The organism is Burkholderia sp. ABCPW 11 (assembly GCF_001523445.1).
Taxonomy (GTDB): domain Bacteria; phylum Pseudomonadota; class Gammaproteobacteria; order Burkholderiales; family Burkholderiaceae; genus Burkholderia.
The window spans coordinates 1-57,671 of sequence record NZ_LOVM01000083.1 but is presented as its reverse complement, the minus strand read 5'-3'; the positions used below and the strand labels follow the sequence as shown (position 1 = coordinate 57,671).

45 protein-coding genes and 3 pseudogenes are annotated in these 57,671 nt (G+C 68.7%); 30 read left to right on the top strand and 18 right to left on the bottom strand.

What is annotated here, in order from left to right; translation table 11 throughout:
• The first annotated feature begins 217 nt into the window (after window positions 1–217).
• Both WS61_RS27315 and WS61_RS27310 read left to right on the top strand, forming a co-directional pair.
• On the top strand, window positions 218–649 hold the full coding sequence (locus WS61_RS27315) for a YqaA family protein (RefSeq protein WP_059505133.1): 432 nt from the start codon (window positions 218–220) through the stop codon (window positions 647–649).
• 147 nt (window positions 650–796) lie between these two features.
• Window positions 797–2,779, top strand: a complete 1,983-nt coding sequence (locus WS61_RS27310; protein WP_059505131.1) for a methyl-accepting chemotaxis protein — start codon at window positions 797–799, stop codon at window positions 2,777–2,779.
• Between the two features lie 40 nt (window positions 2,780–2,819).
• Here WS61_RS27310 and WS61_RS27305 read toward each other — a convergent pair whose 3' ends face one another.
• On the bottom strand, window positions 2,820–4,472 hold the full coding sequence (locus WS61_RS27305) for an acyl-CoA synthetase (protein ID WP_059505130.1): 1,653 nt from the start codon (window positions 4,470–4,472) through the stop codon (window positions 2,820–2,822).
• Window positions 4,473–4,640: 168 nt separating this feature from the next.
• Between WS61_RS27305 and WS61_RS27300 the strand changes: the two genes are divergently transcribed.
• The 7 genes from WS61_RS27300 (at window position 4,641) to WS61_RS27270 (ending at window position 14,510) form a co-directional block, all read left to right on the top strand.
• Window positions 4,641–5,384: a Crp/Fnr family transcriptional regulator gene (locus tag WS61_RS27300; RefSeq protein ID WP_059505127.1), complete on the top strand. Its 744-nt coding sequence runs from the start codon at window positions 4,641–4,643 to the stop codon at window positions 5,382–5,384.
• Between the two features lie 185 nt (window positions 5,385–5,569).
• Window positions 5,570–8,818 (top strand): efflux RND transporter permease subunit, encoded by a 3,249-nt coding sequence (locus tag WS61_RS27295; protein WP_059505125.1) that lies wholly within the window; start codon window positions 5,570–5,572, stop codon window positions 8,816–8,818.
• Between the two features lie 36 nt (window positions 8,819–8,854).
• Window positions 8,855–10,087: an efflux RND transporter periplasmic adaptor subunit gene (locus tag WS61_RS27290; protein WP_059505122.1), complete on the top strand. Its 1,233-nt coding sequence runs from the start codon at window positions 8,855–8,857 to the stop codon at window positions 10,085–10,087.
• A gap of 5 nt (window positions 10,088–10,092) precedes the next feature.
• Window positions 10,093–11,604 carry an efflux transporter outer membrane subunit gene (locus tag WS61_RS27285; RefSeq protein ID WP_059505485.1) on the top strand — a complete coding sequence of 504 codons (1,512 nt, stop codon included), beginning with the start codon at window positions 10,093–10,095 and terminating at the stop codon, window positions 11,602–11,604.
• 33 nt (window positions 11,605–11,637) lie between these two features.
• Window positions 11,638–12,333 (top strand): heavy metal response regulator transcription factor, encoded by a 696-nt coding sequence (locus WS61_RS27280; protein ID WP_059505120.1) that lies wholly within the window; start codon window positions 11,638–11,640, stop codon window positions 12,331–12,333.
• Window positions 12,330–13,823, top strand: a complete 1,494-nt coding sequence (locus WS61_RS27275) for a heavy metal sensor histidine kinase (RefSeq protein WP_059505118.1) — start codon at window positions 12,330–12,332, stop codon at window positions 13,821–13,823. Before WS61_RS27280 ends, WS61_RS27275 begins: the two co-directional genes overlap by 4 nt.
• 99 nt (window positions 13,824–13,922) lie before the next feature.
• A complete protein-coding gene (locus WS61_RS27270; RefSeq protein ID WP_059505116.1) occupies window positions 13,923–14,510 on the top strand; it encodes a LysE family translocator in 588 nt (195 codons plus the stop codon).
• Between the two features lie 16 nt (window positions 14,511–14,526).
• On the opposite strand, the gene WS61_RS27265 is transcribed toward WS61_RS27270, so the two are convergent.
• On the bottom strand, window positions 14,527–15,372 hold the full coding sequence (locus tag WS61_RS27265; RefSeq protein WP_059505483.1) for an AraC family transcriptional regulator: 846 nt from the start codon (window positions 15,370–15,372) through the stop codon (window positions 14,527–14,529).
• Window positions 15,373–15,734: 362 nt separating this feature from the next.
• On the opposite strand from WS61_RS27265, the gene WS61_RS27260 reads away from it, so the two are divergent.
• Window positions 15,735–16,529 (top strand): SDR family NAD(P)-dependent oxidoreductase, encoded by a 795-nt coding sequence (locus WS61_RS27260; protein ID WP_059505114.1) that lies wholly within the window; start codon window positions 15,735–15,737, stop codon window positions 16,527–16,529.
• Window positions 16,530–16,574: 45 nt separating this feature from the next.
• Here the strand turns inward: WS61_RS27260 and WS61_RS27255 are convergent, their stop codons facing one another.
• The 5 genes from WS61_RS27255 to WS61_RS27235 form a co-directional block, all read right to left on the bottom strand.
• Complete coding sequence (locus WS61_RS27255) at window positions 16,575–16,949, bottom strand: hypothetical protein (protein WP_059505112.1); 375 nt, start codon at window positions 16,947–16,949, stop codon at window positions 16,575–16,577.
• Window positions 16,950–17,201: 252 nt separating this feature from the next.
• Window positions 17,202–18,272: an AI-2E family transporter gene (locus tag WS61_RS27250; protein ID WP_059505111.1), complete on the bottom strand. Its 1,071-nt coding sequence runs from the start codon at window positions 18,270–18,272 to the stop codon at window positions 17,202–17,204.
• A 136-nt stretch (window positions 18,273–18,408) separates the two neighbouring features.
• Window positions 18,409–19,518, bottom strand: coding sequence for an NADH:flavin oxidoreductase/NADH oxidase (locus WS61_RS27245; protein ID WP_059505109.1), 1,110 nt, complete (start codon window positions 19,516–19,518; stop codon window positions 18,409–18,411).
• Between the two features lie 142 nt (window positions 19,519–19,660).
• Window positions 19,661–20,347 (bottom strand): type 1 glutamine amidotransferase domain-containing protein, encoded by a 687-nt coding sequence (locus WS61_RS27240; RefSeq protein WP_059505107.1) that lies wholly within the window; start codon window positions 20,345–20,347, stop codon window positions 19,661–19,663.
• A 351-nt stretch (window positions 20,348–20,698) separates the two neighbouring features.
• On the bottom strand, window positions 20,699–21,718 hold the full coding sequence (locus WS61_RS27235; RefSeq protein WP_059505105.1) for a substrate-binding domain-containing protein: 1,020 nt from the start codon (window positions 21,716–21,718) through the stop codon (window positions 20,699–20,701).
• 196 nt (window positions 21,719–21,914) lie between these two features.
• Here WS61_RS27235 and WS61_RS27230 point away from each other — a divergent pair.
• Together WS61_RS27230 and WS61_RS27225 are read left to right on the top strand one after the other, a co-directional pair.
• A pseudogene (locus WS61_RS27230) lies at window positions 21,915–23,499 on the top strand (glycoside hydrolase family 68 protein).
• A 192-nt stretch (window positions 23,500–23,691) separates the two neighbouring features.
• Window positions 23,692–25,329, top strand: coding sequence for a glycoside hydrolase family 32 protein (locus WS61_RS27225; RefSeq protein WP_059505103.1), 1,638 nt, complete (start codon window positions 23,692–23,694; stop codon window positions 25,327–25,329).
• Window positions 25,330–25,396: 67 nt separating this feature from the next.
• On the opposite strand, the pseudogene WS61_RS27220 reads toward WS61_RS27225, so the two are convergent.
• A pseudogene (locus WS61_RS27220) lies at window positions 25,397–25,648 on the bottom strand (SDR family oxidoreductase); the annotation flags it as partial.
• 129 nt (window positions 25,649–25,777) lie between these two features.
• Here WS61_RS27220 and WS61_RS27215 point away from each other — a divergent pair.
• The 3 genes from WS61_RS27215 to WS61_RS27205 all read left to right on the top strand — a co-directional run bounded on the left by WS61_RS27215 (window position 25,778) and on the right by WS61_RS27205 (window position 28,226).
• A complete protein-coding gene (locus WS61_RS27215) occupies window positions 25,778–27,262 on the top strand; it encodes a PLP-dependent aminotransferase family protein (protein WP_059505100.1) in 1,485 nt (494 codons plus the stop codon).
• 96 nt (window positions 27,263–27,358) lie between these two features.
• Window positions 27,359–27,796: a carboxymuconolactone decarboxylase family protein gene (locus WS61_RS27210; RefSeq protein WP_006479143.1), complete on the top strand. Its 438-nt coding sequence runs from the start codon at window positions 27,359–27,361 to the stop codon at window positions 27,794–27,796.
• 10 nt (window positions 27,797–27,806) lie between these two features.
• Complete coding sequence (locus WS61_RS27205; protein ID WP_059505098.1) at window positions 27,807–28,226, top strand: cupin domain-containing protein; 420 nt, start codon at window positions 27,807–27,809, stop codon at window positions 28,224–28,226.
• A 103-nt stretch (window positions 28,227–28,329) separates the two neighbouring features.
• Here the strand turns inward: WS61_RS27205 and WS61_RS27200 are convergent, their stop codons facing one another.
• Together WS61_RS27200 and WS61_RS27195 are read right to left on the bottom strand one after the other, a co-directional pair.
• Window positions 28,330–29,550, bottom strand: a complete 1,221-nt coding sequence (locus tag WS61_RS27200; RefSeq protein ID WP_059505096.1) for a porin — start codon at window positions 29,548–29,550, stop codon at window positions 28,330–28,332.
• 480 nt (window positions 29,551–30,030) lie between these two features.
• On the bottom strand, window positions 30,031–31,098 hold the full coding sequence (locus tag WS61_RS27195; protein ID WP_059505094.1) for a squalene/phytoene synthase family protein: 1,068 nt from the start codon (window positions 31,096–31,098) through the stop codon (window positions 30,031–30,033).
• A gap of 367 nt (window positions 31,099–31,465) precedes the next feature.
• On the opposite strand from WS61_RS27195, the gene WS61_RS27190 reads away from it, so the two are divergent.
• Window positions 31,466–32,611: a glycerophosphodiester phosphodiesterase gene (locus WS61_RS27190; protein WP_059505088.1), complete on the top strand. Its 1,146-nt coding sequence runs from the start codon at window positions 31,466–31,468 to the stop codon at window positions 32,609–32,611.
• A 47-nt stretch (window positions 32,612–32,658) separates the two neighbouring features.
• Here the strand turns inward: WS61_RS27190 and WS61_RS27185 are convergent, their stop codons facing one another.
• Both WS61_RS27185 and WS61_RS27180 read right to left on the bottom strand, forming a co-directional pair.
• Window positions 32,659–34,284, bottom strand: coding sequence for a rhodanese-related sulfurtransferase (locus tag WS61_RS27185; RefSeq protein WP_059505086.1), 1,626 nt, complete (start codon window positions 34,282–34,284; stop codon window positions 32,659–32,661).
• Between the two features lie 105 nt (window positions 34,285–34,389).
• Complete coding sequence (locus WS61_RS27180) at window positions 34,390–34,956, bottom strand: cysteine dioxygenase (RefSeq protein WP_059505084.1); 567 nt, start codon at window positions 34,954–34,956, stop codon at window positions 34,390–34,392.
• Between the two features lie 17 nt (window positions 34,957–34,973).
• On the opposite strand from WS61_RS27180, the gene WS61_RS27175 reads away from it, so the two are divergent.
• Window positions 34,974–35,948, top strand: coding sequence for a LysR family transcriptional regulator (locus WS61_RS27175; RefSeq protein ID WP_179949710.1), 975 nt, complete (start codon window positions 34,974–34,976; stop codon window positions 35,946–35,948).
• Between the two features lie 61 nt (window positions 35,949–36,009).
• Here WS61_RS27175 and WS61_RS27170 read toward each other — a convergent pair.
• Window positions 36,010–37,340 (bottom strand): annotated as a pseudogene (locus tag WS61_RS27170) (acyl-CoA dehydrogenase family protein).
• A 246-nt stretch (window positions 37,341–37,586) separates the two neighbouring features.
• Here WS61_RS27170 and WS61_RS27165 point away from each other — a divergent pair.
• The 8 genes from WS61_RS27165 (at window position 37,587) to WS61_RS27130 (ending at window position 45,681) form a co-directional block, all read left to right on the top strand.
• Window positions 37,587–38,672 carry an LLM class flavin-dependent oxidoreductase gene (locus WS61_RS27165; RefSeq protein WP_059505082.1) on the top strand — a complete coding sequence of 362 codons (1,086 nt, stop codon included), beginning with the start codon at window positions 37,587–37,589 and terminating at the stop codon, window positions 38,670–38,672.
• Window positions 38,673–38,691: 19 nt separating this feature from the next.
• Window positions 38,692–39,531: a class II aldolase/adducin family protein gene (locus WS61_RS27160; RefSeq protein WP_059505080.1), complete on the top strand. Its 840-nt coding sequence runs from the start codon at window positions 38,692–38,694 to the stop codon at window positions 39,529–39,531.
• Between the two features lie 31 nt (window positions 39,532–39,562).
• Window positions 39,563–40,597, top strand: a complete 1,035-nt coding sequence (locus WS61_RS27155) for an ABC transporter substrate-binding protein (RefSeq protein ID WP_059505078.1) — start codon at window positions 39,563–39,565, stop codon at window positions 40,595–40,597.
• A 4-nt stretch (window positions 40,598–40,601) separates the two neighbouring features.
• Window positions 40,602–41,699, top strand: a complete 1,098-nt coding sequence (locus tag WS61_RS27150; protein WP_059505481.1) for an ABC transporter permease — start codon at window positions 40,602–40,604, stop codon at window positions 41,697–41,699.
• Window positions 41,693–42,508, top strand: coding sequence for an ABC transporter ATP-binding protein (locus tag WS61_RS27145; RefSeq protein WP_059505075.1), 816 nt, complete (start codon window positions 41,693–41,695; stop codon window positions 42,506–42,508). Before WS61_RS27150 ends, WS61_RS27145 begins: the two co-directional genes overlap by 7 nt.
• 50 nt (window positions 42,509–42,558) lie before the next feature.
• Entirely contained in the window at window positions 42,559–43,740 is a 1,182-nt protein-coding gene (locus WS61_RS27140) for a cytochrome c (protein WP_059505073.1), read from the top strand.
• A 33-nt stretch (window positions 43,741–43,773) separates the two neighbouring features.
• The gene (locus WS61_RS27135; RefSeq protein WP_059505072.1) at window positions 43,774–44,727 is read left to right on the top strand and encodes an ABC transporter substrate-binding protein; all 954 of its coding nucleotides are present in this window, start codon (window positions 43,774–43,776) and stop codon (window positions 44,725–44,727) included.
• Window positions 44,728–44,814: 87 nt separating this feature from the next.
• The gene (locus tag WS61_RS27130) at window positions 44,815–45,681 is read left to right on the top strand and encodes an MOSC domain-containing protein (protein ID WP_059505070.1); all 867 of its coding nucleotides are present in this window, start codon (window positions 44,815–44,817) and stop codon (window positions 45,679–45,681) included.
• An 81-nt stretch (window positions 45,682–45,762) separates the two neighbouring features.
• Here WS61_RS27130 and WS61_RS27125 read toward each other — a convergent pair whose 3' ends face one another.
• The 3 genes from WS61_RS27125 to WS61_RS27115 all read right to left on the bottom strand — a co-directional run bounded on the left by WS61_RS27125 (window position 45,763) and on the right by WS61_RS27115 (window position 49,411).
• Entirely contained in the window at window positions 45,763–47,184 is a 1,422-nt protein-coding gene (locus tag WS61_RS27125; protein WP_059505479.1) for a sensor histidine kinase, read from the bottom strand.
• Between the two features lie 187 nt (window positions 47,185–47,371).
• Window positions 47,372–48,052, bottom strand: coding sequence for a response regulator (locus tag WS61_RS27120; protein WP_059505068.1), 681 nt, complete (start codon window positions 48,050–48,052; stop codon window positions 47,372–47,374).
• A 123-nt stretch (window positions 48,053–48,175) separates the two neighbouring features.
• Window positions 48,176–49,411 (bottom strand): multidrug effflux MFS transporter, encoded by a 1,236-nt coding sequence (locus WS61_RS27115; RefSeq protein ID WP_059505066.1) that lies wholly within the window; start codon window positions 49,409–49,411, stop codon window positions 48,176–48,178.
• A gap of 100 nt (window positions 49,412–49,511) precedes the next feature.
• Here WS61_RS27115 and WS61_RS27110 point away from each other — a divergent pair, with 100 nt between their 5' ends.
• The 5 genes from WS61_RS27110 (at window position 49,512) to WS61_RS27090 (ending at window position 56,461) form a co-directional block, all read left to right on the top strand.
• Window positions 49,512–50,993 (top strand): PLP-dependent aminotransferase family protein, encoded by a 1,482-nt coding sequence (locus WS61_RS27110; RefSeq protein ID WP_059505064.1) that lies wholly within the window; start codon window positions 49,512–49,514, stop codon window positions 50,991–50,993.
• A 184-nt stretch (window positions 50,994–51,177) separates the two neighbouring features.
• Window positions 51,178–52,278, top strand: coding sequence for an ABC transporter substrate-binding protein (locus WS61_RS27105; protein WP_059505062.1), 1,101 nt, complete (start codon window positions 51,178–51,180; stop codon window positions 52,276–52,278).
• 100 nt (window positions 52,279–52,378) lie between these two features.
• Complete coding sequence (locus tag WS61_RS27100) at window positions 52,379–54,151, top strand: iron ABC transporter permease (protein ID WP_059505060.1); 1,773 nt, start codon at window positions 52,379–52,381, stop codon at window positions 54,149–54,151.
• A complete protein-coding gene (locus WS61_RS27095; protein ID WP_059505058.1) occupies window positions 54,144–55,211 on the top strand; it encodes an ABC transporter ATP-binding protein in 1,068 nt (355 codons plus the stop codon). The genes WS61_RS27100 and WS61_RS27095 overlap by 8 nt, the downstream gene beginning before the upstream one ends.
• 158 nt (window positions 55,212–55,369) lie before the next feature.
• On the top strand, window positions 55,370–56,461 hold the full coding sequence (locus tag WS61_RS27090; protein ID WP_059505056.1) for a porin: 1,092 nt from the start codon (window positions 55,370–55,372) through the stop codon (window positions 56,459–56,461).
• Window positions 56,462–56,605: 144 nt separating this feature from the next.
• Here the strand turns inward: WS61_RS27090 and WS61_RS27085 are convergent, their stop codons facing one another.
• Window positions 56,606–57,106 carry a hypothetical protein gene (locus WS61_RS27085; protein WP_257127370.1) on the bottom strand — a complete coding sequence of 167 codons (501 nt, stop codon included), beginning with the start codon at window positions 57,104–57,106 and terminating at the stop codon, window positions 56,606–56,608.
• The coding region (locus WS61_RS34280) for a DUF6402 family protein (RefSeq protein WP_257127369.1) at window positions 57,103–57,671 on the bottom strand (569 nt) is incomplete at its 5' end. The genes WS61_RS27085 and WS61_RS34280, both read right to left, overlap by 4 nt.

The following is a 57,671-nucleotide window of genomic DNA, read 5'->3' as shown; positions in this document are numbered from 1 at the left end:
CGTGAGCGTGGCCGCGCCCCGCACCACTGTGGTTGTTGAAACCCGACACGGCGTTCCCGCCGCAACGGTTCGCCTGCACGCCCAACGACGAACCGGTCGATAGGTCGACGATCCCGAACCGCCGTTCGGCACGACCGATGCCCGATGACGCCGCGAGCCGGCGATCCCGTGGCCGCGTGGCCCGGGATCGCCGCCGCGCGGCCGGTACAATCGCGCGATGTCCGAATTGCTCACCTACGGCGGCCTGTTCGCCGTGTCGATGGTCGCCGCGACCCTGTTCCCGCTGCAATCCGAAGCCGTGCTCGCCGGCCTGCTGCTGGCCGGGCGCGAGCCCGTGTGGGCGCTGGTGCTCGTCGCGAGCGTCGGCAATGTCGCGGGGTCGGCGATCAACTGGGCGCTCGGCCGAGGGATCGAGCATTTTCGCGAGCGCCGCTGGTTTCCGGTCAAGCCGTCCGCGCTCGCGCGCGCCGAGCGCTGGTATGCGCGCTACGGCCGCTGGTCGCTGCTGCTCAGCTGGGCGCCGGTGATCGGCGATCCGCTGACGATGATCGCCGGCGTGCTGCGCGAGCCGCTGCCCACATTTCTCGCGATCGTGACGATCGCAAAAGTCGGCCGCTATCTGGCCGTCGCGTGGCTCGTGACGCACTGAAGCCGTCCGTCATCCGGTTCCGCAGGTCGAGCCGGCGCATGCCGTCGCCGTGCGCGCGCCGCTAAAGAATTCGCCGAAACTGCCGATCACCTTACAACAAGCGGTGACGCGTGCGTTCCGCCCCTCTCTCCCCACTCAGGATCCCGTATGAGATTGACCCAATTGGGCCGGGTGAGCGTCGGTACGCGTCTTGCCGCGCTGGCGTGCGCGCTCGTTGCACTGCTGTTCACCGTTTTCGCATGGGCGCTCGCCCATTTTGCCGGCCAGCAACTCGCCGACGAGGCGCACGCACGGATCGCCGACAAGGAGCAGTCGATCGGCGCGATGGTCGAGCTGTTCGACAAGGCGCTGTCGGCCGAAGCGACGCGCGCGATGACGCTGTTCGCGAGCTTCCTGCCGGCCGACTTCGCGCTCGATCCGGCACGCACCGTCGACATCGGCGGCGTCGCCGCGCCGACGCTGTCCGCCGGCGGCCAGCCGCTCGACCTCGACTATTCGATTCCCGACCAGTTTCTGAAGAAAAGCGGCGCGATCGCGACGATCTTCGCGCGCGACGGCGACGACTTCGTGCGCATCACGACGTCGCTGAAGAAGCAGGACGGCGCGCGCGCGGTCGGCACGAAGCTCGACCGCGCCGGCCCCGCGTACGCGCCGCTCGTCGCCGGGCGCAGCTACACCGGCCTCGCGAAGCTGTTCGGCCGGCCGTACATCACGCAGTACAGGCCGGTGACCGACGCGTCCGGCCGCGTGATCGGCGCGCTGTTCGTCGGCCTCGACATCGGCGCCGAGCTCAAGCTCGTCGAGGACGGCATCCGCTCGCTGAAAATCGGCGACAACGGCTACTACTTCGTGCTCGATGCATCGCAGGGTCCGTCGCGCGGCGCGTTCGTCGTGCATCCCGATGCGGCGGGCCAACCGGCCGACGGCACGCGCGCGCCCTACGCGCAGATGCTCGCGGCCGGCCAGGGCCGGCTCGCGTACACGTCGATCGACCCGGCCGCGCACGACCGCGGGCCGACCGCGAAAGTCGTGTCCTTCACGACGATTCCGCAGTGGCAATGGCTCGTCGGCGGCATCGCGCTCGACGACGAACTGCTCGCCACCATGCGCGCCACCCGCAATCGCTTCCTGATGATCGGCGCCGTGCTCGTCGCGGCATTCGCGACGCTGTTCGTCATCGTCGTGCGGCGCGTCGTGAGCCGTCCGCTGGAAGCCGCCGCACGCGCGTCCGAACGCTATGCGGCGGGCGACCTCAGCGTGCGTATCCGCGACGGCGCGAACGCGCACGACGGCGCGGGCAACGACGAGATCGGCCGGCTCGTGCAGGCCGTCGACGGGATCGGCGACGGCCTCGCGCGAATCGTCGCGCAGGTGCGCAACAGCGCGGCCGACATCGCGCACGGCACGGTCGGCATCGCGGCCGGCAGCGGCGACATCGCCGCGCGAATCGCGACGCAGGCGAGCAGCGTCGAACAGACGGCCGCGAGCATGGAGCAGATCACCGCCGCCGTGCAGCAGAGCGCCGAGCATGCGGCGCAAGCCAACGCGCTGGTCGCGGACGCATCGGCCGCCGCGACGAACGGCGACGCCGCGGTGCAGCGCGTGGTCGCGACGATGGACGACATCGGCCGCGCGACGCGCCGGATCGCCGAGATCACCGGCGCGATCGAAGGCATCGCGTTCCAGACCAACATCCTCGCGCTGAACGCGGCCGTCGAGGCCGCCCGCGCGGGCGAACACGGCAAGGGCTTCGCGGTGGTCGCGGCCGAGGTGCGCGCGCTCGCGCAACGCAGCGCGGCCGCGGTCAAGGAGATCGACACGCTGAGCACCGAATCGTCGACGACGGTCGAACAGGGTTACCGGATCGCGGACGCCGCGCGCGGCACGATGCGCGACATCGTCGCGCGGGTCGACCAGGTCCGCACGCTGATCGGCGAGATCAGCGCCGCGTCGCGCGAGCAATCGACCGGCATCGAGCAGGTGAATCTGGCCGTCACCCAGATCGGCGACGCGACGCAGCAGAATGCAAGGCTGATCTCGGATGCCGAGCGCGCGGCCGTCGCGTTGCGCGACCAGGCCGCGCAACTGTCGGAAGCGGTGAGCGTGTTCCGGCTGGAGCGCGGCGCGTAATCTCGCGATCGTCGACGCGCGGCGGCGGCAAGCCCGCCGCCTACTTCTTGTCGCCGGCCAGATCGATCGCCTTGTCCGAGCCGACCGCATGGCGCAACTGGAACTTCTGGATCTTGCCGGTCGACGTCTTCGGCAGCTCGCCGAAGCGCACGGCCTTCGGCACCTTGAAGCCCGCGAGCAGTTGCCGGCAGTGCGCGACGATCTCCTCCTCGGTCGCGCTCGCGCCTTCGCGCAGCTCGACGAACGCGCACGGCACCTCGCCCCATTTCGGGTCGGGCATTGCGACGACGGCCGCCACGGCGACGGCCGGATGGCGGTACAGCGCGTCCTCGACCTCGATGCTCGAGATGTTCTCGCCGCCCGAGATGATGATGTCCTTCTTGCGATCCTTGATCCGGATATAGCCATCCGGCATCAGCACCGCGAGATCGCCGGTATGGAACCAGCCGCCGTGAAACGCCTCGTCGGTCGCCTTCGGGTTCTTCAGATAGCCCTTCATGCAGATGTTGCCGCGGAACATGATCTCGCCGAGCGTTTCGCCGTCGGCCGGCACCGGCGTCATCGTGTCGGGATCCAGCACCGTCGCGCCCGCCTCGAGGTGATAGCGCACGCCCTGGCGCGCATTGAGCCGCGCGCGTTCCTCGTCGGACGCCGCTTCCCAGTGCGACTGCTTCGCGCAGACGGTCGCCGGGCCGTAGACCTCGGTCAGCCCGTACACGTGCAGCAGGTCGAAGCCGATCTCCTTCATCTTCGCGATCACGGCCGGCGCGGGTGCCGCGCCCGCGACCATCGCATGCACCGTATGCTCGATCCCGTCGCGAAGCTCGGCCGGTGCGTTCGCGATCGCGCTCTGCACGATCGGCGCGCCGCAGTAATGCGTGACGCGCTCGCGGCGGATCAGGTCGAACACCGTCTTCGCGTCGAACTTGCGCAGGCACACGTTCACGCCCGCGCGCGCCGCGACGGCCCACGGGAAACACCAGCCGTTGCAGTGGAACATCGGCAGCGTCCACAGATACACCGCGTGCTTCGGCATGTCCCATTCGAGGATGTTGCTGATCGCCGCGAGATACGCGCCGCGATGGTGGTAGACGACGCCCTTCGGGTCGCCCGTCGTGCCCGACGTGTAGTTCAGCGCGATCGCCTCCCATTCGTCGGCGGGCGGCGTCCATGCGTAGCCGGGGTCGCCGCCGGCCACGAACGCCTCGTAGTCGGTCGCACCCGCGAAACGGTCGGGATCCGCCGGCATCGCGTCGGCCACGCTGACGATCTTCAGGCCCGGCACCTCGAGCGCCGCGCGATGCGCGACCTCCGCATATTCGGTGTCGACGATCAGCACCTTCGCCTCGCCGTGACGCAGCATGAACAGCACCGACGACACGTCGAGCCGCGTATTGATCGTGTTCAGCACGGCGCCGGCCATCGGCACGCCGAAGTGCGCCTCGACCATCGCCGGGATGTTCGGCAGCAGCGCCGCGACCGTGTCGCCGCGTGCGACGCCGGCCTGCGCGAGCGCACTCGCCAGTTGCATGGCCCGCGTATGGGTTTCGCCCCACGTGCGCCGCACGTCGCCGTGCACGATCGCCGTGCGCTCGCCGTAGACCTCGGCCGCGCGGACCAGGAAATCGATCGGCGTGAGCGGGACGTAGTTGGCGTCGCGGCGGCCGAGCCCGGCCTCGAACATCTGCGTCATGATCCTGTCTCCCGTGTTCTGTCGACCGGGGCGCATGCACCCCGGCGCGTTTTGATGTGGTTCAATTGCCGACAGCCTAACGGGCGCTATTGTGAGCCGTCTGTCGTCGAAACGACAGAGTGCCGCTCGAGCGCTGCGCGTTATCCCTATCCTCGCAAACCCGCACCCATGCACGACCACCCCGACGCGGCCGCCGACCCGGCCGACACGCTTCCCGAACCGGGCCCGCTGCCGCCGCTGGCGACGCTGTTCGGCCAGTGCGCATGGTTCCGCACGCTGGCGCCCGAACACCAGGCCCTCGTGCTGGCCCAGTCGCACGTCGAGCAGTGCGACGCCGGCGACGTGATCGCGCACCGGCTCGCGCCGTCCGAATACTGGATCGGCGTCCATCGGGGGCTGCTGAAGCTCGCGATCTTCAACGCGTCGGGACGCGGCTGCACGTTTTCCGGCGTGCCGTCGGGCGGCTGGTTCGGCGAAGGCAGCGTGATCAAGCGCGAGCGGCGCAAGTACGAGGTCGTCGCGATCCAGCGCTCGACCGTGCTGTTCGTGCCGGTCGACACGTTCCATGCACTGCTCGACACGAGCCTGCCGTTCACGCGCTTCGTGATTCATCAGTTGAACAACCGGATGGGCGAATTCATTGCGTCGATCCAGAACAGCCGCCTGCTCGATGTCGACGCGCGGGTCGCGCAGGCGCTCGCGCAGCTCTTCAACCCCGCGCTGTACCCGGATACCGGCCCGTCGCTGTCGATCTCGCAGGAGGAACTGGGGATGCTCGTCGGCGTGTCGCGCCAGCGGATCAACCAGGCGCTGCAGCAACTCGAGAAGCTCGGCGCGTTGCGGCTCGCGTACAACCAGATCGACGTCGTCGATCTCGACGCGCTGGCGCGCTTCGGCATGGAGCAGCTGTGAGCGCCGCCCGATGCGCGAAACCGCCGCCATCGCGCCGCGGCATTTCGTCCGCGGAATCGGCCGACGGCCGGCGCGCCCCAACCTGACAATTCAGCCAGTTTCGCGACAGTAACCCGTGCCGGGCCGACGCCTATCATGCGGGTTCCCTTCACCGCCGCCCGATCACCGCCTGTTCCGCCGCCTCCATGTGGATCGTCAATCTCGCGCTCAGGCGCCCCTACACGTTCATCGTCATGGCCATCATGATCGTGCTGGCCACCCCGCTTGCGCTGATGCGCACACCGGTCGACGTGCTGCCCGCGATCAACATCCCGGTGATCAGCGTGATCTGGAATTACACCGGCTTCTCCGCGACGGAGATGACGAACCGCATCACGTCCGTACATGAACGGATCCTGACGACGACCGTCAACAACATCCAGCACGTCGAATCGACGTCGCTGCCCGGCATCGCGGTCGTGAAGGTGTTCCTGCAACCGGGTGCGAACGTGCAGACGGCGATCGCGCAGACGGTCTCGTCCGCGCAGGCGATCGTGCGGCAGATGCCGCAGGGCGCGACGCCGCCGCTCGTGATCACCTATTCCGCGTCGAGCATTCCGGTGATCCAGCTCGGGCTGTCGAGCAAGACGCTCAGCGAACAGTCGCTCGCCGACATCGCGCTCAACTTCCTGCGCCCGCAACTGATCACGGTGCCGGGCGTGCAGATCCCGTTCCCGTACGGCGGGCGCACGCGCGTGGTCGCGATCGACCTCGATCCGCAGGCGCTGCTCGCGAAGGGCCTCACGCCCGCCGACATCGTCAACGCGGTCAACGCGCAGAATCTCGTGCTGCCGACCGGCACCGCGAAGATGGGCCAGACCGAGTACCGGATCGACACGAACGCGTCGGCCGATACGATTGCCGACATCAACGACCTGCCGGTCCAGACCGTCAACGGCGCGACGACCTACCTGCGCGAGGTGGCGTCGGTACGCGACGGCTTCGCGCCGCAGACCAACGTCGTGCGCCAGAACGGCCAGCGCGGCGTGCTCATCTCGATCCTGAAAAGCGGCGACGCATCGACGCTCAAGGTCGTGTCGGACCTGAAGGCGCTGCTGCCGAAGGTGATCCCGACGCTGCCCGAGGGGCTCGCGATCACGCCGCTGTTCGACCAGTCGGTGTTCGTCGACGCGGCCGTCCAGGGCGTGATCCACGAGGCGCTGATCGCCGCCGTGCTGACCGCGATGATGATCCTGCTGTTCCTCGGCAACTGGCGCAGCACGCTGATCATCGCGATCTCGATCCCGCTGTCGATCTTCACGTCGCTGATCGCGCTGTCCGCGCTCGGCGAGACCATCAACATCATGACGCTCGGCGGGCTCGCGCTCGCGGTCGGCATTCTCGTCGACGATGCAACCGTCACGATCGAGAACATCGAGCGGCATCTGCATCTCGGTACGCGCCGGGCCGCCCCTAGCGTGCCGAGCAGCCCCCTCGGGGGGCAGCGACCGGAGGGAGCGTGGGGGTCGTCGTTCGGCACCAACCTTCACGACGCGATCCTCGAAGGCGCCGGCGAGATCGCGGTGCCCGCGCTCGTGTCGACGCTGTGCATCTGCATCGTGTTCGTGCCGATGTTCTTCCTGACCGGCGTCGCGCGCTTCCTGTTCGTGCCGCTCGCCGAAGCCGTGGTGTTCGCGATGCTGGCGTCCTACGTGCTGTCGCGCACGCTGGTGCCGACGCTCGCGATGCTGCTGTTCCGCCCGCAGCAGGCGAGCACCGGCTCCGGCCATTCCACGTCGCGCTTCGCACGCATTCATCACGCGTTCAACGCAGCGTTCGAACGGCTGCGCGCGTGGTACATCGTGCTGCTCAGCATCCTGCTCGTGCGCCGCCGCTTTTACGCGCTGTGCTTCCTCGGCTTCTGCGTGGCGTCGACGGGCCTCGTGTTCGTGCTCGGCCGCGACTTCTTCCCGAACGCCGATTCCGGCAACATCCGTCTGCACCTGCGCGCGCCGACCGGCTACCGGATCGAGGAAACCGCGCGCCTCGCCGACCAGGTCGAGCGCGTGATCCGCGCCACCGTGCCGCCCGACGAGCTCGGCGCGATCGTCGACAATCTCGGACTGCCGGTGAGCGGCATCAACCTGTCGTACAGCAACGCCGGCACGATCGGCACGCTCGACGGCGAGCTGCTGATCGCGCTGAAGCCCGGCCACCGCGCGACCGGCCACTACGTGCAGACGCTGCGCACGCTGCTGCCGCAACGCTTCCCGGGCGTCGAGTTCTTCTTCCAGCCGTCGGACATCATCACGCAGATCCTCAACTTCGGGCAGCCGGCGGCGATCGACGTGCAAGTACTCGGCAACGATCTCGCGAGTAACATGACCATTGCGAGCAGCCTGATGAAAAAGATCAGGCAAATCCCCGGCGCCGTCGACGTGCACGTGCTGCAACGCAACGACGAGCCGACCCTGCTGGCCGACATGGACCGTACGCGCATGCAGCAGCTCAATCTCTCCGCCCAGAACGTCGCGCAGAACATGCTGATCTCGCTGTCGGGGAGTTCGCAGACCACGCCGTCGTTCTGGATCAACCCGCGCACCGGCGTCCAGTACCCGCTGCAGATCCAGACCCCGCAATACAACCTCTCGTCGGTCGACGACCTGCTCGGCACGCCGATCTCGGCCAGCGGCCGCACGGGCATGCCGCTGCAACTGCTCGGCAATCTGGTGCAGGTGCGCAGTGCCGCGAACCCGGCCGTGATCACGCACTTCAACATCCGCCCGGCGATCGACGTGTACGTGAGCGTCGAGGGCCGCGATCTCGGCGCGGTTGCGGGCGAGATCGACCGCATTGTCGCGGACGCGCGCGCGACGCTGCCGCGCGGCACCAGCCTCGCGATGCGCGGCCAGATCGAGACGATGCGCACGTCGTATCTCGGCCTCGGCGCGGGCGTCGCGATGGCGATCGTGCTCGTCTACCTGCTGATCGTCGTCAATTTCCAGTCGTGGCTCGACCCGCTGATCATCGTCAGCGCGATGCCGGCCGCGCTCGCCGGCATCGCATGGATGCTGTTCGTCACGGGCACGCACCTGAGCGTGCCCGCGTTGACGGGCGCGATCATGACGGTCGGCGTCGCGACCGCGAACAGCATTCTCGTCGTGTCGTTCGCACGGCAACGCCTCGCGGACGGCGCGCCGCCGCTCACGGCCGCGCTGGAGGCCGGCGCGACACGGATCCGGCCGGTGCTGATGACGGCGCTCGCGATGATCATCGGGATGGTGCCGATGGCGCTCGGCCTCGGCGAAGGCGCCGAGCAGAACGCGCCGCTCGGCCGCGCGGTGATCGGCGGGCTGCTGTTCGCGACCGTTTCGACCTTGCTGTTCGTGCCGCTCGTGTTCGGCGGCGTGCATACGCGGCTGGCCCGGCGGCGCGCGCGCCAGGCCGGACACTGACTTTCGCCCCATTACCCGGTTGAATTGGTTGAATTCATGGAAGAGAAACATCACAGCGCCGTCGGCATTCAAGTGGACGAACACGGCATGCACCTGCCGGCGCGCGCGTCGGTGTCGCGACGCGCGCGCATCGTCGCGATCGTGATCGGCGTGCTGCTGGCCGCCGGCGCCGCGCGCACGCTCATCGTCAACGGTCTGAACCGCAACCGGCTCGACGCGGTCGCCGCGCAGAACACGCGCCAGTACGTGAGCGTCGCGCATCCGGTCGACGCGGCCACCGGCGGCAAGCTGACGCTGCCCGGCACGCTGCGCGGCTTCGTCGAGGCGCCGATCTATGCGCGCGCGAGCGGCTACGTGCTGCGCTGGCATGCCGACATCGGCGCGCACGTGAAGCAGGGGCAAACGCTCGCCGAACTCGACACGCCGGAACTGAACCAGGAACTGGCTCAGGCCACCGCGCAACGCCAGCAGGCGCAAGCCGCGCTCGCGCTCGCGAAGACGTCGTTCGACCGCGCGCAGCAGTTGCGCCAGCGCGATGCCGTGTCGCAACAGGAGCTCGACGACCGGCAAGGCGCGTTCAACCAGGGCGCCGCGAACCTCGCCGCGGCCGATGCGAACATGCGCCGCCTCACCGAGCTGAAGGGCTTCCAGCGGATCGTCGCGCCGATCGACGGGATCGTCACACAGCGCAACGTCGACGTCGGCGATCTCGTCAATTCCGGCAACGCGGGCCGCTCGCTGTTTTCGGTCGTGCAGGCCGACCGGCTGCGGCTGTACGTACAGGTGCCGCAGGCGTATGCGCAGCAGGTGAAGGTCGGCCAGCACGTGAGCGTCGCGCAGGCCGAGCTGCCTGGGCGAACGTTCGACGGCACGATCACGCGCACGTCCGAGGCGATCGACGTCGCGACGCGTTCGCTGCAGATCGAGATCACGCTGCCGAACCCGGACGGGCGGCTGCTGCCCGGCGCGTACGTGCAGGCGACGCTGCCGATGACGCCGGTCGGCCGCCTGCAGGTGCCGGCCAATACGCTGCTGTTCCGCGCCGAAGGCCCGACGGTCGCGACCGTCGATGCGAACGGCCATGTGCATCTGAAAGCCGTGACCATCGCGCGCACGATCGGGCAGACGCTCGAAGTCGACGGCCCGCTGACACCGAGCGACCGCCTCGTCGAAAACCCGAGCGACGCGCTCGCGAACGGCGACACGGTCGTCGTGCAGGCGGCGCCGGCCGCGAAGCCGGCATCCGCGGTTGGCGGAGCGAAGTCGTGAGCGCGATGCGCGCGCGCCTGTGCCCGGCCGCGATCGGCGCCGTCGCGATCATCGCGGCGGCCGCCCTCGCCGGCTGCACGGTCGGCCCGGATTACCGGCGCCCGGCCGTCGACACGCCGGCCGCGTGGCGACTCGACCCGGCCGACGCGTACTGGCACCCGGCCGCACCGGCCCGCGCGCCGCTCGATCCGGCCTGGTGGACCGCGTTCGGCGACGCGCAGCTCGACGCGCTGGAAACCGATGCGCTGCGCAACAACCAGAACCTGAAGGCGGTGGCCGCGCGCTACGACCAGGCGAAGGCGACGCTCGCATCGGTCGCGTCCGCGCAATATCCGGCCGTCGGCCTGAACGCGAGCGGCCAGCGCTTCAAGATCTCCGCCGACCGGCCGCAGACCAACTACGCGACGAAGAGCATGTCGACCGTGCAGAACGAGATCCAGGTCGGCGCGGCGGTCAGCTACGAACTCGACCTGTTCGGCCGCGTGCGACGCGGCGTCGAAGCCGCGCAGGCCAGCTCCGAGCAGGCGCGCGACGATTTCGCGAACGCGCGTCTCGTGCTGAGTGCCGATCTCGCGTCGAGCTATTTCGCGCTGCGCGAACTCGACACCGAGATCGACGTCGTCAAGCGCTCGATCGAGTTGCAGCAGAAGGCGCTCGACTACGTGAGCGCGCGCCACGACCTCGGCGCGGTGTCGGGCCTCGATCTGTTACAGCAGCGCGCGCAGCTCGACGCGACGCGCACGCAGGCACAGCTGCTGATCCAGCAGCGCGCGCAGGTCGAAACCGCAATCGCGACGCTGGTCGGCACGCCGGCCCCCGCCTTCTCGCTGCCGCCGCGCGTGGTGCCGATCAACGCGCCCGCGCTGCCGACCGGCATGCCGAGCGACCTGCTGCAACGGCGCCCCGATGTCGCGTCGGCCGAGCGCGCGATGGCCGCCGCGAACGCGCAGATCGGCGTCGCGCGCGCCGCGTATTTCCCGCGCATCGCGCTGTCGCCGGACATCGGCTGGGACGCGACGCGCTTCGCGGGCCTGTTCACCGTGCCGGCGCTGCTGTGGTCGGTCGGCGGGTCGCTCAGCCAGCCGCTGTTCGAAGGCGGCAAGCTGAAGGCCGGCGTCGATTTCGCGCAGGCCGGCTACGTGGCCGCGCAGGCCAGCTACCGGCAGACCGTGCTCACCGCGTTCCAGGAGGTGCAAAATGCGGTGACCGGCCTGTCGGTGCTGGCGCAGGCGGCGCAGCAGGCATCCGCGGCCGTCGACGACGCGCGCAAGCTCGTCTCGCTCGCGCAGGACCGTTACGCGGGCGGCCTGACGCCGTTCATCGACGTGCTGACGGCCCAGCAGCAATTGCTGACGAGCGAGCGCCAGGCCGTGCAGATCCAGGGCCAGCGCGCGGCGCTCGTCGTGTTTCTCGCGAAGGCGCTCGGCGGCGGCTGGGACGGCGGTGCGGCGAACGACCCCGCGCCGTCCGACGTCGCGTCGGCGGCCCCGCAGCGCAGCGCGGGCGTCGGCCCTTGACCCGCCCTTAACCCGGTTACGCGGACAACGAACATGAAAGTACTGATCGTCGAAGACGAACCGAAAGTCGTCGAATACCTGAAGAGCGGCCTGACCGAGGAAGGCTGGGTCGTCGACACCGCGCTCGACGGCGAGGACGGCGCGTGGAAGGCCGTCGAATTCGATTACGACGTGGTCGTGCTCGACGTGATGCTGCCGAAGCTCGACGGCTTCGGCGTGCTGCGTGCGTTGCGCGCGCAGAAGCAGACGCCCGTGATCATGCTGACCGCGCGCGATCGCGTCGACGACCGCGTGCGGGGCTTGCGCGGCGGCGCCGACGACTACCTGACCAAGCCCTTCTCGTTTCTCGAACTGATCGAACGGCTGCGTGCGCTGACGCGTCGCGCGCGCGTGCAGGAATCGACGCTGATCTCGATCGGCGACCTGCGCGTCGACCTGATCGGCCGCCGCGCGACCCGCGACGGCGCGCGGCTCGATCTGACCGCTCAGGAATTCCAGTTGCTCGGCGTGCTCGCGCGGCGCAGCGGCGAGGTGCTGTCGAAAACGACCATCGCCGAACTCGTGTGGGACGTGAACTTCGACAGCAACGCGAACGTCGTCGAGACGGCGATCAAGCGCCTGCGCGCGAAACTCGACGGCCCGTTCGCGGACAAGCTGCTGCACACGATCCGCGGCATGGGCTACGTACTCGAGGCGCGCGAGGACGGCGACGCGGAGAAGCACGCATGAAACGCTCGATCGCCCTGCGCCTGTCGGCGATGTTCGGCATCGTGTCGCTACTCGTGTTCACGCTGGTCGGCTGCGGGCTGTTCGTGATGATGGAGCGCCAACTGCTCGCCGAGCTGCGCGCGACGATCGACACGCGCGCGAAGGTCGCGCAGATGATCGTGTCGCACGCGACCACGGCCGCGCGCGGCCGCCTGATGCAGGAAAAGCTCGCCGACCTCGAACCGCCCGACGGATCGACACGCTATCAGGTCGACAGCCCCGATGCCGATTTCCGCTTCGGCCATCCGGTCGACGGCGTGCCCGACGGCAAACCGTTCGGCGCGTTCCAACAGTACGCCCTCAACAACAGCAGCTACAACGTGATGACGAAGACCGTCGCGATCGCGGGCAGCGGCGAGCGTCCGGACGTGAAGCTGATCGTCGCGTCGTCGTGCGAGCGCACCCAGCGGATGCTGCGCCGTTTCGTGTGGACGCTGGCCGCGCTGATCGCGACGGCCACCGTCATCACGCTGATGCTGAGCCGCGCGGTCGCGCGCTTCGGGCTCGCGCCGCTCGACCGGCTGTCGCAGGACGCCGCAAGCGTGAGCGCGACGAACCGCCGCCAGCGGCTGCACACCGACGCGCTGCCGACCGAGTTGCGCGATCTCGCGACGTCGTTCAACGGCGCGCTCGAACGCATCCAGCAAACCTACGCGCGGCTCGAAGCCTTCAACGCGGACGTCGCGCACGAGCTGCGCACGCCGATCAGCATCCTGATCGGCCAGACCCAGGTCGCGCTGACGAGCCGCGACCGCTCGGTCGAGCGGATGCGCCAGACGCTGCAGTCGAACCTCGAGGAATTCGAGCGGCTGCGCGTGATCATCAACGACATGCTGTTCCTGTCGCGCAGCGACCGCGGCGAACGCGCGACCGACCTGAAGGACGTGTCGCTCGCCGACGAGGTGCGGCGCATGCTCGACTTCCTCGAAATCCCGCTCGACGAGGCGCAATTGCGCGCCGAACTGCACGGCGACGCGCGCGCGGCCGTCGATCCGTCGCTGTTCCGCCGCGCGATGACGAACCTGCTGATCAACGCGATCCAGCATTCGGCGCCCGGCGCGACGCTGAACGTGACGATCGCGCGCCGCGACACGCTCGTCGAGATGGCCGTGTCGAACCCCGGCGAGCCGATCGACCCGGTGCGGCGCTCGCACGTGTTCGAGCGCTTCTACCGGCTCGAGGAAGCGCGCGCGAACAGCAAGGAAAACCACGGGCTCGGGCTGTCGATCGTCAAGGCCGTGGCCGAGATGCACGGCGGCAGCGTGTTCGTCTCGTGCTCGGGCGGCGTCAACACGTTCGGCTTCTCGGTGTCGATGCAACCCTGGTCGGGCGGGCCGCTGCGTCCGGCCGACGCCGTCGGCCCGACCGGTTCCACCGGTCCCGCCGATTCGGCCGATTCGGCCGATCCGCACGGCCCGCGGCCGGCGCACGCGCCGCGCGCGTTGCACTGACGGCGGCCGCGCGCCGCCGAGGGCAGTTTTCTTCAATACGGGCGAACGCGGCGCCCGTAGTCTCGATGCGACTTTCGACATTTCGCATGGAGACACCTGATGAGCATCCTGGTTTCGATGGCCGCGTTCGCGCTCGCCTCGTCGATCACCCCCGGTCCCGTCAACATCGTCGCGCTCAGCGCGGGCGCACGCCACGGCCTCGGCGCGAGCCTGCGCTACGCGGCCGGCGCGACGCTCGGCTTCGTCGCGCTGTTCCTGCTGATCGGCCTCGGCCTGCACGCGGCGCTCGCGCGCTGGCCGATGCTCACGACGGCCACGCAGTGGTCGGGGATCGCGTTCCTGCTGTACATGGCGCTGCGGCTCGCGCTCGACGACGGCCGGCTGTCGGCCGATCCGGACGTGGCCGGCCCGTCGGCCGCGGCAGGCGCGGCGATGCAGTGGCTCAATCCGAAGGCATGGCTCGCGTGCGTGGCCGCGATGGGTGCGTATGCGGCCGACGGCGATCGCGCGCAGATCTGGCAATTCGCCGCGCTGTATCTGGTGATCTGCTTCGCATCGATCGCATGCTGGGGCTATGCGGGCGCGTCGCTGCGGCACCGGCTCGCGAACGCGCGACGCATGCGTACGTTCAACCGGCTGATGGCGCTGCTGCTCGCGGGCAGTGCGCTGTTTCTGCTCGACGTGTAGCTGGCCGCGGCGGCATTCAGCGCATGGCGCCGCGGTACTGCCCGGGCGTCGCGGCCGCGATCCGCCGGAATGCGCGCTGGAAATGCGCCTGGTCCGCAAAGCCGGCGTCGAGCGCGACTTCGGCGATCGGCCGGCCGCGGCGCAGTTCGGTGCGGCCGTACTGCACGCGTCGGTCAATCAGGAACGCGTGCGGCGTCATCCCGTAGCGCGCATTGAACGCGCGGATCAGGTACGACGGCGACAGGTCGGCCGCCGCGCAGATCGCATCGAGCGTGACGGCCTCGCGGCAATGGCCGGCGATGTAGTCGGCCGCGCGCGCGAGCTTCGCGTTGTCGTCGCCCGGCCGCGGATCGGGCGGTTCGCGATCGAGCGCGCCGTGCAGCGCCGTGAAGAATTCGACCGCCGCGCTCTCCTTGCCGAGCGCGTCGATGCCGGGCGACACGAGCGTGCGGTAGAAGCCGCCAAATTGCGCGAACAGATCGCCGCGCTCGGTCAACTTCGGCGAAAAACCCTGAAAATCGCGATTCGGATTGCGGCCCAGCGAGTGCTGCAGCCGCGCGAGCCACGGCACGTCGACATAGACCATCCGGTACGCCCACGCGTCGGGGCCGTACGGGTTGCATGCGTGCACCTGCTCGGGATCGATGATCACGAGCACGCCGCGCCCGACGTGTGCGTGCGTCGCGCCGTTCACGTACGTGCTCGTGCCGCCCACGATCGCGCCCACCGAAAACGTGTCGTGCGTGTGCTTCGCGTAGCAGATCGCGCGCCCGTCGTCGACGGTGCGCGCCTCGATGAACGGCAGCGCGGTATCGCGCCAGAACGGCGACGGTACGGTGGATCGGTTGGCAATGCGGCTCACGCGGCGGGTTCCCGGGTCGGACGACGAACGCTCACCGTACAAGACTGCGCAGCGCCGCGCAACCGCCCCGTCGGCTTCGACGTTCGGCGCGATTGCACGCGCGAAAACGATCGTGGGCGCCATCCTGCCCCGCCGAAGCTTCGACACAAGATGCGGAGCATGTCGCGCTTACGCGGTAACGGCCTCCGCCCCCGCTTGCAGGCATGCCGCCTGCTCGGGCGCTCGAGCCGAGAGGATCGGCTTCGCATCGACGCCGCGGACACGCTCGCGAGATGGCCGATCGACCGGAATTTGCCTAAGCTTTGAATTCCGTCCGCCGCGGCACGCGCGGCGGTTCCCGTTCACTCTTCCCCATCACGCTCATGCAGATCGATCTGAAAGGCAAGACCGCGGTCGTCACCGCCTCCACCGCCGGCATCGGATTCGCGATCGCCGAAGGGCTCGCGCGCGCCGGCGCGCACGTCGTCGTCAACGGCCGCAGCGATGCGTCGGTGCAGTCCGCGCTCGAGCAACTGCGCGACGCCGTGCCCGGCGCAAGCTTCGACGGCGTCGCCGCCGACCTGTCCGACGCGGTCGGCGTCGCGCGCGTCACGCAGCACACGCCGGATGCCGACATTCTCGTCAACAATGCGGGCATCTACGGCCTGAAGGCGTTCTTCGACATCGACGACGCCGAATGGGAGCATTATTTCCAGATCAACGTGATGTCCGGCGTGCGGCTCGCGCGGCATTACCTGAAAGGAATGATCGAACGCAATGCCGGGCGCATCGTGTTCATTTCGTCGGAATCGGGCCTGAACATCCCCGTCGACATGATTCATTACGGGTTCACGAAAACCGCGCAGTTGTCGATCGCTCGCGGCCTCGCGAAGCTCGCGGCCGGGACCCGCGTGACCGTCAATTCGGTGCTGCCGGGGCCGACGATGTCGGAAGGCGTGCGCACGATGCTGAAGGCGCAGGCCGACGAAACGGGCCGCAGCATCGACGACGTTGCAGTGGAATTCGTGCGCAGCGAGCGCGCGAGTTCGATCATCCAGCGGCCGGCGACGACGGAGGAAGTCGCGAACCTGGTCGTGTACGTCTGCTCGCCGCAGGCCTCGGCGACGACCGGCGCGGCGTTGCGCGTCGACGGCGGCGTGGTCGACACGATAGCGTGACGGCAGCATCATGCGCTCGCCCTCGCGCGGCGCGCGGCCGCCGCCCTATCGCGACGCGCTCTTGCCCGCCTGCAGCGCGCCCTTGCGATCGGCATCCATGCAGGTATCGAAGCCGTACTGCGTGACGACACCGGCTTTGTCGAACACCACGAAGTACGGCCGGTGATCGTTGCCGTGCTCGATGAAGTAGTTGTAGCAGACGCCGCTGCCGTTACGGACCATCCAGACGCTGCGCGGGTTGCCGGCGGCGCGGACGACGTCGGCGCGCGTCGCGCCGTGCCGCGACGCGGCCCGTGCAAGCGGCGTGCGCGAATACGAGAACGGCAACCACGAGTCGAACCACGCACAGCCATGCAACATCAGGCAGCCGGCGGCCAGGGACAGCGTCGCTGCGGGACGGGACATCGAAATCAATCGCATGCTCGGGAAATCTGCTGCGCCATACCGGCGTGATCGAAAGCCCCATGCTACTCGACCTTTGGGTCCGGATCGAAAAGAAATGTAGAGATCTTTATCCGAATCCCTGCGCTTGCGCGCCTGCGCGACGGCCGGATCGTCATCGATCGTCGCAGACGATGCACGCGTGCGCGCATCCGCCCAGCTGCACCGGCGCAGCGGCGCAGCGGCACAGCGGCGCAGCCGCACAGCGGCCCCGTGCAACGGCATGCGCGCTCAAGCGATCCATTCGGCCCACAGCATCGTCAGCACCGTCATCAGCGCAGGCCCGACGAACAGCCCGATCAGGCCGAACGTCTCGGCGCCGCCGAGGATGCCGAACAGCACGAGCAGGAACGGTAGCCGCGTCGACCCGCCGATCAGCACCGGCCGCACGAAATGCTCGGCGACGAACACGACGACGAACCCGAGCGCCGCCACCACGACGGCCCACATGGTTGCCCCCTGCACGAACAGCCAGAGCGCCGCGCCGCAGAACACGACCGGCGCGCAGAACGGCAGCATCGCGGCGACCGCCGTGACGAGCCCGAGCAGCGCCGCGTGCGGCACGCCGGCGAGCGCATAGGCGACGCCGAGCAACGCGCCCTCGCCGAGCCCGACGACGACGAGCCCGGTCACCGTGCCGTACACGGCCGCAACCATGCGTTCGATCAGTTCCGCGCCGTTGCGCCCGAACGCGCGCCGCGCGCCCTGCAGCAGCGCGCCCGACAGCTTGTGGCCGGCGCGCAGGATCACGAACAGCGTGACGAGCATGAAACCGAATTCGAGCAGCACATGCGCGAGCTTCGTGCCGAATTGCCGGCCGAACGCGATGAATTTCTCGCCGTTGACGCCGTGCATCGCGGTGGCCGCATGCAGCGGATGGCCGAGATTGGCCTGCCACCATTCGGTGATCTGCGCGGCGCCGTACGGCAACCGGCCGACCACGTCAGGCAGCGGAATGCCGTTGTCCTGGATCGTGCGCAGCCACTCGCGCAGGTCGTGCGCCTGCGCGATCGCCTGGGTCGTCGCGACGGCCACCGGCAGCACGACGAGCAGCGAAATCGCCGCCGTGATGACGGTCGCGATCAACGTCGGCCGATCGCGGAACAGCCGATGCGATTCGAAGCGTTTCAGCAGCGGCCACATCGCGATGGCGATCACGCAGGCCCATGCGATGGCGGGAATGAAGTCGCGGATCACCCACAGCGCGAGCACCAGCAGCGCCGCATACAGCGCGACGCGGGCGATCTGCTGGGCGCGCGGCCGCGCGGCGGAATCGTGAGACGACGGGACATGTGCGCCCATGGCACCTTTGTCGAAATGAAAAAATGGCGGCTCGCCCAGGCAACCGGCCTGGACGAACCGCCATTCTATCCATCGGCGCCGGATCGGCGGCCCGCGCGATGCGCGGGCCACCCGGCGCTACGTCGACGCACCCCGCTCAGGCTGCCTTGTCGGCGATCCGGTAGCGCTCGAGCCAGTGCGCGTACGGCGCGGGCAGCGTCCATGACGGACGCTCGACGCCGAGCTGCTTGGCCGCGTAGTACGGCCAATGCGGGTCGGCCAGGTGCGCGCGGCCGACCATCACGAGATCGAGCTGCGCTTGCTCGATCACGCGGTTCGCCAGTTGCGGCGTGTCGATTCCCCACGCGGACGATACCGGCAGCCCGGCCTCGCGGCGCACGCGTTCGGCGATCGGTGCGAGAAACGCCGGGCCCCATGGAATCTGCGCGGCAGGCGTCGAGAAGCCGATTGACACGCTCAGCATGTCGAGCCCTTCCCGCTTCATCCGCTGCGTGAGCGCGATCGACTCGGCGAGCGTTTCTTCGTCGCGGCCGTCGTATTCGATCACGCCCAGGCGTGCGGTCAGCGGCAGATGCTCGGGCCAGACCTTGCGAACCGCCGCAAGCGTGTCGACGAGAAAGCGGCCGCGGTTTTCGGCCGAACCGCCGTATTCGTCGGTGCGCTGGTTCGAATGCACGGAGAAGAAGCTCTGGCCGAGATAGCCGTGCGCGAAGTGCAACTCGAGCCATTCGAACCCGAGGTCGCGCGCACGCTGTGCCGCGGCGACGAAGTCGGCCTGCACGCGGGCGATGTCGTCGTGCGTCATTTCGCGCGGCACCTTCGGCAGGTGCGCACCGAACGGCACCGCCGACGGCGCGATGGTCTGCCAGCCGCGCGGATCGCCGTCGGCGATATGGTCGTCGCCTTCCCACGGGCGGTTCGCGCTCGCCTTGCGTCCCGCATGCGCGATCTGGATGCCGGGCACCGCGCCGGCCGCCTTGATCGCCGCGACCGACGGTGCGAACGCGTCGGCCTGCGCGTCGTTCCACAACCCTGCGCAGCCCGGCGTGATGCGCCCTTCCGGCGACACGGCCGTCGCCTCCGCGATCACGAGGCCCGCGCCGCCGCGCGCGATGCCGGCCAGATGCACGTGATGCCAGTCGTTGACGACGCCGTCCTCGGCGACGTACTGGCACATCGGCGGCACCGCGATGCGGTTGCGCAGCGTGACATCCTTGAGTTTGAACGGTTCGAACAGGGCAGACATCCACGACTCCTTTGCTTGGTTCTACGAAAACGGCTGGGAATGCGCGGTGCGGGGCGCACGGCGCGACGATACGGGCCGTCGGCGGGCCGGCTGCGCCCGACGACGGCAAGGAAGCGGCGCCGGCCCGGCCGGCGCCATGCGGTTAGCGGTGGCCGAGCTTCGCGAGCAGCGCCTCGGCCGCAGGCGCCGACGACGCGGGGTTCTGCCCGGTGATCAGCAACCCGTCGGTGACGACATGCGGCGCCCAGTCGGCGCTGCGCTCGAATTCCGCGCCGTTGGTCTTCAGCATGTCTTCGACGAGGAACGGCACGACTTCGGTCAGCTCGACGGCCGCTTCCTCGCTGTTGGTGAAACCCGTCGCGCGCTTGCCGCGCACGACCGACTCGCCGGTCTGCGGGTTCTTCACGTGGCGCAGGACGCCCGGCGCGTGGCAGACCGCCGCGACCGGCTTGCCGGCCGCGAGCATGCGCTCGATCAGGCCGATCGAATGCAGATCCTCGGCGAGATCCCACAGCGGGCCGTGGCCGCCCGGGTAGAACACGGCGTCGTAGTCGTCCGCCGACACCTCGGCCAGCTTGCGCGTCGACGCGAGTTCGGCCTTGGCCGCCGCATCGGCGTCGAAGCGGCGCGTCGCGTCGGTCTGGGCGGCCGGATCGCTGCTCTTCGGGTCGAGCGGCGGCTGGCCGCCCTTCGGCGACGCGAGCGTCAGCTCGATGCCCGCATCCTTGAACGTGTAGTACGGCGCGGCCAGTTCCTCGAGCCAGAAGCCGGTTTTCTTGCCGGTGTCGCCAAGCGCGTCGTGCGAGGTCAGGACAACCAGAATCTTCATGATCGGACACTCCTTCGAAAATGAACGGGGAACGGGGCCGCACGTCGGCACGGCGCGCCTGTCGGTTAGTCAGCCGGCAAGCGGCAACGTGCGATCCATTCATCCGCATGCGATATACGCCTATTAGACCAGTCGTCTAGAAGCGGCCGAAATAAAACGACGGCGTCCCGCTGCATGAACCTGCCAGGGACGTCGCCGCATTCACGAGGACGGATGATATCCCCGGATTAGACCGGTCGTCTAGAAGAACGCGTATTCGCCCCTGCCATCGTCATGGCTTTTGCAACGGGACGCACCGTTCGGCATCGCCATCGCTGCCCGGCGCCCTGCCGCGGCGCCGGCCACCGCCGGCTATCCGCGCAACGGACCGTCCGTATCGCCCGCTTCGATTGCCGGCGCTTCGAGCCGCTGATCGCACACGCCGTCGTCCAGCAGCCGCAGCATCAGTTCCGCCAGCGTGCGCCCCGATGCATGCCCGGTCGGCTGCACGACCGCCGTGACGCGATACGGATGCGCGATATCCGACGGCACGCCGTCATAGACGATCAGCGACATGTCCGCGCCCAGACGCAACCCGCTGTCGACGAGCGCGCGAAACGCGCCGCCGCCCGCGATGTTGTTGTCGACCAGCAGCGCGGTCGGCGGCTCGGCGTGCGCGAGCAACGCCCGCGCCGCCTGCAGCCCGCCCTCGTGCGTAAACGGGCACTCGACGAGCAGCGCCGGCTGCGTGTCGATGCCGGCTTCGCGCAATGCCGACAGATAACCGGCGCGCCGCTGCGCGGCGAAATTCAGCGTCAGCGGCGCGCTGATCATCGCGATGCGCCGATGCCCGAAGCCGATCAGCCGGCGCACCGCGTCGCGCGCGCCCGCCTCGTTGTCGAAGTCGAACCACGCATACGGACCGGCGGCCTGCGTGCGGCCGTACGCGACATACGGAAACGCGCTCGCCCGCAGGTACGCGATACGCGGATCGTCCACCAGCGTGCGCGCGACAATCAACCCGTCGACGAGCTTGCCGTCGACGATGCGCCGATAGGTGTCCAGTTCCGCGTTCGGTCGCGCGGACGCGATGATGAAATCGAGATTGCGCTCGGCGAGCCGCTCTGTGATGCCCGCGACGACTTCGCCGAACCGCGGATCGCCGAGATCGCCGGCGCCGAACGGATAGACGATCCCGATCATGTCCGCCCGGCCGGTCGCCAGCCGGCGCGCGGTCGGATCGGCCACGTAACCCATTTCACGCGCGGCCTTCGCCACGCGCTCGCGCGTCGCCTCGCTGACGTCGTCGTAGCCGTTCAACGCACGGCTGACCGTCGTCCGCGACAGACCGAGCGCGTCCGACAGCGCCTTCAGATTCACCTTCACCGTCATTCCTCGCAGTCGCCGATCCGCCCGGCCGCCCGAACACCTGGACGCACCGACCGGGTAATTATTTCCATTTGGTAACGATTACCGTCAAATAAATATCTTTTGCGTTCCAAACCGGTTTGAAATAGCATCCAAACCGGTTTGGACATCGATGCCCACTCAGCCGTTCACTTTCACCTACCCAGGAAACAACGACGAGATGACATACTTTCCCCTTTTCCGCCCGACCGCGGCCAAACGTTTGCTGTTCGCTGGCGGCGCACTCGCCGCCTTCGCGTCCGTCGCGCACGCGCAGTCCGGCGGCACGGGCACGCCGATGCCCACGCCCCATACGCAGCAGGCCTACGATCCCGAAGGCAATTTCACGATGCGCTGGACGCGGGCGGACATCCGCCAGATCGTCGCGCAATCGCATACCGCCGGCGCCGACAAGAATTCGCTGCCGCAAGCGCTGACGATGCCGGACATCCCGCAGGATTTCCCGCTGATCAATTCGAACGTGTGGGTGTGGGACACGTGGCCGCTGGCCGACCTGCGCGCGAACCAGCTCAGCTACAAGGGCTGGGAGGTGATCTTCTCGCTCACCGCCGATCCGCACGCCGGCTATACGTTCGACGACCGTCACGTCCACGCCCGCATCGGCTTCTTCTATCGCCGCGCCGGCATCCCCGCGTCGCAACGTCCGGCGAACGGCGGCTGGACCTGGGGCGGCCACCTGTTCCCGGACGGCGCGAGCGCCAAGGTGTTCGGCACCGCGCCGATGACCAACAACGCCGAATGGTCGGGCTCCGCGCGCCTGACGCACGGTGACAACGTCAGCCTCTACTACACCGCGACGTCGTTCAACCGCTCGGCCCCCGGCGGCGCCGACATCACGCCGCCGCAAGCGATCATCACGCGCGCCGACGGCCACATCCACGCCGACGACAAGCACGTGTGGTTCACCGGCTTCGACGATCACAAGGCGCTGCTGGAACCGGACGGCAACTACTACCAGACCGGCCAGCAGAACACCTACTTCTCGTTCCGCGATCCGTTCGTGTTCACCGATCCCGCTCATCCGGGCAAGACCTACATGGTGTTCGAAGGCAACACCGGCGGCCCGCGCGGCGCACGCACCTGTACCGAGGCCGATCTCGGCTACGCGCCGAACGATCCGAACCGCGAAGATCTCAACGCGGTGATGAATTCGGGCGCAGTGTATCAAAAGGCCAACGTCGGCCTTGCGGTCGCAACGAATCCGCAGCTGACCCAATGGAAGTTCCTGCCGCCGATCCTGTCGGCGAACTGCGTCGACGACCAGACCGAGCGCCCGCAGATCTACCTGATAGGACGGCAAGTACTACCTGTTCACGATCAGCCACCGCACGACGATGGCGGCCGGCGTCGACGGCCCGGACGGCGTATACGGCTTCGTCGGCAACGGCATCCGCAGCGACTTCCTGCCGCTGAACGGCGGCAGCGGCCTCGTGCTCGGCAACCCGACCGACTTCTCCGCACCGGCCGGTGCACCGTATTCGCAGGATCCGAACCAGAACCCGCGCGAATTCCAGTCGTATTCGCACTACGTGATGCCGGGCGGGCTCGTCGAGTCGTTCATCGATGCGATCGGCCCGCGCCGCGGCGGCACGCTCGCGCCGACGGTGAAGGTCAACATCAACGGCACGTCGACGGCGGTCGACCGCACGTATGGGCGCGGCGGCCTGGGCGGCTACGGCGACATCCCGGCGAACCTGCCGGCGACGGGGGCCGGCCACGACGACGGCCCGGGCACCCGCCCGTAACGGCGGCAATCAGGATAACCAACGATAACGATCGTCTCTGAAGGCACGAGGTTCGGGAGGCGCGTATCGCGCGTGTCGCGTGTGCGCCTCCTCTTTTTATTTCGACTTTTCTTTCGACCATCGCGCATGCCGCCGTTGCAGCCGGCCTGCGCCCTCCTTTCCCGCTTCGCCCGACGAAGCGCCCGGCCCCGCATGAAATCGACGTCTTTCCGCTGTTCCGTCCGCCTCCTCCGGCTGCTGCTCGTCTGCATGGCCTGCACGCAGGCCGCCGCCGCGCCATGCCACACGCCGGCCGAAAACGGCACGCCGCAATGGCGGCCTGCCCTCCACTACACGCCGCAGCGCAACTGGATGAACGACCCGAACGGGCTCGTCTACGAGAACGGCCGCTATCACCTGTTCTATCAGTACGACCCGCTCGGCAACGACTGGGGCAACATGTCGTGGGGCCACGCGATCAGCACCGATCTCGTCCACTGGCGCGAGCAGCCGGTCGCGATGCGCGCGAACGCCACCGAGGAAATCTTCTCCGGCTCGATCGTCGCCGATACCCTGAACACGTCCGGCCTCGGCAAACCGGGCCACACGCCGCTCGTCGCGCTCTATACGAGCGTCTACAAGCCCGGCTCGGGCCACGCACCCGGCATACAGGCCCAGTCGCTCGCGTACAGCCTCGATCGGGGCACGACCTGGCAACCGTATACGCACAACCCGGTGCTAACGCTCGACCCGGAATCGAAGCAATTTCGCGACCCGAAAGTGTCGTGGTATGCGCCTGGCGGCTACTGGTTGATGACGACGGTCGTCGCCGACGCGCAGGTCGTGAAGCTCTATCGTTCCGACGACCTGATCCACTGGTCGTTCCTGAGCGATTTCACGCTGCCGGACGTGCCGCACGCGGGCGCGCTGTGGGAAATGCCCGATCTCGTCCCGCTGCCGCTCGACGGCGATCCCCGCCGCATCAAGTGGGTGATGATCGTCAACGTGAATCCGTGGTCGATCGCCGGCGGTTCCGGCGCGATGTATTTCGTCGGCGACTTCGACGGCCGCACGTTCGTGCCCGACCGCGTCGCGCCGGGCGGCTCGGATCCCGCGCAATTCCGCTGGGTCGATCACGGCGCCGATTTTTATGCGGCCGGCACGTTCTCCGGCGCGCCCGGCGCCCGACCGGTCGCGATCGCATGGATGAGCAACTGGGATTACGCGGCAAAGGCGCCGACCGCCCCATGGCGCGGCGCGACCACGCTGCCGCGCGAACTGTCGCTGAAGACGATCGACGGCGAGCCGAGACTCGTCGTCGCGCCCGCCGCCGCCTTCGACGCATGGGCCGACGGCCGGCCCGCCGTGCATGAAGGCGACGTCACGGTCGACTCCGCTACCCGGGTGCTGTCGGCCGCCACGCGCGGCGTCGTCCAGCGCATCACGGTGACGATCTCGCCGCAGCGTGCCGCCCGCGCGGGGCTGATCGTCCGGCGCTCGGGCGACGGCTCGATCGGCACCCGGATCGTGTACGACACCGCGAAACGCACGCTGACGCTCGACCGCTCGCAATCCGGCGAAGCGAATTTCGCCGGCACGTTCAGCCGCGAGCACATCGTCGATCTGCCGCTCGAACACGGGCAGTTGCGGCTCGAAATCGTCGTCGATCGCGGGTCGGTCGAGGTTTTCGCGAACGGCGGCCGCGTGGCGCTGACGGACCTGATCTTTCCGCCGCTCGATGCGGATCGCGTGGCCGTGTTTGCCGAGCAAGGCCGCGCGACGTTCGCGGGGTTGACGGTGACGCAACTGGAAACCGGTGACGCCGCGCGCGGCGCGTGTGCATCCCGCTAGCGCATGTGACGGAGGCTGCTCGCCCGGCACCGTATCGGCCGGTTGCGGTCCCCGCCCGCGTCGCCCCTCAGAGCAAGCCCATCCCGCCCGACGCGATGATTTCCGCGCCGACGATGAACGCGGATTCCGGCGCGCTCAGGTGCAGCACCGTCGACGCGATTTCGTCCAGCGTGCCGAAGCGGCCGATCGGCACGAGGCCCTTGATCTTGTCGGCCGTCTCGTCGAGCGTCGCCACATCGAGCCCGAGCTTGCCGTACAGCGGCGTCTGCACCGGCCCCGGGCTGACCACGTTCACGCGCACGCCATGCGGCAGCAGTTTCCCGTCGCGGGAATGCGCGGCCCGGCCGTCGTCGCGCGAAGCCGCTCGCCCCCTTTAACCGCCGCTGACGCAGGCGACTTCCGGTATGCTGATTCACGCGAAACGACACGAATCGAGGTAACCACTGCGATGGACATCGCGATCCGCATCGAAGGCCGTCATGACCTGACGGGGCAAATCTTCCGGCAACTGCGCACCGCGATCGTCGACGGGCGTCTCGAAGGCGGCGCGCGGCTGCCGTCGACGCGCGACCTCGCGAAACAGCTCGGCGTGTCGCGCAAGACGACGCTCGACGCATTCGAGCGCCTCGTCGCCGAGGGCTATCTGACCACCCGCGCCGGCGACGGCACGTTCGTCGCCGACGGCCTGGCGCGCGTGCCGCACGCCGCGGCGACGTCGGCGCCGTCGATCGTCGACGAGACGCCGCGCATCGACGCGGTCGATGCGCGTGCGCTGTGGAACGACCTGCCCGATGCGCTCGCGATGCCCGCGCCGCAGGATTCGCCCGGCTTCGACTTTCGCGGCGGCGTGACCGACAAGACGCTGTTCCCGTTCGACGCATGGCGGCGCTGCCTGCATCACGCGCTGCGCCAGCAGGCGCGCGGCCCCGGCCAGTATCATGACCCGGCCGGCGACCCGCAGTTGCGCGGCGCGATCGCGCGCTACGTCGCATTCAGCCGCGCGGTCGCCTGCAGTTGGGATGACGTGCTCGTCACGCAGGGCGCGCAACAGGCGCTCGACCTGCTCGCGCGCGTCGTCGTGCGGCCGGGCGACGTCGTCGCGGTCGAGGATCCCGGCTATCCGCCGGCGCGCGCCGCGTTCGCGTCGCTCGGCGCGACGGTGATCGGCGTGCCGGTCGATGCGCAGGGCCTCGTCACGGAGCGGCTGCCGGACGACGCGCGGCTCGTTTACGTGACGCCGTCGCACCAGTTCCCGCTCGGCATGCCGATGACGCTCGATCGCCGCGTCGCGCTGCTCGAATGGGCGCAGCGCCGCCGCGCGGTGATCATCGAGGACGACTACGACGGCGAATTCCGCTTCGAAGGGCGGCCGGTCGAATCGCTGAAGAGCCTCGACCGCACGGGCCTTGTCGCGTACGTCGGCACGTTCTCGAAGACGATCTTTCCGGAGTTGCGGATCGGCTACGCGATTCCGCCGCGCGCGCTGCGCGGCGCGCTCGCCAAGGCCAAGCAGATCGTCGACTGGCACACGTGCACGCTGACGCAAGCGGCGCTCGCGCGCTTCATGCACGAGGGCGATTTCGCACGGCACCTGAAACGCGTGCAGAAGCACTACGACGCGCGTCGCAAGATGCTGATCGCACACCTGCGCGGCGGACTCGCGCCGTGGTTCGACGCGATCGTGCCGACCGCCGGCATCCACCTCGCCGCGCACCTGAAGCCGGGGCTCGACGAAGCGGCGCTGGTCCGCGCGGCGCGGGCGCAGGACCTCGGGCTGTACGGGATCTCGGCGTTCCACGTGGGCGTGCCGGTGCGCCCGGGGCTGCTGTTCGGCTACGGCGGAATCGACACGCCGCGCATCGACACGGCGCTCGCGAAGCTGGCCGGTTTGCTGGACGCCGGCCTCGCGGGCGGGCCGCTACTGGTTACCTGAATTTTCAAGAAATTGGCTATTCAGGCAGGCCAGTACGCGTCTTAAAGTAGGTCCTGTCGCGCCACCCCGGCGCTACCCAACCGGAAAGGACCTGCCATGCAACCGCGCCTGAACTTCTATGCCGCCAGCCCGAATGCCATCAAGGTGATGCGCAACGCCGAGGAATTCCTTGCGAAAAGCTCGATCGAGAAACCGCTCGCCGAGCTCGTCCGCCTGCGCGCGTCGCAGATCAACGGCTGCGCGTTCTGCGTCGACATGCATACGACCGACGCGCGCAAGGGCGGCGAAACCGATCGCCGTCTCGCGACCGTCGTCACGTGGCGCGAGACGCCGTTCTTCACCGAGCGCGAACGCGCGGCGCTGGAATGGACCGAGGCGCTGACGCTCGTGGCCAGCAACCATGTGCCCGACGCCGTCTGGGAAGCCGTGAAGCCGCACTTCACCGACGAGGAGCTGTTCGACCTGTCGATGCTGATCGCGACGATCAACTCGTGGAACCGCTTCGCGATCGCGTTCCGCAAGATGCCCGAGTAAGGAGGCGACGATGATCCGTTCCCCGCTCCATTGCGTCGCGCTGTGCGCCGGGCTCGTGCTCGCCGCGGCACTGCCAGCCGCCGCCCGCGCGCACGACGCCGACGACGGCGTGCACGCGGTCATGCAGCAGGCCGTGCCCGAAGCGCCCGGCAAGCGCGTCGTCGTCGCGACGGTCGACTATGCGCCCGGTCAGGCCTCCGAAGCGCATCGGCATCTCGGCTCGGTGTTCGCCGTCGTGTCGAAGGGCGAAGTGCTGTCGCAGGTGAACGGCGGCCCGCTGCAACGCTATCGCGCCGGCGAAGGCTGGTACGAGCCGCCCGGCTCGCGACATCAGGTGTCGCGCAATGCGAGCGCGACCGAGCCCGCCCAACTCGTCGTGTTCGGGCTGACGGGCGAGCATCAGCCGCTGAAGTCGCCGATCGATCAGTGATCCTGCGGATCGCCGAACGCTCGCGACGTAAACGAAAAAACCGGCTCGAAAGCCGGTTTTTTCATCCCGCATGCCGTGAGCGGCGCTCGCGCGCCGCGCGGCATCAGAAGCGGTGGATCAGGCCGACACCGACGCCGATCTGGTTCTGCTTCGAACCTGCGCCCACGCCGTCACCGATCGACGTGGTCGCCGAGATGATTGCGTTGCCCTTGGTGTTCAGCGTGTTGCCGCTCGCGTGCTGGTAAGCCTCAACCGCGTACAGGCCCGTGCGCTTCGACAGGCTGTAGTACTGCGACAGCGTGACCTGGTGGTACTTGGCCGCGCTGGTGATGCCGTTCGACTGCGTGGCGGCCGTGTACGAGTAGCCTGCCGCGAAGTCCCACTGAGCTGCTGCCTTCCAGTGCAGCACGGCGCCAGCCGTGTTGAAGATGGCCTTGTTCCGGAAGAACGAACCCGTGCCCGGCGTGTACTGGACGTTCGAGTACGACGCCGAAATGTCCCATGCCGGCGTGAACTGATAGCCCGCCGTCACGGCGATCCGCTGCTGCGACTGCGCGGTCGCATAGCCGTTGTTGATCGACGAAACTGCCGGCTGGTTGCCGTCGCCCGTTGCCGTCAGGCCGTTCTGGACCGTCGAATTCGCGCCCCACACGCCGCCGCCGAGCGTCGAGTTGTTGACCTTCTGGTAGCCGACCGCAATGCCTGCCGGGCCGTTCAGGTACTGGATCGCCGCGCTCCACGTCGAGCCGCGGTTCGTCGCGCCTGCAACGCCGCCGAACGAGTACGAACCGCCGACCGTGAAGCCGTAGAACTTCGGCGACATGTAGACGAGCGAGTTGTTCGCGCGGTAGCTGGTATCCAGCGAGTCGATATCGCCCGGGTGCGCGCCGTAGTAACCGGTCAGCCAGGTCGTCGGGCTGTACGGCGACAGCAGCGTGTAGTACGCGGTGTACTGGCGGCCGGCCGTCAGCGTACCGTACGTGGTGTTGGTCAGACCAACCCATGCCTGACGCGTGAAGATGCCGTTGGTCCACTGCGACGAGCCGTTAGCCGTGTTGACGCCGGCTTCCAACTGGAAAATCGCCTTCGTGCCGCCGCCGAGATCTTCGCTGCCCTTCAGGCCGAAGCGGCTGCCTGCCCACACGCCGGTGGACATCTGCACCTTCGAGTGACCACCCGAGGTTGCACCGACTGCCGACGAGTTGTTCTGCCAAGCCAGACCGTTGTCGACGATACCGTACAGGGTCACGCTGCTCTGGGCGTGGGCGGCGGTAGCGGCTGCGAGACCGACTGCCGTCATGGCGAAAGCGACGCGCTTTTTCATTGATTCTCCGTCCTCAAAGAATGATTTCTTTTCTGGTGTGGTTTTATGACTGACACATGTGCGAGTACATGCCGACGCGATTCTGACGGATTACCAATTGTTTCCCAACATGTGCAGTCGGTCATCGTATGATCGACGCAACGCGCGGGTTCACCAAACGGTTACATGACAGCCCGAAACACTTGTGCGGCGGGCGTTTCCGGCATTTGCCGGTGAAAACCCTAGCTTTACATTTTTACGGGTGCAACGCGACCGTCCGATGTCGTCAGACACCTTCGGCAATGAAACGTCTTACAAATGCGCGACCGAAGCTGACGCCGCGATTCACGCCGCCGCGCAGGATCGCCGACGTTCATGACACCCACGTTTCGAAACACGAAATCATGAAAACGTTTTTGTCGGCGTGCCGGTGACGGGACGAGAACGGCCCGCCGAATGCGGGCCGGGAGGGGATGCCGGCGCCTGCCGCGCCGGCGATCTTCAGTGCTGCGTCGCGGGGTGCGCGAGCCGCGCGCTCACGGCATCGACGAGCGCGTTCAGGCGCGCGCGGATCGCCGAGTTCGAACCGACCAACGCAAGCGACGCCGCCATGATCCGGTAGATGCGCTTTCTCGGCACCTTGGCCGGCTTCGCCGGGTCGAGCCACGCAGCGTGGCCGGCCAGCAGTTCGAGCGTTTCGAGGCCGATCATGATCGGCCACAGGCAGGCGAGCCGCAGCCGCACGAAACGGCGCGGGATCGCGAGCGTATACAGGCATGCGTCGCGATACTGGTCGAGCGCGACGCGCAGCAGGTCGACCAGCACGCCGCGCGCGCGCGCCGAAGCCTCCGGCTGCATCAGGTCGGCCACGACGAGCCCGTGCGTGCGCAGCACGTCGTCGGGCAGGTAGCAGCGGCCGATGCGCAGATCCTTCGCGCAGTCGCGCAGGATGTTGGTCATCTGCAGCGCCTTGCCGAAACGGATGCCCTTCTCGCGCATGTCCGGCAGATCCCAGCCGCGCGCGGCGCGCGTGTGCGCGTCCGTCATGTCGGTCCAGAACTCGCCGACGCAGCCCGCGACGAGGTACGTGTAGCGATCGAGCGCATCGCGCGTCGGCAGCGATGCGACCTGCCCCGACTGCTCGTCCGGAAACGTGCGCAGGTCGAATTCCATCCCCGCGGTGAGCGTCGCGACGACCTTGCGGATCGACGCGCGATCGGCCTCCGGCTGCGCGCGCAGCAGCGCGAGCATCGGCTCCATCGAGCCGAGCAGCAGGTGTTCGTGCGAATCGGCCTGCATCCGCGTCACGTCCTCGAGCGAACGCGACAGCGCCGCGCCGTCGCCGAGCCGCTCGACGTCGTCGCGCAGGTCGGTCAGCAGCGCCGCACGGCGGTCGGGCGCGACGAGCGCCGTGTCGGCGATCGTGTCGGCCGCGCGCGCAAGCAAATACGCGAGGCCGACCGGGTCTCGCATGCCGTCGGGCAGCACGCGCAGCGTCAGGTAGAAGGAGCGGGAAACGTTCTTCAGCAGCTCGCCGAGGAGATAGGCGGGATCGGTATGGGTCGTCATGGGTCGGGAAAAATCGGCCGGCGCGGGCCCCGGACGCACACGGGCGCCGGGCGCCCGCGCCGGCCCGCGAGTCGCCGCATCGCCGCGCCCGGCGGCGGCGGCCCCGGTGCGGCGATGCAAAATTCCCGCAAGTTTAGTGCATCCGGCGCGCGGGCAGCCTGCGGCGGGCGGATGCCGCGCGGGCAAGCCCGCGCTCGACCGCGCCGACACGCTCGCCGCCCTCAAAAACAAACGGAAAGGCACAAGTAATACATATGTAATTATTCGATGCGACGATCGCGCTCCGTTCGATCCAGTTCAGCCCGGCGCGCCGCCAGGCCACCGGCGCGAGCGCCCTTTTCCGACTCCGTTTCGAAGGTTCATCGACATGCTCCTCAAGCGCCCGACCTCCCTGCGCTACGTCCCGTTCGCCTGTGCCGCCGCGTTCCTGCTCACCGCGTGCGGCGGCGACGACGATCTGACGCGCGATCCCACGCAGCCGATTTCCGCGAAGGTCCAGGTGGTCGGCCATCGCGGCGCGAGCGCGCTGCGCCCCGAACACACGCTCGCGTCGTACCGCAAGGCGATCGAGGACGGCGCGGACATCATCGAGCCCGACCTCGTGGCGACGCGCGACGGCGTGCTGGTCGCGCGCCACGAGAACGAGATCTCGGGCACGACGAACGTGTCGACGCTGCCGCAGTTCGCGAGCCGCAAGGCGACCAAGACGATCGACGGCGTGCAGTTGACCGGCTGGTTCACCGAGGATTTCACGCTCGCCGAGCTAAAGACGCTGCGGGCGCGCGAGCGCATTCCGCAGGTGCGCCCCGCCAACACCGCGTACAACGACCAGTTCGAGATTCCGACCTTCGACGAGATCGTCGCGCTCGCGAAACAGATGTCCGCACAGACCGGCCGCACGATCCACCTGTATCCGGAAACCAAGCATCCGACCTACTTCCAGTCGATCGACCTGCCGCTCGAGGACCGCCTCGTCGACGCACTGCTGAAGGATCCGTACACGTCGCGCACGGCGACCGTCTATATCCAGTCGTTCGAAGTCGCGAACCTGAAGACGATCCGCAACCGGATCAAGTCGAGCCAGCCGAACTGGAAGCTCGTGCAGTTGATGGACGAAGCCGGTCAGCGCCCGTACGACTTCGTGAAGGCGAACGACAAGCGCACCTACGGCGACCTGTCGACGCGCGACGGCATGCGCGAAATCGCGACCTATGCGAACGGCGTCGGGCCGTACAAGACGTCGATCATCGCGGTCGCCGCGGACGGCACGCTGCAGCAGCCGACGCCGTACGTGCGCTACGCGCACGAAGCCGGCCTCGTCGTGCATCCGTACACGTTCCGCCCCGAGAACAACTTCCTGCCCGCGTCGCTGAAGGACGGCGGCACGCCGGCCACGCGCAACACGGCCGGCTCGGTGCGCGAGATCCAGGCGTACCTGCGCGCGGGCATCGACGGCTTCTTCACCGACGATCCGGCCGTCGGCCGCACGGCCGTCGATACGTTCACGCGCTGATACGAAGCGCCCGCCCGCATCGCGACCGGCGGGTTGCGCCGCGTCGCTCAGATCACGTTGAAGTGGTGCGTGCCGTCCCGCTTCAACTGGTCGACCAGCCCGTATTCCCAGTCGAGATACGCCTGCATCGCCGCCGCCGCGTTGTCGGTGCCTTCGTACGGGCGCCGGTAGCGGTCGACGCGCGGCGACGCGAGATGGGTCTCGCCGCTCTCCAGCGGCAGCCCGGCGTCGATCCATGCGGCCGTGCCGCCGGTCAGCACCCGGATGTCGGCCGACGCCGGCAGCAGCGCGCGGGCGTCGTGCGCCGCGAACCGCGCCAGCAGACTCGATCCGCACGTGAACACGTAGCGCTTCGCGGGCGGAATCGCCGCCAGCGCGTCGCGCAACTGCGCGCGCACGGCGAACCACGCGCCCGGAATATGACGCTTCACGTAGTTCGCGCTGGCCGTCACGTCGACGATCGCGAGTTCGCCCGGCGCGGCCTCCTTCAGCCAGCCCGCGAGCGTCGCGGGCGACACGTCGGTCGCGGGCGGCGGCGCCGGCACGTCGCGCGGCGGCTGGCCGCGCTCGACGAATGCCGCGGCGCCGGCCGGTTCGATGACGCGCACGTCCCAGCCCATCTGCGCGAGCCACGAGGCGGTCATGTCCGCGCGCACGCCGTCGTCGTCGGCCAGCACGATCCGCGCGCCGCGCACGGCCGCGTGATGATCGGTCTCCTGCACGAGCTGGCCGCCCGGCGTGCTCAAGAAGCCCGGCAGGTGGCCGGCTTCGTATTCCTCCGGCGTGCGCACGTCGAAGCGGTACAGCGTGCGGCCCGGTTCGTCGAGCGCCGCGACGTCGGCCAGCGCGATGCGCGGCACGCCGGCGCGCTCGGCCACCGCGCGGGCGGCCCGACGCGCTTCGGCGCGCTGCGTCGCGTCGATCTCGTCCGGAAAACGGCGCGCCGCACCGTGCTCGAGCGTCTGGCCGGCCAGCGTCCAGCCGATCGTGCCGTTGCGCAGCGCGGCGACCGGATTCGGTAGCCCCGCGTTGACGAGCGACTGCGTGCCGATGATGCTGCGCGTGCGGCCCGCGCAGTTGACGATCACCTGCGTCCGCGGGTCGGGCGCGAGCGCGCGCACGCGCAGCACGAGTTCCGCGCCCGGCACGCTCGTCGACGTCGGGATGTTCATCGTCTGGTACTCGTCGAAGCGGCGCGCGTCGACGATCACGACATCGGCTTTCGCGTCGATCAGCGCCTGCACCTCCTGCGCGGACAGCGACGGCGTATGACGCTCGGCCTCGACCCATTCGCCGAACGACTTGCTCGGCACGTTCACGTCGATGAACAGTTCGCCGCCCGCCGCGACCCAGCCCGCGAGGCCGCCGTCGAGCAGCCGCACGTCGGTGTAGCCGAGCCGCGCAAGCGTCGCGGCCGCGCGCGGCGCGAGATCCTCGCCGCCGGCTTCGCCGAACACGACGATCGGCGTGTCGCGGCGCGGAATCCGCGTCCACGCGTCGAGTTCGAGCTTCGACAACGGAAAGTTGGCGGCCCACAGCGGATGGCCCTGTGCGTACGGATCTTCCTCGCGTACGTCGATCAGCGCGATCTCGTCGCGGGCCAGCAGGCGCGCGCGTACGTCCTGGTACGACGCGACGGGAAAGCGGAAGGTGGAATCGGCGGATGGCGTCACGATGTCTCTGTGTCGAATACGTTGAAGTCAGTGAAGAAAGCGGAACGGATCGAGCCTGGCCCTGCCGGCGCGCACCCGCACCGGGCCGCGCGAGCGGGCTTCGCGTCAGGCATTCGAATAGCCCGACACGAACGGCTTCACGGTACCGTCGTCCAGGTACACCGCGCGCTCGACCTTGCCGATGTTCGCGCCGTACACGTGGATGCTGATCGATACGCGGTCGGCGAACGCGTTGGTCACGCGATGCACGTCGCCGATGCGCGGCGACACGGCCTCGACCTCGCCCGGCCGGAGCCGCACGGCGTCGCCCGCGGGCACCGGCTTGCCGGCCGCGTCGAACCGGTACGGCTGCGAGAACTCGCCGCCGCGCAGCATCCCGATCAGCCCCCACACCGTGTGGTCGTGGATCGGCGTCGTCTGGCCGGGCCCCCACACGAAGCTGACGATCGAGAAGCGCTCGTCCGGGTCGAGATGCAGCAGGTACTGCCGGTAGCGCTCGGGATCGGGCTGCGCGAACGCGTCGGGCAACCAGTCGTCGTGTTCGACGAGCGAGGCGAGCAGCGCGCCGCCCTCGTCGAGTATGCGCGCCTCGTCCGCGCCGGACGCGAGCAGCGCATCCAGATCCTCGACGAACGGACGCAGCGGCGTCTGCTGCAACGAAAGCGTACTCATCGGCCGTCTCCTCGAATATGATGCCGAATATGATGGATCGTCATGATGCACCGGAAAGACCATGCAGAACAAACATGAAAATTAGCGATATCGACGCTTTTGCAGCGGTCGTCCGCTGCCAGACCCTGAGCCAGGCCGCGGCCGAGCTCGGGATGACGCAGCCCGCGATCACGCGGCGCGTCCAGAATCTCGAGGAAGCGCTCGGCGTGACGCTGCTCGACCGCAACACGAAGCCGCCGCGCCCGACCGACATCGGCCGGCAGGTGTTCGAGCAATGTCGCGCGATCCTGCGCGAGGTCGACGCGCTGCGCGAACTGACGGCCGGCGAGCAGCCGCCCGCAGGCGAATTCCGGATCGGGCTCACGCAAGGGCTCGGCGAGCTGATGCTGCCGGTGCTCATCGCGGACCTCGCCGCGCAGTGGCCCGCACTCGCGACGCACGTCACGACCGCATGGGGCGGCCAGCTCGTCGAACGCATCGCGCGCCGCGAACTCGATGCGGCGCTGGTCTTCCTCGCGCGCGAAATGGTGCTGCCGGCGCAGGTCGAAGGCGTTCGGTTGCTGGCGACGCGGCTCGTCGCGGTCGGCCGCAAGGGCGACTGGCCGCGCCGAAGCTATCGGCTCGCCGATTGCCACGCGCGCGGCTGGGTGCTCAATCCGGACGGCTGCGGCTTTCGTGCGGGCTTGCGGCGTGCGCTCGACGCGCAAGGCCTGCCGATGCCGGTCACGCTCGATGCGTACGGCCGCGATCTGCAACTGCAAAGCGTTGCAAACGGCGTCGGCCTCGGATTGATGCCGCTGCCGCTCGTCGAACGCAGCCCGTTGCGCGACGCGCTCGACATCGTGCCGCTCGCCGATTTCAAGCCGCAGATCGACCTGTGGCTGCTGCGCCGGCACGATGCGGCCCGCTTCGATGCGCCGCTCGCGGCCGTCGCCGCGCATGCGCGCACGGCATTCGCGCTGCCCGAGCAATCGCACGACAAGGCCGCGTGACGCGGCCGCGCGGCGCCCGCGTCGTGTCGCGCCGTCGCCCCGTGCGGCAACCCGCTCCGGCTCACACATCATGTCGGCCGCGTTCGCCCCCGTTGCGTGACGTGGCGTCCGCGTCCGCGTTCGCTCCCCCGCGCGTCGCCGCATCGAGCACCGCCCGCCCCGCCGCCACCGCGATCGCATCGTCCTGCGGCGTATGCACGCGACTGCACAGCACGTCGCGATAGTGGCGTTCGAGCGGATTGCCGCGGCTCAGCCCGTGATTGCCCGACAGCTTCAGCGCCTGCTCGACCGTCCGGATCGCCTGCTCGGTCACGGTGCGCTTGACGAGGCCGCTGGTCGTCGCCGAAGGCGCATTGCCAGCATCGGTGCGCGCGATGTGATCGTCGAGCAGCACGCGATTCGTGTGCAGCCAGCCCTCGATTTCGCCGACCGCTTCCTGTACGCGCGGCACCGTCGCGAGCGGTGCGCCGAGCCCGCTCGGGGCGCGCGTCGTCGCGAATTCGACCAGCCAGCGCGCGCCACCGCGTCGTACAGGCTGCCGAGCAGCGCGACCATCCACGCCTGCTGGTCCGCCTGCGCGTCGGCATCCGCGTGCGTGGCAGCCGACACGGCCCATGCGTCCGGCGCGCGCACGTCGACCGCGTAATCGGCCGGCAGCGGCACGTCGTCGAATACGACTTCATGGCTTCCGGATGCGCGCAGGCCGAGGTGATTCCAGCTTTCGATCACGCGGATGTGATCGCCGTCGGTATCGCGGTCGCGCGGCACGAGAAACACGCCGACGCGCGGTGCCGGTTCGTCGGTGCGCGCCCACACGGCCAGCCAGCGCAGCGCCGGAATCCCGGTGCTGTAGAGCTTGTGGCCCGACAGCCGCCAGCCGTCGGCAACGCGGCGCGCAACGGTCGCCGGCAGCCCGCCGCGCGACGGCGAACCGAGCGCGGGCTCGACGCGCAACGCATTGATCAACGCACCGTGCTCGACCGCGCTGTCGAACACCGCGCGCCGCACCTGGGCCGGCCAGCGGTTGTCGGCGCGGCCGAGCGCGCGATGCTGCAGATACGTCATCGTCAGCACCAGCGCGGTCGCCGGATCGGCCCGCGCGACGGCGGCGACGATCCGGCTCGCCCGCGCAAGCGTCGCCCCGGCGCCGCCATGCTCGCGCGGCACGACCTGCGCGATCAGCCCGGCACGATGCAGCCGCGCGAAATTCTCGTGCGGAAAGCGGCCTTCGACGTCGTTGCGGGCCGCATCGGCGGCGAGTTCGGGGGCGAGGCGCTCGAGCAGCGCGGCAACGCGCGCGTCGCTCGTCTCGTCGGCGGCTTCGGCGGCGGCAAGCAGGACGTGCAGTGCAGGCTGCCGTGACGGCGAGGAAGCGGCAAGGCTGGCGGACATCGAAACGGATTCCCTGGGTAGTTCGAACACGGCGGCGTAAAACGACAGCGGCGGCAAAGCCTGCGCCAACGCACGCCCCATCATTCGCGAGCCCACAGCGTATGCGCAACGCATGCGGCCCCAAACCATGCAAATCTGATATTCAAATCGGGATTGATTATTTCCATTCCGCATGATCCCGGCGTTAACCTGCGCTCCATTCCTGCCCGGCCGCGCGCCGGGAACGTCCCTGCACCGGAGACCCAGATGAGCGTCGAATTCATCGGCATGATCCAGAGCCAGAAGCAGTCGGAAATCCACCCGGCGTCCGGCCCGGCGGTCGATCCCGACTATGTGCGCGACTTTGCCCGCGCCCACGAAACGGCCGGCTTCGACCGGATTCTCGTGCCGCACCATTCGACCGGCCCGTCGGCGACGCTGACGATCGCGTTCGCGGCGGCCGCGACCGAGCGCATTCATTTCATGCTCGCGCATCGCCCGGGCTTCACCGCGCCGACGCTCGCCGCGCGGCAGATCGCGACGCTCGACCAGTTCAGCCGCGGCCGGCTCGCCGTGCACTTCATCTCCGGCGGCTCGGACAGCGAGCAGCAGCGCGACGGCGATTTCCTCGATCACGACGCGCGCTACGCACGCACCGACGAATACCTCGGCATCCTGCGGCGGATCTGGACGGAAACGCAGCCGTTCGATCACGACGGCGCGCATTACCGTTTCAAGCAGGGCTTCTCGGAAGTGAAGCCGTTCCAGCAGCCGCACGTGCCGATCTATTTCGGCGGCGCGTCGGAAGCCGCGCTCGCGGTGGCCGGCAAGCACGCGGACGTCTATGCGCTGTGGGGCGAATCGCTCGACCAGGTGCGCGACCTGACCGCGCGCGTGCGTGCCGAAGCCGCGAAGCACGGCCGCCAGGTGCGCTTCTCCGTGTCGTTCCGGCCGATCCTCGCGGCGACCGAGGACGAAGCGTGGGCGCGTGCGCACCGCATCCTCGACGAAACGCGCCGGCTGCGCGAAGCGGCCGGCCTCGGCGCCGGCGGCCCGCAGCAGAGCGAAGGCGCGCGCCGCCTGCTCGCCGCGGCCAAGCGCGGCTCGCGCGTCGACAAGCGGCTGTGGACCGAGATCGCGAAGCTCACCGGCGCGCGCTCGAATTCGACGGCGCTCGTCGGCACGCCCGAACAGGTCGCCGACGCGCTGCTCGACTACTACGACCTCGGCGTGACGACCTTCCTGATCCGCGGCTTCGATCCGCTGGACGATGCGATCGACTACGGCCGCGAACTGATTCCGCGCGTGCGCAGCGCCGTCGCCGCCCGCGACGCGGCGCGCCGTGCCGCCTGAGACGGAGCGATACGCGATCATGTCCGCCGTCCTTTCCTCGCCCGAGCGCACCGCATCGGGCCTCGTGCTCGCCGACACCCCGCGCCAGCACTTCTGGTTCGATCCGCCCGCGCCGCGCGTCGACGTGGCCGCCGAGCGCCGCCACCGGCAGGAGCGGCTCGCGGCCGCGTTCCGCCTGTTCGCGCGCTTCGGCTTCGCGTCGGGCCTCGCCGGCCACATCACCGCGCGCGATCCGGAGCTGCCCGATCATTTCTGGGTGAACCCGCTCGGCGTGCATTTCTCGCAGATCAAGGTGTCCGACCTGCTGCTCGTCAACGCGCGCGGCGAAACCGCGATCGGCAAGCGGCCGCTGAACAAGGCCGCGTTCGCGATCCATGCGGCGATCCACGAAGCCCATCCGCACGTCGTCGCCGCCGCGCACACGCATTCGACGTACGGCAAGGCGTGGTCGACGCTCGGCCGCCCGCTCGATCCGCTCACGCAGGACGCCTGCGTGTTCTACGAAGACCACGCGCTGTTCGACGACTTCACGGGGATGGTCGTCGACACCAGCGAAGGCGCACGGATCGCCGATGCGCTCGCGAAGCCGGACGGCACCACGCACAAGGGCGTGATCCTGAAGAACCACGGCATCCTGACGGCCGGCCCGACGGTCGAGGCCGCCGCATGGTGGTACATCGCGCTCGACAACGCCGCGCACACGCAGCTGCTGGCTGAAGCGGCCGGCACGCCGCAGCCGATCGATCACGAAACCGCGCGCCACACGCACGGCCAGATCGGAGGCCCCGACGGCGCGCTGCATGCGTTCGACAGCCTGTTCGCACGCGTCGTCGCCGACGAACCCGACCTGCTCGACTGAGCCGCTCTCGCGCCACACCGGAGACCAGACCATGACCGAAACCACCGCACCCATACCCGCCGACGCGCACGACGACCAACGCCGCCGGCTGCTGCGCGCGGCCGGCGCCGCCGCGCTCGCCGTGCCGGCGATCACGCTCGGCCGCAAGGCCTGGTCCGCGCCGCCGCTGAAGAAACTCACGTTCGCGTGGAACCAGAACGCGTTCTGCCTGACGCCGATCGTCGTCGCGCAGGAGCGCGGCTTCTTCGAGAAAAACGGGCTGAAAGTCGAGCTGATCAACTACAGCGGCTCGACCGACCAGTTGCTCGAATCGATCGCAACCGGCAAGGCCGATGCGGCGGTCGGGATGATCCACCGCTGGCTGAAGCCGCTCGAAGCAGGCTTCGACGTGAAGATCATCGGCAGCTCGCACGGCGGCTGCGTGCGGCTGCTCGGCGCGAAGGCGGCCGGCGTCACGACGTTGCAGGCGCTCAAGGGCAAGACGGTCGGCGTCAGCGATCTCGCCGCGCCCGGCAAGCACTTCTTCTCGATCCTGCTCGCGAAGAACGGCATCGATCCCGAACGCGACGTCACGTGGCGGCAGTATCCGGCCGACCTGCTCGGCGTCGCGGTCGACAAGGGCGAAATCCATGCGATCGCCGACGGCGACCCGAATCTCTACCTGCTCGAAAAGCGCAGCAACGGCGCGTATACCGAACTCGCGACCAACCTGTCCGGCGAATACGCGCGCAAGGTGTGCTGCGTGATCGGCGCGCGCGGCGACCTCGTACGCAACGACCGGCCGTCGGCCGCCGCGCTCGCGCGCTCGATCGTGCAGGCCACCGAATTCACGCACGACAACCCGAACGAAGCCGCGAAGGTGTTCGCGAAGTATTCGCCGAAGATCAGCCCCGAGGATCTGCGCAAGCTGTACGCGACGCTCACCTACACGCATCACCCGACCAACGTCGACCTGCAGCAGGAAATCGCGTTCTATGCGGACGATTTTCGCCGCATCAGCGTATTGAAGAAGAGCACGGACCCGCAGCGCTTCGCGCAGCAGGTCTATGCCAATGTACTGGGGTAGCGCGATGTCGACGATCGAACACGCTTCCGCCGCATCGGCATCGGCCGGCGGCGCCGCCCACGCCGACGCTACCGCGCGCGCGGCCTGCACGGCCTGCACGGCCTGCGACGCCGCGCCGGCCGCCGGCACCCGGCGCGAACGCATCTGGCCGACCGGGATCGCCGCCGCGCTCGCGTGGACCGCGCTCGGCGCGCTCACGCAACTGTGGCCGAACCGGATCGTCGGCTTCAGCGACTGGGCGTACACCGACACGTTCGGCACGGCCGCGTGGACGATCGCCGCGCTGCTGCTCGCCGCCGCGACGCTCGGTCATCTCGTGGCCGCGACCCGCACGCGGCTCGCGCGGGTGCGACCGGCCGGCCCGTGGCTCGTCGCACTGCCGCTCGTGCTCGCCGCGTGGGAAATCGTCACCGCGAAAACCGGCTGGCTGCCGACGCCGTTCTTCGCGCCGCCGCAGGCACTGATCGAGGTCTACGTCGACGACTGGCCGCGCCTCGCCGGCAGCGCCGGCAACACGCTGAAGCTGCTCGCGCTCGGCTTCGCGTACGGCGTCACGGTAGGTTTCGCGGTGGGCGTGTCGATCGGCTGGTCGCGCCGGATCGGCTACTGGGTGCATCCGGTGCTGCGCGTGCTCGGCCCGGTGCCGGCCACCGCGCTGCTGCCGCTCACGTTCTACTTCTTTCCGTCGAGCTATTCGGCCGCCGCGTTCCTGATCGCGCTGTCGACGGGCTTCCCGGTCGCCGTCCTCACGTGGTCGGGCGTCGCGAGCGTCAACCGTCAGTACTACGACGTTGCGCGCACGCTCGGTGCGAACGCGCGCTTCCTCGTGCTGCGCGTCGCGATTCCGGCCGCGCTGCCGCACGTGTTCGTCGGCATTTTCATGGGGCTGAGCGCGTCGTTCACGGTGCTGGTCGTCGCCGAGATGATGGGCGTCAAGTCGGGGCTCGGCTGGTACCTGAGCTGGGCGCAGGGCTGGGCGTCGTACGTGAACATGTATGCGGCGCTGCTCGTGATGGCGCTGCTGTTTTCCGGGTTGATCGCGCTGCTGTTCGCGGTGCGCGACCGTGTGCTCGCGTGGCAGAAAGGAACCGTCAAATGGTAAGCGCCGCCGTACTCGAACCGTCCGCGGCCGCCGCGCCCGCCGTCACGACGCCGCGCGGCGCGCGCATCGACATCCGCCGCGTGAGCCATGCGTTCGACGGCCCCGGCGGCGCGCTGCCGGTGCTCGACGACGTGACGCTGTCGGTCGCGGCCGGCGAATTCGTCGCCCTGCTCGGCCCGAGCGGCTGCGGGAAATCGACGCTGCTGCGCCTCGTCGCCGGGCTCGACGCCGCGCGGCAAGGCACGATCGCGCAGGACGGCGTGCCGATCGAGCGCCCCGATCCGTCGCGCATCGTCGTGTTCCAGGACCCGACGCTGTACCCGTGGCGGCGCGTGCGCGCGAACGTCGCGCTCGGCCTCGAAGCGCGCGGCGTGGCGCGCACCGCGCAGCATCGCGTCGACGATGCGCTCGCGCGCGTCGGGCTGCAGGACTTCGCGAACGTGTTTCCGCATCAGTTGTCGGGCGGGATGGCGCAGCGCGTCGCGCTCGCGCGCGCGCTCGTCAACGATCCGCGCCTGCTGATTCTCGACGAACCGCTCGGCAAGCTCGATTCGCTGACGCGGCTCACGATGCAGGCCGAGCTGACCGCCCTGTGGCGACGCGACGGCTTCTCCGCGCTGCTCGTCACGCACGACGTGGAAGAAGCGCTGTTCCTCGCGCAGCGCGTAATCGTGTTCGGGCCACGCCCGGCACGGATCGTCGCCGAACTGCGCGTCGACCTGCCCTACCCGCGCCATCGCGGCGACCCGCGCCTCGCCGAATTGCGCCACGACGCGCTGCGGCATCTCGGGCTCGATGCGAGCTGGTAGATGCCGGTCGCCGTTCGACGTTTGGCTGCGGCACGCCGCGGACGCGCGCGATGAACGCGCCGCCGTTCGCCGACTGGGCCATTGCGTTCCTGCAATTGCTGTATCGCGCGCAAATCGCGTTGGCGCGCGTGCTGCACGCGATCGGCCTGACCGGCGACGCCGATGGCCAGGCGGCGTGGCCGTGGGCACACCGCATCGCGCTCGAAACGCTGCGCATCGACGCGGGGCTCACGCGGCAGCTCGCGTTCGCCGGCGGCGCGACGGCGCTGGCCGTCGTGCTCGCCTGCCTCGCGCTGGCTGCGCGCAAGCGGCGTGTCGCGACGGCCATCGCCGCGCTGGCCGTCGCATGGTTCGCGCCGTGGCCGCCCGCTTCGCTGTGGCTCGCGCCTGCCGTGCCGACGAGTTTCCAGCGCGATCCCGCGCCGTTTTCGGTCGCGAACGTGATGCGCGGCGCCCACCTGTATACGCAACATTGCGCGGCCTGCCACGGCGCGGACGGGCGTGGCGAAGGGCCGCTCGCGGCCACGCTCGCGCACTGGCCGCCGACCTTCGCCGGCGCGCTGCTCGCGCGTCGGCTCGACGGCGAACTGTTCTGGCGCGTACGCCACGGCACGCAGGACGCGCACGGCGCGTCGACGATGCCCGGCTTCGCGGCCACGCTCGGCCCACAGGACACATGGGCCGTGCTCGCCTACCTGAAAGCGCTGGCAGCCGGTAGCGGCGCGCGGGCGGAAGGCGCGTGGCCGGTGCCCGTCCCGCTGCCGGCACTCGACGTACGGTGCGGCGACGCCGCGCCTCAGGCGCTCGAACGCTGGCGCGACGGCCAGCGCGTGCGCGTCGTCGCGCTCGCGGCGGGCGCGACGCCACCGCCGGAAGACGCGCGCTGGCAGACCTTGCTCGTCGCCGAACCCGGCGCGTCCGTGCCGTCGTCGGTCGACTCGCGTGCGAACTGCGTCGCGACGACAGCCGATGCGTGGCTCGCGTTCGCGACGATTGCCGGCGTCCCGCCCGATGCGCTCGGCGGCACGCAACTGCTTGCCGATCGACGCGGCTGGCTGCGGGCGCGTGCGTTGCCCGGCAGCGCCGGCTGGTCGGATGCCGACCTGCTGTGCCGCTCGGATGCGGTGGCCCGACCGGCCGCGCGCGCCACGGGCGGCGACGCACTGACCGCGCTGCTGCTGCGCGTCGATGCGGAACCCGTGCGCGACGTACAGGCCGGGCTTGCGCATTGAACTCACGAATCCTTCCTTCGACAGAAATTCACGATGAATCCGACTCGACGCCACTTCCTCGCCCAGGCGAGCGCCCTTGCCACGATCGCCGCCGCGCCGGCCACCCTGCGCGCGCAATCGGGCGCCCGCCCGCTGCTGCGCGCCGGCGACCAGAAAGGCGGCCTGCGTGCGCTGCTCGAAGCGGCCGGCGAATTGAACGGCCTCGCGTACGACATCGCATGGACCGAATTCCCCGCGGCCGCGCCGCTCGCCGAAGCGCTGAACGCGGCCGCCGTCGACTGCGGGCCGATCGGCGACGCGCCGGTGATCTTCGCGCTCGCATCGGGCGCCCGCATCAAGGTGATCGGCGCGAACCGCTCCGATCCGTACGGCACGGCCGTGCTCGTGCGCCCCGACGCCGCGCTCAAGGGCGCTGCCGACCTGAAGGGCAAGCGGATCGGCACCACGCGCGGCTCGATCGGCCATTTCGTGACGCTGAAGGCGCTCGATGCGGCCGGCCTGCCGCCGGATGCCGTGTCGTTCCGCTTCCTGCCGCCGGCCGACACGATGCTTGCGCTCGCAACCGGTTCGATCGACGCGTGGGCGACCTGGGAGCCCTATACCGCGCTCGCCGAAACGAGCGGCCGCGCGCGTGTGCTGGTCAACGGCCGCGGGCTGTGGTCGGGCCTCAGCTATGTCGCGGCGACCGAAGCGGCCATCGCCGCGAAACGCGACGTGCTGCGCGATTTCCTGCAGCGTGTCGTGCGTGCGCAAGCGTGGTCGTACCGGCATGCGGACGCGTATTCGGCGGCACTCGCGCGCATCATCGGCATTCCGCCGGCCGCCGCGAAGCTGCAGTTCGAGCGGCGCGGCACGCGCTGGCTGCCGATCGACGCAGCGGTGATCGCCGAACAGCAGCGCACGGCCGACTTCTACCTGAGGGCCGGGCTGCTGCGCCAGCCGCTCGACGTGCGCACGACCTTCGATGCAGGCTTCCCGCTCGCCTGACGGGCGCGTGGCGGCGCGCAGCCGTCAAACGGCTCCGGCACGATCTGGCACAATCGCGATTCGATCACCCCGCCTTCAGCCAGCGTCATGCCAGCCATCGCCGAACTCTTCGTCTACCCGATCAAATCCTGTGCCGGCGTCGCGCTGACGCGCGCGCAACTGTTCGAAACGGGCCTCGCCTACGATCGCCACTGGCTGATCACCGATCCGCACGGGCAAATGCTCACGCAACGCACGCACCCGCGCCTCGCGCTGATCCGCCCGACACTCGACGACGATGCGCTCGTGCTGAACGCGCCGGGCATGCCGGCACTGCGCACGCCGCTCGATGGCGACGCGACGCCCGCCACGCCGAAGATGGCCGCGACCGTGTGGCGCGACACCGTCGACGCGATCGACACGGGCGCCGAAACGGCCGCATGGCTCACCGAATTCCTCGGCGTGCCGACGAAGCTCGCACGCTTCGCCGCCGACGCCCGACGCGATTGCGACCGCAAGTGGACCGGCGAGATCGATACGCATACGCAGTTCGCGGACGCTTATCCGCTGCTGGTGATCGGCCAGTCGTCGCTCGACGACCTGAACGCGCGGCTTGCCGCCAAAGGCGCGCCGGCGATCCCGATGAACCGCTTCCGGCCGAACGTCGTCGTGTCGGATCTCGATGCGTACGAAGAGGATTTCGTCGAGCACCTCGACACCGGCGGCGACACGCCGGTGCGGCTGCGGCTCGTGAAGCTGTGCACGCGCTGCCCGATGCCGACGATCGACCAGGCCACCGGCGCGCCCAATCCCGAATGGCCGCACGAGCCGACCGACACGATGCAGACCTATCGCGCGAACCCGAACTACGGCGGTGCGCTGACGTTCGGCATCAATGCGATCGTCGTCGAGGGCGCGGGCGCGTGGCTCGAAATCGGCCAGCCGGTCGAAGCGGAGATCGGCTTCGGCGACTGAGCCGGATCGCCAGGACCTGTTCCGGCCAATAACGGGCTTGCGCCGGCCCGTTCCCTGCGCGTGCCGTATCGTCGCGCGCCGTCACGCCGCGCGCGGCATCGCATCGCTCGTCGCCGCCGGCAGCCGGATCGTCACGACGAGCCCGCCGCCGCCCGCATCGGCGAGCGTCACGCTGCCCTGATGCACGCGCGCGATTTCCCGCACGATCGACAGCCCGAGCCCCGTCCCTTCGACCGTCTGCGTCTTGCTGCCGCGATGGAAGCGCTCGAACACCGCGTCGCGCTCGTCGGCCGGAATACCCGGCCCGTTGTCGATCACGTCGAGCCGCGCGTCGCCCCCGTCGCGCGAGACGCGGACCGTGATCACCGCATGGTCGCCCGCATAGCGGATCGCGTTGTCGATCAGGTTGCCGATCATCTCGCCGAGCAGGTCGGCCTGCCCGTTCACGTCGACATCGGCCTCGTGCTCGAAGCCGAGATCGATGTCGCGCGCGCGTGCGACGGGCGACCAGTCGAGCGTCACGCTGCGTGCGAGCCGGTGCAGCGGGACCGGCTTGTGCGCGACCGCATGACCGCTGTCCGAATCGAGCCGCGACAGCGACAGCAACTGCTGGACGATCTTCGCGGCCTGCCGCACCGCGCCGTTCGCGCGACGCAGATGCACGTTCGCGCGCGGCTGTTCGTCGGGCCGCAACGCAAGCTCGACGCCCGCCTGCACGGCCGCGAGCGGCGTCTTCAGTTGATGGGCCGCATCGGCGAAGAAGCGGCGCCGCGCCACCTGCATCCGCTGCGTGCGGCCGATGTACTGGTTGATCGAATCGACGAGCGGCGCGAGTTCGCTCGGCATCGCGCCCGTGTCGAGCGGCGTCGTGTCGTCCTCGCTGCGCGCGGCGACCGTCGCCGACAGCCGGTTCAGCGGCCGCAGCCCGCGCCCGACGCCGAGCCACACGATCCCGAGCGCCAGCACGACGAGCAGCCCTTCCTGCAGCAGCGACCCGATCAGGATCTCGCGCGCGAGCGCCTGACGCGCCTCGATCGTCTCGCCGACCATCACCCACACGATGCGCGACTGCGCGGTCGGCACGTCGTGCACCGGGATGCGCAGCGCGGCCATCCGCAACTGTTCGCCGCGATACACGACGTCGTAGTAGCGCGTGACGAACGGCGCGCCGTCGCCCGCGTCGCGCCCCTGCGGCAGCGGCAGGTCCGGATAGCCGGTGACCGTGCGGCCGTCGCCCTCGCGGATCAGGTAGTAGATCTTGCCGCCGTCGCTCGATTCGAGCATCTCGAGCGCGAGATACGGCAGGTCGACCTCGATCTCGCCGTCGTTGAGCCGCACGCCTTCGCGGATCGACTTCAGCGACGACGACAGCGTCCGGTCGAACGCGACGTGCGCGGCGCTCATCGCGCGCTGGTACGTGAGCCACGAGTCGAGCGCGAGCAGGCCGAGCAGCGGCAGCAGCAGCCACAGCGCGACCTGCGCGCGCAGGTTCGGGCGGGTCATCGTGTCTCCCGCCGGGCCGCTCCGAGCGGCGTGGCGGCGCATTCGCGGCGCATCGCCGAGCGCAAAGCTGTCGATGCGGAGTTGGCGCCTCTGGCGCTTACTCCGGTCCCATGCAAAACCGTCGATCCGGAGTCGCGCTTCAGCGCGTACCTCGGTCCCATGCGAAACACGCGAGCAGGCGCGCAGTTCATTCGGTCCTCTGCGCCTTCGCTTCGAGCAGATAGCCGAGCCCGCGCAGCGTGACGATCGCCACGCCGCTGTTCTCCAGCTTTTTCCTCAGCCGGTACACGTAGATCTCGATCGCGTCCGCGTTGACCGACTCGTCGAGCCCGAAGATCTTCTCCGACAGCGTATCCTTGTTGATCGCGCGGCCGTTGCGCAGGATCAGCACCTCGAGCACCGAGCGCTCGCGCGGCGTGAGCGACAGCGGCTCGCCCGCGAGATGAAAGCCGCGGTCAATACTGTCGTACGAAAGCGGCCCGCATTCGACGCGCGAATGCTCGTGGCCGAGGCTGCGCCGGATCAGCGCGCGGGCGCGCGCTTCCAGTTCGGTCAGCTCGAACGGCTTCGCGAGATAGTCGTCGGCGCCGAGATCGAGCCCCTTCACGCGATCCTCGACCGAGCCGTGCGCGGTGAGGATCAGCACCGGCACCGGGTTGCGGCGCGCACGCAGCCGCCGCAGCACCTCCAGCCCGTCGAGCTTCGGCAGCCCGAGATCGAGGATCACCAACGCGTAATCCTGCGTGCGCAGCACGTGGTCCGCCGCCTCGCCGTCGGCCATGTGATCGACCGCGAAGCGCGCGGCGCTCAGCGCGTCGTTCAGCGACTGGGCCAGATTCGGGTTGTCTTCGACGAGCAGCACACGCATGGGGATTCCGGTAAGGTCAGCGACAGCCCGCTACATTACATGATCCTTTCCGTCTCCACGCCTCGCGCAAACACGGGTTGCGCGATGCCGCGAACCCGCCGCCTGCGGTGCCGGCGGCCCCGTTCAACGCTCGGCGGCGGGCCGGGTGCGCGCCGCGATGCGCGCATCGCCAGTCGCGCCGCGCTCGCGCAAACCGGCCACCACCGCGACGAACGCGACGCTCGCGCCGCCCGTGACGACGATCATCGGATGCGCGGTGCCGTCCGACAGCCACGCCAGCACGCCGCCGCACGCGGCCGTGATCGCCATCTGGATAAAGAAGAACAGCCCCGACGCCGTGCCGGCGATCTTCGTGTACGGCTGCATCACCGCGAACTGGCAGGCCGGAATCGCGATCCCGACCGCGATCATCACGACGAACATCGGTGCGATGAGGGCCGTCACCGAAGCCAGGGCGATCGCGCCGCCGATCCACAGCCCGGCGGCGCCGACCAGATTGACGGCAGCCGCTGCCGCGACGACCGAATCGGCTGTCCGGCGCGCGCCGGTTCGCGCGAACGCACTCGACCCGATCAGGTAGCCGAGCACGGTCACGCCGAAGATCGCCGCATAGACCGGCCCGGACACGCCGATTTGCCGCTGGAACAGCGTCGACGATTCCGCGATGAACGGATAGTACGTGCAGTAGGCAAAGCCGATGGCGAGCGAATAGCGCAGGAACCGCCGCTCGCGCAGCAGGCCGGCATAGGTCCGCAGCAGTCCGGCGCCGGCTGGCGGCCGCGCAGCGCGCTCGCGGGTCTCGGGCAGATAGCGCAGCACCATCGCGGTCGCGATCAGCCCGGCCGCCGCCAGCCAGCCGAACACGCCGCGCCAGCCGAGCCACTCGGCGATCGCGCTGCCGGCCAGCGGCGCGACCACCGGCGACAGCGCCATGCCGGCCGAAAGATGGCCGAGCATCGTGGCCTGCGTCGCGGCCGGAAAGCGCTCGCGCACGATCACGCGGCCGATCACGGTGCCGCTGCAGCCGCCCAGCGCCTGGAACACGCGCGCGACGATCAGCGTCGAGATGCTGGTCGCCCCTGCGCAGGCGACGCTCGCGACGACGTACACGCACAGGCCGCCGAGCAGCACCGGGCGGCGGCCATAGCGGTCGGACAGCGGCCCCGACACCAGCATCGACAACGCATATCCGGCCATGTAGAGAGTCAGCGTGAGCTGCAACTGCGCATCGGTGCCGTGCAGCGCGTCCGCCATCGCGGGCAGCGACGGCAGGTACGCATCGATCGTGACGCGCGGCAGGCACACGACGAGCATCAACAGGAACAGCCAGCCCCGGCGGGGTAATGAACGCGTCTTCATGCGGTAAGTCCGTTTCGGTCGGATGAGTGGGTCGACAGCAATCTAAGGCGAAAGTGATATAAGCTGAAGGACCATTAAATCGACCATCGACTGGACCACTATGCCGCGAGGCAAAGCCGCGATTCCGCTTGACCTGCCACGCCCGGCCGGGCTGTCGGGCGGCAGCCCGCAGTCGAAGCAGGCATGCATCGCCGACACGATTCGCGACGCAATCCTGAAGCGCCTGCTGCCCGGCGACGGCCCGCTGCCATCGAGCCGGACGCTGGCCGCGCGCTGGAATGTCGCGCGCGGCACCGTCGAAGCGGCGTACGACATTCTGTGCGCCGAGGGCTACATCGCCCGCACGCGAGGATCCGGGACGCGCGTGTGTGCGGTCGTGCCGGACAGCTATCTGCGCGCGGCCGCGCAATCGGGCGACGGCGGTCCGCGTGCGGTACCGCTCGCCATGCCGGCCACCGCCGCCGAGCCCGAGCCCGAGCAGGGCGTGCGTCCCGGTGTCCCGTTCGTCGCGCGGCTCGCCGACCCCGGCCTGCTGCCGATGCAGCACTGGAAGAAGGCGCTCGGCGCCAGCCTGCTTGCCGCGACCGCGGACGATCTCGGCGCGACGCCGGCACTGGGCGTCGAAAGCCTGCGCGTCGAAATCGCCGCGTACCTGCGGGAATACCGCGGCATCCCGTGCGAGGCCGGCGACATCGTCATCACGACCGGCATCCGCCATTCGATCGACCTCGTCGCACGCACGCTGCTCGCGCCCGGCACGACGGTGCTGATGGAGGATCCCGGCTATGCGTCGGCGTGGCAGATCTTCACGATCGCGGGCGCGACCGTGATCGACGTGCCGGTCGATCGGGAAGGCATCGACACCGCATCGCTGGATCGCTATCCCGATGCGCGCGCCGCGTACGTGACACCGGCCCATCAGGCGCCGCTCGGCGTCACGATGTCGGTATCGCGCCGGCTCGAACTGCTCGACTGGGCGCAGCGCAACCGCGCGTGGGTCATCGAGGACGACTACGACGGCGAATTCAGCTACCAGACCGCCCCGCTCCCTGCGCTGAAAGCGCTCGACGCGTGCGATCGCGTGATCTACTGCGGGTCGTTCAACAAGACGCTGTTCTCCGGGTTGCGCATCGGCTTCATGGTCGTGCCGGCGGAACTGCGGCCGGCGCTGTCCGCCGTGTGGCATGCGACCGCCCGCTCGGTCGGCGCGGCGCCGCAACTCGCGCTGGCCCGTTTCATCGGCCACGGCGATTTCGCGAAGCACCTGCGCGCCGCCCGCCACGCGTACCGCCAGCGGCGCGACATCGTGCTCGACCAGTTGGCGAAGCATGCCGGCGGCCGGTACACGGTGTCCGGCGAGCACGCCGGCTTTCATTTCGTGCTGTGGCTGCCGCCTGGCATGGACGAAGCAGCCTGTGTCGCGCAAGCCCGCGCGGCCGGCGTCGCGTTGCAGCCGATCCGCGGCTTCTGTCGAAGCGCCCGGTGCGAAGCGGGCGTCGTCGTCGGATATGCCGCGCTGACGGCCGCGCACGCGCGGCATGGCGGCCGCCTCCTCGGACAACTGCTGGCCACGCCCGCGTAGCCCGCACACCTCTCCCTTTCAAGCGTTGCCGCGCGCCGCGAACCCGCAGCAGCAGCCGCTTCGACCTCGGGAAATCCATGACATGAACGGCGCGATTGTGAACGGAAATGAAAGCGGGCTGAAAGTGCCGCGCAATTACCATCCGCTGCACTCGAACAACACATAAGCGTAACTGGAGGAAGACATGCCGTTTGCACCGAAGCACCTCGCCGCCGCGCTGGCGGTCGTTCTGGGCACTGCCGCCGGCAGCGCCGTCGCGCAGGTTCCGGCCGGCTACCCGGGGAACTACCAGGGCGTGATCGACGCCGCGAAGAAGGAAGGCAAGCTAATCGTCTACTCGACGACCGACACGGGCCTCGTGCGTCCGCTGATCAAGGACTTCGAAAGCCTGTACGGCGTGAAGGTCGAGTACAACGACATGAACAGCACCGAGCTGTACAACCGCTACATCAGCGAGAACGCGGCGAGCAGCACGAGCGCCGACGTGCTGTGGAGCTCGGCGATGGACCTGCAGGTCAAGCTCGTCAACGACGGCCTGATGGCGTCCTACGATTCGCCGGAAAGCCCGAACGTGCCGCAATGGGCGCAGTACCAGAAGCAGGCGTACGGCACGACGTTCGAGCCGCTCGCGATCGTCTACAACAAGCGCCTGATTCCCGAGAACGAAGTACCGACGACGCGCGCCGACCTGATCAAGCTCCTCACCACGCAAGCGGACAAGTTCAAGGGCAAGGTCACGACCTACGACATCGAGAAATCGGGCGTCGGCTTCAACTACCTGACGCAGGACGCCCACGTGAACGAGAAGGTCACGTGGGAACTCGTGAAGGCGATCGGCGCGACCGGCCCGAAGCTGCAGTCGAGCACGGGCGCGATGATGGAGCGCATCTCGTCGGGCGAGAACCTGATCGGCTACAACATCATCGGTTCGTATGCGTATGCCAAGGCGAAGAAGGACAAGTCGATCGGCTACGTGTTTCCGAAGGACTACACGCAGGTCGTGAGCCGCCTCGCCACCGTATCGAAGAAGGCGAAGAACCCGAACGCCGCGAAGCTGTGGGTCGACTACCTGCTGTCGAAGCGCGGCCAGACGCTGATCGCGAACCAGGCGAACCTGTACGCGATCCGCGCGGACGTGACCGGCGAAACGTCGGCCGCGAGCCTCACGAAGGAACTCGGCGATTCGCTGAAGCCGATCCAGATCGGCACCGGCCTGCTCGTCTATCTCGATCAGTCGAAGCGCCTCGCGTTCCTGAAGCAATGGCAGCAGGCGATCAAGCGCTGAGCCGCTGACCTCGGGCCGCCCGCCGCACGTCGCGCGGGCGCCTCCTTCCCCTTACCGACTTCCTTGAGGCGGCCATCCGGATGGCCGCAGGGGCGAACTCATGCTTTCAACCAGCACACGCGGCACGGCACCGGCCGTTCCGCCCGCCACCGGCCCGCGCGACGCGATTCCCGCGCTGCCGGTCAGCAGCCTGCAGCCGCTCGCCGGCATGCTGCGCTGGATCGTCGTCGCGGTACTGACCGTCGCGGTCGCGCTGCCGCTCGGCTTCATCCTGTTCCAGAGCCTGCTGTCCGCGCCGTTCTTCGACGCGAACAAAACGCTCGGCGTCGAAGGCTTCCGTTTCATCTTCAGCGATCCCGACTTCTGGTCGGCCGTGAAGAACTCGTTCGTCATCGCCGGCGGGATGCTGTTCATCTCGATCCCGCTCGGCGGCATCCTCGCGTTCCTGATGGTGCGCACCGACCTGCCCGGCCGCCGCTGGCTCGAACCGCTGCTGCTCACGCCGGTGTTCGTGTCGCCGATGGTGCTCGCGTTCGGCTACGTGGTCGCGGCCGGCCCGGTCGGCTTCTACTCGGTGTGGTTCAAGGAATTGTTCGGGATGCACAACGTGCCCTGGAACGTCTATTCGATCTTCGCGATCACGGTGATCGTCGGCCTCACCCACGTGCCCCACGTGTACCTGTATTCGTCGGCCGCGCTGCGCAACCTCGGCTCGGACGTCGAGGAAGCCGCGCGCGTGACGGGCGCCCGGCCGTTCCGCGTCGCGCTCGACGTGAGCCTGCCGATGACGATGCCCGCGCTGCTGTTCGCCGGCGTGCTGGTGTTCTTCCTCGGCTTCGAGGTGTTCGGGCTGCCGCTCGTGCTCGGTGACCCGGAAGGCCACCTCGTGCTCGCGACCTACCTGTACAAGCTGACCAACAAGCTCGGCGTGCCGTCGTATCACCTGATGGCCGCGGTCGCCGTGTGCATCGTCGCGATCACGTTCCCGCTCGTGCTGCTGCAGCGCCGCCTGCTGAAGACCGCGAACCGGTTCGTCACCGTGAAGGGCAAGGCCGGCCGTGCGACGGTGCTGCCGCTCGGCGTATGGCGCTGGGTCGCGCTCGCGATCGTCGCGCTGTGGCTGTTGCTGACCGTGATCGTGCCGATCTCGGGCATCGTGCTGCGTGCGTTCGTGACCAACTGGGGCGAAGGCGTCGCGCTCGCCGAGGTGCTGACGCTGTCGAATTTCATCGAGCTGTTCGAGCAGGACAATCTGGTGCGCGCCATCGTCAACACGCTCGGCATCGGCGTGATCGGCGGCGCGCTCGCGATCGGCTTCTACTCGCTCGTCGCGTTCGCCGGCCACCGCCGCCCCGACTGGGCGACCAAGCTGCTCGACTATCTCGTGCTGCTGCCGCGCGCGGTGCCGGGCCTGCTCGCCGGCCTCGCGTTCCTGTGGATCTTCCTGTTCGTGCCCGGCCTGCGCGAGCTGAAGAATTCGATGTGGAGCATCTGGATCGCGTACACGGTCGTGTGGCTCGCGTACGGGATGCGGCTCATCCAGAGCGCGCTGCTGCAGGTCGGCCCCGAGCTCGAGGAAGCCGGCCGCAGCGTCGGCGCGACGCGCAGCCGCGTGTCGCTCGACGTGACGCTGCCGCTCGTGCGCTTCGGCCTGCTCGCCGCCTGGCTGCTGATCTTCATGATCTTCGAGCGCGAATACTCGACCGCCGTCTACCTGCTGTCGCCCGGCACCGAAGTGATCGGCGCGCTGCTCGTGTCGCTGTGGGCGACCGGCGCCGTCGACCAGGTCGCCGCGCTCTCTGTCATCAACATCGCGATGGTCGGCGCCGGTCTCGGCGTGGCCCTGCGCTTCGGAGTGAAACTTCATGGATAAGCTCATCGTCGACGATCTGCACCTCAGCTACGGCGCCAACCCGATCCTCAAGGGCGTGTCGTTCGAACTGAAGGCCGGCGAAGTCGTGTGCCTGCTCGGCGCGTCGGGCAGCGGCAAGACCACGCTGCTGCGCGCGGTGGCCGGGCTCGAACAGCCGTCCGACGGCCGCATCCAGCTCGACGATCGCGTGTTCTTCGACGGCGCGCAACGCGTCGACCTGCCGGTCGAACAACGCTCGCTCGGCCTCGTATTCCAGTCCTACGCGCTGTGGCCGCACCGCACCGTCGCCGACAACGTCGGGTACGGCCTCAAGCTGCGGCGTGTGGCGCCGGCCGAACAGAAGCGCCGCGTGCAGACCGCACTCGACCAGCTCGGCCTCGGCCATCTCGCAGAACGCTTTCCGCATCAACTGTCGGGCGGCCAGCAGCAGCGCGTCGCGATCGCCCGCGCGCTCGTCTACAACCCGCCGGTGATCCTGCTCGACGAGCCGCTGTCGAACCTCGACGCGAAGCTGCGCGAGGAAGCGCGTGCGTGGCTGCGCGAGCTGATCGTGTCGCTCGGGCTGTCGGCCCTGTGCGTGACGCACGACCAGACCGAAGCAATGGCGATGTCCGACCGCATCCTGCTGCTGCGCAACGGCCGCATCGAGCAGGAAGGCACGCCGGCCGAGCTGTACGGCGCGCCGCGCTCGCTGTACACCGCCGAATTCATGGGCAGCAACAACCGCATCGATGCGCGCGTCGCCGCGATCGACGGCGAATGCGTGACGCTCGCGGGCGACGGCTGGGAGCTGCGCGCCGTCGCCCGCGACACGCTCGCGCCGGGTCAGGACGCTCAGGCCGTGATCCGCCTCGAACGCGTGCAGGTCGCCGACGGCCCGGGCGCGAACCGGCTGCAGGCCGACCTCGTCACGTCGATGTATCTCGGCGACCGCTGGGAATACCTGTTCCATTGCGGCGAGATGCGCCTGCGTGCGTTCGGCCATGTGCCGCGCGCGGCCGGCAAGCACTGGATCGAATTCCCGACCAACGACTGCTGGGCGTTCGCGAAAGCGGGCTGATCCGATCGCGGCGGCCCATGTGCCGTCGCGCATGCAGTCAGGCACGCATCCGTTGCGGCCTCGCATCGGCGGACGCTGCATGGTGTTCGCCGACGGCGCGCCGAATACCGGTTTTCCGTTTCACCCCACCCAGAACAAACCAAGGAGACACCGTCAAAATGAAGTCACGCGCAGAACGTTCGATTCGAACAGTAGTCCTCACCGGTTCGGCCGCGGCGGCCTGTATCGCCGCGCCGGCCGTGCACGCGCAGTCGTCGGTCACGATATACGGGATCATGGACGCCGGCATCGAATTCACCAACCACGCGGCGCCGGAAGGCGGCAATTCGGTCAAACTCAAGTCGGGCAACAAGAACACATCGCGCTGGGGCTTGCGCGGCGTCGAGGATCTCGGCGGCGGGCTGAAGGCCGTGTTCCGCCTCGAAAGCGGGATCGATCTCGCGAACGGCGCGTTCGACGACGGCCCGGACTCGATCTTCGCGCGCCGCGCGACGGTCGGCCTGAAGAGCAAATGGGGCGAACTGACGCTCGGCCGCAACTACACCGTCACCTACGACTACATGCTGCCGTTCGACCCGATGGGCTACGCGCAGAACTACTCGTGGGCCTCGTCGTCGATGGCGACGGGCGGCCGCAAGGACGGCATGTTCACGCGCTCGTCGAACGCGGTGCGCTACGACGGCGAATTCAGCGGCTTCAAGTTCGGCGCGCTGTACGGCTTCGGCAACGTGCCGGGCAGCATGAAAACCAGCTCGAAATACGATTTCGCGGTCGGTTACGAGACCGGCCCGTTCGCGGCGGTCGTCACGTTCGACCGGCAGAACGGCGCGGCCGACAGCGTCACGCCGGTCGATACCGTCAACTACGTTCAGGGCATCCATGCCGGCCTGAGCTACGACTTCGGCAACCTGAAAACGATGGCCGGCTATCGAAATTATCGGCGCACGTATCACACGACGGCCGCAAACCAGTTGAGCGACATGTATTGGCTCGGTGGGTCGTACCAGTTCACGCCGACGTTCTCGCTGATCGCGGCCGTTTATCACCAGAACATCAAGGGCGGCAGCGACGCCGATCCGACGCTGGTGTCGATGCGCGCGAACTACGCGCTCTCGAAGCGGACGGTGCTGTACGCGGCCGGCGCGTTCGCGATCGCGAAACACGACCAGAAGGTCGGCGTGTCGCGCGATTTCGCGGGATATGGAACCACGCAGGTCGGGGTCACGGCGGGGATTCAGCAGCGGTTCTGATCGTTGCGACGTGACGGCGGGCGGCGGCACGTATAGCCGCCCGCCTCCATTCGGTGTGACGCCGGTCCTCGTGCGCCGTTACGCATCATCCTGCGCCTGTTCATGTGCACAACACGGAATCACATACGCACGAAGCACGGTCGACTACGGCAACATAGCCTTGAATCGATCGAACAGTGTTGGCGGTAGTTTGATCTCTCCATCGCTATCAACGGCGGCATCAAATATCAAGGAATCCTTAGTCCATATCAGTCGGACGGAATCCGGGTACTCGTAAGTCCGCTCGGCAAGCAATCGCATGTCGGATGTCCGATAGAGTCGCAAAAGAATGCGGTCCCCAGCCAGGTAGGTGTATTGCGCCGTGTAGCGCCCCCCATCGCTTCTGGAGAGCTCGGTATCAAACTGCGTCGCTCGTGCACGTACGTGCGCATCCTGATAGTAAGAACCGGCGCAACCCAAAAAAGCGACAACTGCCACACCAAAAACGAGCGCTTTCATTCCCGATTTCATTCGGGCAGCGCGCCCATCCTGGTGTGCAAGGCTGTATAAGACAACGATCGACACGCACACCGCGATTCCGAACAGCGCGATTGCTGCAAGCGCAACCATGCCCGCCCCTTGCATGGCAGTCGCCAATCCGTTCATTCGAAGTACACCGTTATGGGTTTGTCCAGCATGATCGGCCTATAGTCGGAAAATATGATGAAATCGCCGCCTCGATGGTGTCTGATTTGCCAGTCTCGGAACGAGCGATTCCGAACCGGATAGTAAACTTTCCCTGGCTCATAGAGGTTTGCGACCGTACTGCCGGACACGACGGGAAAATCAAACCACGGCTGATCTGCAAGATTCGCTGCGGTGTAGCTTGGCACGATGACCAAACCATCTTTGCTCCAGTGGCCCAGGTACTGGGATCGTGAATCTGCAGCCCCCTCAAAGGAATAACTATCCCTGACGTATACAACGATGTTGGTAACCGTCGCCTTCTTACGTTCGGCGTCGAAGATAACGCGCGCTACCGCCGCATAAAGATTGAATGCCCCCAACGCACCGGTCAGGTCGTCAGGAACACCGGCATCCGAATGAACCGCTTGGATTTCTTGGACAGTGCCGAGCGTTAGTGTTCGGTCTTTTGAACCGCTTGGATTTCTTGGACAGTGCCGAGCGTTAGTGTTCGGTCTTTCATGAGCCTTCGGCCGTAGGCCGAAGG

Coding starts and splice junctions, on each gene's coding strand:
- WS61_RS27315 (WP_059505133.1), top strand. CDS start 218: ATGTCCGAATTGCTCACCTACGGCGGCCTGTTCGCCGTGTCGATGGTC.
- WS61_RS27310 (WP_059505131.1), top strand. CDS start 797: ATGAGATTGACCCAATTGGGCCGGGTGAGCGTCGGTACGCGTCTTGCC.
- WS61_RS27305 (WP_059505130.1), bottom strand. CDS start 4,472: ATGACGCAGATGTTCGAGGCCGGGCTCGGCCGCCGCGACGCCAACTAC.
- WS61_RS27300 (WP_059505127.1), top strand. CDS start 4,641: ATGCACGACCACCCCGACGCGGCCGCCGACCCGGCCGACACGCTTCCC.
- WS61_RS27295 (WP_059505125.1), top strand. CDS start 5,570: ATGTGGATCGTCAATCTCGCGCTCAGGCGCCCCTACACGTTCATCGTC.
- WS61_RS27290 (WP_059505122.1), top strand. CDS start 8,855: ATGGAAGAGAAACATCACAGCGCCGTCGGCATTCAAGTGGACGAACAC.
- WS61_RS27285 (WP_059505485.1), top strand. CDS start 10,093: ATGCGCGCGCGCCTGTGCCCGGCCGCGATCGGCGCCGTCGCGATCATC.
- WS61_RS27280 (WP_059505120.1), top strand. CDS start 11,638: ATGAAAGTACTGATCGTCGAAGACGAACCGAAAGTCGTCGAATACCTG.
- WS61_RS27275 (WP_059505118.1), top strand. CDS start 12,330: ATGAAACGCTCGATCGCCCTGCGCCTGTCGGCGATGTTCGGCATCGTG.
- WS61_RS27270 (WP_059505116.1), top strand. CDS start 13,923: ATGAGCATCCTGGTTTCGATGGCCGCGTTCGCGCTCGCCTCGTCGATC.
- WS61_RS27260 (WP_059505114.1), top strand. CDS start 15,735: ATGCAGATCGATCTGAAAGGCAAGACCGCGGTCGTCACCGCCTCCACC.
- WS61_RS27255 (WP_059505112.1), bottom strand. CDS start 16,949: ATGCGATTGATTTCGATGTCCCGTCCCGCAGCGACGCTGTCCCTGGCC.
- WS61_RS27250 (WP_059505111.1), bottom strand. CDS start 18,272: ATGGGCGCACATGTCCCGTCGTCTCACGATTCCGCCGCGCGGCCGCGC.
- WS61_RS27245 (WP_059505109.1), bottom strand. CDS start 19,518: ATGTCTGCCCTGTTCGAACCGTTCAAACTCAAGGATGTCACGCTGCGC.
- WS61_RS27240 (WP_059505107.1), bottom strand. CDS start 20,347: ATGAAGATTCTGGTTGTCCTGACCTCGCACGACGCGCTTGGCGACACC.
- WS61_RS27235 (WP_059505105.1), bottom strand. CDS start 21,718: ATGACGGTGAAGGTGAATCTGAAGGCGCTGTCGGACGCGCTCGGTCTG.
- WS61_RS27225 (WP_059505103.1), top strand. CDS start 23,692: ATGAAATCGACGTCTTTCCGCTGTTCCGTCCGCCTCCTCCGGCTGCTG.
- WS61_RS27215 (WP_059505100.1), top strand. CDS start 25,778: ATGGACATCGCGATCCGCATCGAAGGCCGTCATGACCTGACGGGGCAA.
- WS61_RS27210 (WP_006479143.1), top strand. CDS start 27,359: ATGCAACCGCGCCTGAACTTCTATGCCGCCAGCCCGAATGCCATCAAG.
- WS61_RS27205 (WP_059505098.1), top strand. CDS start 27,807: ATGATCCGTTCCCCGCTCCATTGCGTCGCGCTGTGCGCCGGGCTCGTG.
- WS61_RS27200 (WP_059505096.1), bottom strand. CDS start 29,550: ATGAAAAAGCGCGTCGCTTTCGCCATGACGGCAGTCGGTCTCGCAGCC.
- WS61_RS27195 (WP_059505094.1), bottom strand. CDS start 31,098: ATGACGACCCATACCGATCCCGCCTATCTCCTCGGCGAGCTGCTGAAG.
- WS61_RS27190 (WP_059505088.1), top strand. CDS start 31,466: ATGCTCCTCAAGCGCCCGACCTCCCTGCGCTACGTCCCGTTCGCCTGT.
- WS61_RS27180 (WP_059505084.1), bottom strand. CDS start 34,956: ATGAGTACGCTTTCGTTGCAGCAGACGCCGCTGCGTCCGTTCGTCGAG.
- WS61_RS27175 (WP_179949710.1), top strand. CDS start 34,974: ATGATGCCGAATATGATGGATCGTCATGATGCACCGGAAAGACCATGC.
- WS61_RS27165 (WP_059505082.1), top strand. CDS start 37,587: ATGAGCGTCGAATTCATCGGCATGATCCAGAGCCAGAAGCAGTCGGAA.
- WS61_RS27160 (WP_059505080.1), top strand. CDS start 38,692: ATGTCCGCCGTCCTTTCCTCGCCCGAGCGCACCGCATCGGGCCTCGTG.
- WS61_RS27155 (WP_059505078.1), top strand. CDS start 39,563: ATGACCGAAACCACCGCACCCATACCCGCCGACGCGCACGACGACCAA.
- WS61_RS27150 (WP_059505481.1), top strand. CDS start 40,602: ATGTCGACGATCGAACACGCTTCCGCCGCATCGGCATCGGCCGGCGGC.
- WS61_RS27145 (WP_059505075.1), top strand. CDS start 41,693: ATGGTAAGCGCCGCCGTACTCGAACCGTCCGCGGCCGCCGCGCCCGCC.
- WS61_RS27140 (WP_059505073.1), top strand. CDS start 42,559: ATGAACGCGCCGCCGTTCGCCGACTGGGCCATTGCGTTCCTGCAATTG.
- WS61_RS27135 (WP_059505072.1), top strand. CDS start 43,774: ATGAATCCGACTCGACGCCACTTCCTCGCCCAGGCGAGCGCCCTTGCC.
- WS61_RS27130 (WP_059505070.1), top strand. CDS start 44,815: ATGCCAGCCATCGCCGAACTCTTCGTCTACCCGATCAAATCCTGTGCC.
- WS61_RS27125 (WP_059505479.1), bottom strand. CDS start 47,184: ATGACCCGCCCGAACCTGCGCGCGCAGGTCGCGCTGTGGCTGCTGCTG.
- WS61_RS27120 (WP_059505068.1), bottom strand. CDS start 48,052: ATGCGTGTGCTGCTCGTCGAAGACAACCCGAATCTGGCCCAGTCGCTG.
- WS61_RS27115 (WP_059505066.1), bottom strand. CDS start 49,411: ATGAAGACGCGTTCATTACCCCGCCGGGGCTGGCTGTTCCTGTTGATG.
- WS61_RS27110 (WP_059505064.1), top strand. CDS start 49,512: ATGCCGCGAGGCAAAGCCGCGATTCCGCTTGACCTGCCACGCCCGGCC.
- WS61_RS27105 (WP_059505062.1), top strand. CDS start 51,178: ATGCCGTTTGCACCGAAGCACCTCGCCGCCGCGCTGGCGGTCGTTCTG.
- WS61_RS27100 (WP_059505060.1), top strand. CDS start 52,379: ATGCTTTCAACCAGCACACGCGGCACGGCACCGGCCGTTCCGCCCGCC.
- WS61_RS27095 (WP_059505058.1), top strand. CDS start 54,144: ATGGATAAGCTCATCGTCGACGATCTGCACCTCAGCTACGGCGCCAAC.
- WS61_RS27090 (WP_059505056.1), top strand. CDS start 55,370: ATGAAGTCACGCGCAGAACGTTCGATTCGAACAGTAGTCCTCACCGGT.
- WS61_RS27085 (WP_257127370.1), bottom strand. CDS start 57,106: ATGAACGGATTGGCGACTGCCATGCAAGGGGCGGGCATGGTTGCGCTT.